General features: G+C 52.9%; 46 protein-coding genes and 2 pseudogenes (1 of these 48 running past the window's edge). 18 read left to right on the top strand and 30 right to left on the bottom strand.

Annotated elements, in window-relative coordinates; all coding sequences use genetic code 11:
- The 10 genes from hisC to HA43_RS12090 form a co-directional block, all read left to right on the top strand.
- Positions 1–731: the 3' portion of a histidinol-phosphate transaminase gene (gene hisC / locus HA43_RS12135; RefSeq protein ID WP_039385308.1), read on the top strand. The gene continues 346 nt to the left of window position 1, outside the view; only the last 731 of its 1,077 coding nucleotides appear in the window; its start codon lies beyond the left edge, outside the window; its stop codon occupies positions 729–731.
- Entirely contained in the window at positions 728–1,795 is a 1,068-nt protein-coding gene (gene hisB, locus HA43_RS12130) for a bifunctional histidinol-phosphatase/imidazoleglycerol-phosphate dehydratase HisB (RefSeq protein ID WP_039385309.1), read from the top strand. Before hisC ends, hisB begins: the two co-directional genes overlap by 4 nt.
- The gene (gene hisH / locus HA43_RS12125) at positions 1,795–2,385 is read left to right on the top strand and encodes an imidazole glycerol phosphate synthase subunit HisH (RefSeq protein WP_039385312.1); all 591 of its coding nucleotides are present in this window, start codon (positions 1,795–1,797) and stop codon (positions 2,383–2,385) included. The genes hisB and hisH overlap by 1 nt, the downstream gene beginning before the upstream one ends.
- Entirely contained in the window at positions 2,385–3,122 is a 738-nt protein-coding gene (gene hisA, locus HA43_RS12120; RefSeq protein WP_039385314.1) for a 1-(5-phosphoribosyl)-5-[(5-phosphoribosylamino)methylideneamino]imidazole-4-carboxamide isomerase, read from the top strand. The genes hisH and hisA overlap by 1 nt, the downstream gene beginning before the upstream one ends.
- Entirely contained in the window at positions 3,104–3,880 is a 777-nt protein-coding gene (gene hisF / locus HA43_RS12115) for an imidazole glycerol phosphate synthase subunit HisF (RefSeq protein WP_094111771.1), read from the top strand. The genes hisA and hisF overlap by 19 nt, the downstream gene beginning before the upstream one ends.
- Complete coding sequence (gene hisIE, locus HA43_RS12110; protein ID WP_094111770.1) at positions 3,874–4,485, top strand: bifunctional phosphoribosyl-AMP cyclohydrolase/phosphoribosyl-ATP diphosphatase HisIE; 612 nt, start codon at positions 3,874–3,876, stop codon at positions 4,483–4,485. Before hisF ends, hisIE begins: the two co-directional genes overlap by 7 nt.
- A 438-nt stretch (positions 4,486–4,923) precedes the next feature.
- A complete protein-coding gene (locus tag HA43_RS12105; protein ID WP_094111769.1) occupies positions 4,924–5,259 on the top strand; it encodes a helix-turn-helix domain-containing protein in 336 nt (111 codons plus the stop codon).
- A complete protein-coding gene (locus tag HA43_RS12100; protein ID WP_039385330.1) occupies positions 5,246–5,722 on the top strand; it encodes a YbaK/prolyl-tRNA synthetase associated domain-containing protein in 477 nt (158 codons plus the stop codon). The genes HA43_RS12105 and HA43_RS12100 overlap by 14 nt, the downstream gene beginning before the upstream one ends.
- 64 nt (positions 5,723–5,786) lie before the next feature.
- Positions 5,787–6,584, top strand: coding sequence for an ABC transporter substrate-binding protein (locus HA43_RS12095; protein ID WP_094111768.1), 798 nt, complete (start codon positions 5,787–5,789; stop codon positions 6,582–6,584).
- Between the two features lie 111 nt (positions 6,585–6,695).
- Complete coding sequence (locus HA43_RS12090; protein ID WP_039385336.1) at positions 6,696–7,811, top strand: succinylglutamate desuccinylase/aspartoacylase family protein; 1,116 nt, start codon at positions 6,696–6,698, stop codon at positions 7,809–7,811.
- Between the two features lie 39 nt (positions 7,812–7,850).
- On the opposite strand, the gene wzzB is transcribed toward HA43_RS12090, so the two are convergent.
- The 25 genes from wzzB to wbaP form a co-directional block, all read right to left on the bottom strand.
- Positions 7,851–8,858: an LPS O-antigen chain length determinant protein WzzB gene (gene wzzB / locus HA43_RS12085; RefSeq protein WP_094111767.1), complete on the bottom strand. Its 1,008-nt coding sequence runs from the start codon at positions 8,856–8,858 to the stop codon at positions 7,851–7,853.
- Positions 8,859–8,926: 68 nt separating this feature from the next.
- Complete coding sequence (gndA, locus tag HA43_RS12080; protein ID WP_039385340.1) at positions 8,927–10,336, bottom strand: NADP-dependent phosphogluconate dehydrogenase; 1,410 nt, start codon at positions 10,334–10,336, stop codon at positions 8,927–8,929.
- A gap of 109 nt (positions 10,337–10,445) precedes the next feature.
- Entirely contained in the window at positions 10,446–11,204 is a 759-nt protein-coding gene (locus HA43_RS12075) for a glycosyltransferase family 2 protein (protein WP_094111766.1), read from the bottom strand.
- Entirely contained in the window at positions 11,201–12,073 is an 873-nt protein-coding gene (locus tag HA43_RS12070; protein ID WP_094111765.1) for a hypothetical protein, read from the bottom strand. Before HA43_RS12070 ends, HA43_RS12075 begins: the two co-directional genes overlap by 4 nt.
- Before the next feature lie 3 nt (positions 12,074–12,076).
- Positions 12,077–13,105 carry a glycosyltransferase family 2 protein gene (locus HA43_RS12065; RefSeq protein ID WP_094111764.1) on the bottom strand — a complete coding sequence of 343 codons (1,029 nt, stop codon included), beginning with the start codon at positions 13,103–13,105 and terminating at the stop codon, positions 12,077–12,079.
- Positions 13,106–13,109: 4 nt separating this feature from the next.
- Positions 13,110–14,123 (bottom strand): EpsG family protein, encoded by a 1,014-nt coding sequence (locus HA43_RS12060; protein ID WP_094111763.1) that lies wholly within the window; start codon positions 14,121–14,123, stop codon positions 13,110–13,112.
- A gap of 19 nt (positions 14,124–14,142) precedes the next feature.
- On the bottom strand, positions 14,143–14,697 hold the full coding sequence (gene rfbC / locus HA43_RS12055; RefSeq protein ID WP_094111762.1) for a dTDP-4-dehydrorhamnose 3,5-epimerase: 555 nt from the start codon (positions 14,695–14,697) through the stop codon (positions 14,143–14,145).
- A 49-nt stretch (positions 14,698–14,746) separates the two neighbouring features.
- Positions 14,747–15,652 carry a WavQ gene (locus tag HA43_RS12050; protein WP_094111761.1) on the bottom strand — a complete coding sequence of 302 codons (906 nt, stop codon included), beginning with the start codon at positions 15,650–15,652 and terminating at the stop codon, positions 14,747–14,749.
- 1 nt (position 15,653) lies between these two features.
- Positions 15,654–17,168 carry a lipopolysaccharide biosynthesis protein gene (locus HA43_RS12045; protein ID WP_094111760.1) on the bottom strand — a complete coding sequence of 505 codons (1,515 nt, stop codon included), beginning with the start codon at positions 17,166–17,168 and terminating at the stop codon, positions 15,654–15,656.
- 27 nt (positions 17,169–17,195) lie between these two features.
- Complete coding sequence (gene rffA, locus HA43_RS12040; protein ID WP_094111759.1) at positions 17,196–18,323, bottom strand: dTDP-4-amino-4,6-dideoxygalactose transaminase; 1,128 nt, start codon at positions 18,321–18,323, stop codon at positions 17,196–17,198.
- A 24-nt stretch (positions 18,324–18,347) separates the two neighbouring features.
- Positions 18,348–19,223: a glucose-1-phosphate thymidylyltransferase RfbA gene (gene rfbA / locus HA43_RS12035; RefSeq protein ID WP_094111758.1), complete on the bottom strand. Its 876-nt coding sequence runs from the start codon at positions 19,221–19,223 to the stop codon at positions 18,348–18,350.
- 46 nt (positions 19,224–19,269) lie between these two features.
- A complete protein-coding gene (rfbD, locus tag HA43_RS12030; protein WP_094111757.1) occupies positions 19,270–20,157 on the bottom strand; it encodes a dTDP-4-dehydrorhamnose reductase in 888 nt (295 codons plus the stop codon).
- Positions 20,157–21,242 (bottom strand): dTDP-glucose 4,6-dehydratase, encoded by a 1,086-nt coding sequence (rfbB, locus tag HA43_RS12025; protein WP_094111756.1) that lies wholly within the window; start codon positions 21,240–21,242, stop codon positions 20,157–20,159. Before rfbB ends, rfbD begins: the two co-directional genes overlap by 1 nt.
- 429 nt (positions 21,243–21,671) lie before the next feature.
- A complete protein-coding gene (gene galE / locus HA43_RS12020) occupies positions 21,672–22,685 on the bottom strand; it encodes a UDP-glucose 4-epimerase GalE (protein WP_094111755.1) in 1,014 nt (337 codons plus the stop codon).
- Positions 22,686–22,729: 44 nt separating this feature from the next.
- Positions 22,730–23,626, bottom strand: a complete 897-nt coding sequence (galF, locus tag HA43_RS12015; RefSeq protein ID WP_094111754.1) for a UTP--glucose-1-phosphate uridylyltransferase GalF — start codon at positions 23,624–23,626, stop codon at positions 22,730–22,732.
- A gap of 380 nt (positions 23,627–24,006) precedes the next feature.
- Entirely contained in the window at positions 24,007–25,230 is a 1,224-nt protein-coding gene (locus HA43_RS12010) for a glycosyltransferase (RefSeq protein ID WP_039385372.1), read from the bottom strand.
- 3 nt (positions 25,231–25,233) lie between these two features.
- Entirely contained in the window at positions 25,234–25,518 is a 285-nt protein-coding gene (locus tag HA43_RS12005) for a hypothetical protein (RefSeq protein WP_113655024.1), read from the bottom strand.
- Between the two features lie 222 nt (positions 25,519–25,740).
- Complete coding sequence (locus HA43_RS12000) at positions 25,741–27,951, bottom strand: phage tailspike protein (protein WP_094111752.1); 2,211 nt, start codon at positions 27,949–27,951, stop codon at positions 25,741–25,743.
- Positions 27,952–28,009: 58 nt separating this feature from the next.
- Positions 28,010–29,044, bottom strand: a complete 1,035-nt coding sequence (locus HA43_RS11995; RefSeq protein WP_094111751.1) for a glycosyltransferase — start codon at positions 29,042–29,044, stop codon at positions 28,010–28,012.
- Positions 29,045–29,119: 75 nt separating this feature from the next.
- Positions 29,120–29,872 (bottom strand): glycosyltransferase family 2 protein, encoded by a 753-nt coding sequence (locus HA43_RS11990; protein ID WP_094111750.1) that lies wholly within the window; start codon positions 29,870–29,872, stop codon positions 29,120–29,122.
- A 65-nt stretch (positions 29,873–29,937) separates the two neighbouring features.
- On the bottom strand, positions 29,938–30,855 hold the full coding sequence (locus HA43_RS11985) for a glycosyltransferase family 2 protein (RefSeq protein WP_094111749.1): 918 nt from the start codon (positions 30,853–30,855) through the stop codon (positions 29,938–29,940).
- Between the two features lie 276 nt (positions 30,856–31,131).
- Positions 31,132–33,309, bottom strand: coding sequence for a tyrosine-protein kinase Wzc (wzc, locus tag HA43_RS11980; RefSeq protein ID WP_039385383.1), 2,178 nt, complete (start codon positions 33,307–33,309; stop codon positions 31,132–31,134).
- A 12-nt stretch (positions 33,310–33,321) separates the two neighbouring features.
- On the bottom strand, positions 33,322–33,756 hold the full coding sequence (locus HA43_RS11975) for an arsenate reductase/protein-tyrosine-phosphatase family protein (RefSeq protein WP_039385385.1): 435 nt from the start codon (positions 33,754–33,756) through the stop codon (positions 33,322–33,324).
- 9 nt (positions 33,757–33,765) lie between these two features.
- Complete coding sequence (locus HA43_RS11970; RefSeq protein ID WP_175540437.1) at positions 33,766–34,896, bottom strand: polysaccharide export protein; 1,131 nt, start codon at positions 34,894–34,896, stop codon at positions 33,766–33,768.
- Positions 34,897–35,195: 299 nt separating this feature from the next.
- A complete protein-coding gene (wbaP, locus tag HA43_RS11965; protein WP_039385388.1) occupies positions 35,196–36,629 on the bottom strand; it encodes an undecaprenyl-phosphate galactose phosphotransferase WbaP in 1,434 nt (477 codons plus the stop codon).
- A gap of 783 nt (positions 36,630–37,412) precedes the next feature.
- Here wbaP and HA43_RS11960 point away from each other — a divergent pair.
- Positions 37,413–38,981, top strand: a complete 1,569-nt coding sequence (locus tag HA43_RS11960) for a TerC family protein (RefSeq protein ID WP_094111748.1) — start codon at positions 37,413–37,415, stop codon at positions 38,979–38,981.
- A 162-nt stretch (positions 38,982–39,143) separates the two neighbouring features.
- Here HA43_RS11960 and asmA read toward each other — a convergent pair whose 3' ends face one another.
- From asmA to udk, 3 genes are all read right to left on the bottom strand, one after another.
- The gene (gene asmA, locus HA43_RS11955) at positions 39,144–40,940 is read right to left on the bottom strand and encodes an outer membrane assembly protein AsmA (protein WP_094111747.1); all 1,797 of its coding nucleotides are present in this window, start codon (positions 40,938–40,940) and stop codon (positions 39,144–39,146) included.
- Between the two features lie 59 nt (positions 40,941–40,999).
- Entirely contained in the window at positions 41,000–41,581 is a 582-nt protein-coding gene (gene dcd / locus HA43_RS11950) for a dCTP deaminase (RefSeq protein ID WP_039385394.1), read from the bottom strand.
- Positions 41,582–41,667: 86 nt separating this feature from the next.
- Entirely contained in the window at positions 41,668–42,306 is a 639-nt protein-coding gene (udk, locus tag HA43_RS11945) for a uridine kinase (RefSeq protein ID WP_039385396.1), read from the bottom strand.
- 233 nt (positions 42,307–42,539) lie between these two features.
- Between udk and HA43_RS11940 the strand changes: the two are divergent.
- From HA43_RS11940 to yegD, 4 genes and pseudogenes are all read left to right on the top strand, one after another.
- A pseudogene (locus HA43_RS11940) lies at positions 42,540–43,150 on the top strand (phosphatase PAP2 family protein).
- Positions 43,151–43,268: 118 nt separating this feature from the next.
- Entirely contained in the window at positions 43,269–45,578 is a 2,310-nt protein-coding gene (locus HA43_RS11935; RefSeq protein WP_425298528.1) for a PAS domain S-box protein, read from the top strand.
- Positions 45,526–45,834 carry a diguanylate cyclase domain-containing protein gene (locus tag HA43_RS19445; RefSeq protein ID WP_425298527.1) on the top strand — a complete coding sequence of 103 codons (309 nt, stop codon included), beginning with the start codon at positions 45,526–45,528 and terminating at the stop codon, positions 45,832–45,834. Before HA43_RS11935 ends, HA43_RS19445 begins: the two co-directional genes overlap by 53 nt.
- 71 nt (positions 45,835–45,905) lie before the next feature.
- Positions 45,906–47,258, top strand: a complete 1,353-nt coding sequence (gene yegD, locus HA43_RS11930) for a molecular chaperone (RefSeq protein WP_094111746.1) — start codon at positions 45,906–45,908, stop codon at positions 47,256–47,258.
- 43 nt (positions 47,259–47,301) lie between these two features.
- Here yegD and HA43_RS11925 read toward each other — a convergent pair whose 3' ends face one another.
- Together HA43_RS11925 and HA43_RS11920 are read right to left on the bottom strand one after the other, a co-directional pair.
- Positions 47,302–48,636, bottom strand: coding sequence for a carbohydrate porin (locus tag HA43_RS11925; RefSeq protein WP_094111745.1), 1,335 nt, complete (start codon positions 48,634–48,636; stop codon positions 47,302–47,304).
- Positions 48,637–48,849: 213 nt separating this feature from the next.
- On the bottom strand, positions 48,850–49,812 hold the full coding sequence (locus tag HA43_RS11920; RefSeq protein WP_039385402.1) for an aldo/keto reductase: 963 nt from the start codon (positions 49,810–49,812) through the stop codon (positions 48,850–48,852).
- A gap of 245 nt (positions 49,813–50,057) precedes the next feature.
- On the opposite strand from HA43_RS11920, the gene HA43_RS11915 reads away from it, so the two are divergent.
- The 3 genes and pseudogenes from HA43_RS11915 to mdtC all read left to right on the top strand — a co-directional run bounded on the left by HA43_RS11915 (position 50,058) and on the right by mdtC (position 57,457).
- Positions 50,058–51,263, top strand: coding sequence for an MdtA/MuxA family multidrug efflux RND transporter periplasmic adaptor subunit (locus tag HA43_RS11915; protein ID WP_094111744.1), 1,206 nt, complete (start codon positions 50,058–50,060; stop codon positions 51,261–51,263).
- Positions 51,263–54,383: pseudogene (locus tag HA43_RS11910) on the top strand (MdtB/MuxB family multidrug efflux RND transporter permease subunit). The gene HA43_RS11915 and the pseudogene HA43_RS11910 overlap by 1 nt, the downstream one beginning before the upstream one ends.
- The gene (gene mdtC / locus HA43_RS11905; RefSeq protein ID WP_094111743.1) at positions 54,380–57,457 is read left to right on the top strand and encodes a multidrug efflux RND transporter permease subunit MdtC; all 3,078 of its coding nucleotides are present in this window, start codon (positions 54,380–54,382) and stop codon (positions 57,455–57,457) included. Before HA43_RS11910 ends, mdtC begins: the two are co-directional and overlap by 4 nt.
- Positions 57,458–57,671: the final 214 nt, after the last annotated feature.

Here is a 57,671-nt window from a genome sequence, read left to right as displayed (position 1 = left end):
CCGAAACCATCGGTATTGAGTACCGTACCGTGCCGGCGCTGGACAACTGGCAGCTTAACCTGCCGGCCATTGCCGGTAAGCTCGATGGCGTAAAAGTGGTTTACCTCTGCAGCCCGAACAATCCGACCGGTAACCTGATCAATCAGGATGATATCCGGGCGCTGCTGGACATGACCGCCGGTAAAGCGCTGGTGGTGGCAGACGAGGCGTATATTGAGTTCTGCCCGGCCGCAACGCTTGCGGCGTGGCTGCAGGCGTATCCGCATCTGGTGATCCTGCGCACGCTCTCAAAGGCGTTCGCGCTGGCGGGTCTGCGCTGCGGTTTCACCCTGGCTAACAAGCCGGTTATCGATCTGCTGATGAAGGTGATCGCACCTTATCCGCTGGCCACGCCGGTCGCTGACGTTGCGGCGCAGGCGCTGAGCGAGGCGGGCATTGCGCTGATGCGTCAGCATGTCGCTGAACTCAACGCGAACCGCGCATGGCTGTATGAACAGCTTCCGCAGCTGCCCGTGGTGGAGCAGGTGTTTCCGAGCGAGACCAACTACATTCTCGCGCGCTTCACCGACTCGCCAGCCGTGTTTAAATCGCTGTGGGATCGGGGCATTATTCTGCGTGACCAGAACAAAAATCCCGGTCTTGCCGGATGCCTGCGTATCTCAATTGGTACCCGAACCGAGTGCGAGCGCCTGATCGCCGCGCTGCAAGCCTTTTCCGTGGAGCAAGCATGAGCCAGAAGATCCTTTTTATTGACCGTGACGGCACGCTGATTGCCGAACCGCCGTCGGACTTTCAGGTAGATCGCCTGGATAAGCTGGCGCTGGAGAAAGATGTGATCCCCGCGCTGCTGGCGCTGCAGGAAGCGGGCTACCAGCTGGTGATGATCACCAATCAGGATGGTCTGGGTACCGAAAGCTTCCCGCAGGCCGATTTCGATGCGCCGCATACGCTGATGATGCAGATCTTTACCTCGCAGGGAATTAACTTCAGCGATGTGCTGATCTGCCCTCACCTGCCCGCCGATAACTGCGACTGCCGTAAACCCAAAACCCGGCTGGTTGAGGCGTGGCTGGCAGAGGGCGCGCTGGATAAAACCAGCAGCTATGTGATTGGCGACCGTCAGACCGATCTGCAGCTGGCGGAAAACATGGGCATTCAGGGCCTGCGCTACGGCGCCGAAGGCGAGAGCTGGGCCTCCATTCAGGCGCAGCTCACCAAACGCGACCGCTATGCGCTGGTCAACCGCAACACCAAAGAGACGCAGATCAAAGTGGAAGTGTGGCTCGATCGTGAAGGCGGCAGCAAAATCAACACCGGCGTCGGTTTTTTTGACCACATGCTGGACCAGATCGCGGTACACGGCGGCTTTCGCATGAATATCGACGTCAAAGGCGACCTCTATATTGACGATCACCACACGGTGGAGGATACCGGCCTGGCGCTGGGCGAAGCGCTGCTCAGGGCGCTGGGCGACAAGCGCGGCATTGGCCGTTTCGGCTTTGTGCTGCCGATGGATGAGTGTCTGGCGCGCTGCGCGCTCGATATCTCCGGCCGGCCACATCTTGAATACAAAGCGGAGTTCAGCTATCAGCGCGTAGGCGATCTCAGCACTGAGATGGTCGAGCACTTCTTCCGCTCGCTCTCCTACGCCATGATGAGCACGCTGCACCTGAAAACCAAAGGCCGTAACGATCACCACCGCGTGGAGAGTTTGTTCAAAGCCTTTGGCCGCACGCTGCGCCAGGCGATCCGCGTCGAGGGGAATACCCTGCCGAGCTCAAAAGGAGTGCTGTGATGAACGTGGTCATTCTCGACACCGGCTGCGCCAACCTCTCGTCGGTCAGATGGGCGATTGAGCGCCTCGGCTATACGCCTGAAGTGAGCCGCGATGCCGATGTGGTACTGCGCGCCGATAAACTGCTGCTGCCGGGCGTCGGCACCGCACAGGCGGCGATGAACCAGCTGGCAGAGCGCGAGCTGATTGATCTGATCAAAGCCTGTACGCAGCCGGTGCTGGGGATCTGCCTCGGTATGCAGCTGCTGGGACGCGGCAGCGATGAGAATGGCGGCATCAGCACGCTGGGTATCGTTGATGAGCCGGTGGCGCTGATGGATACGCAGGGCCTGCCGCTGCCGCACATGGGCTGGAATCAGATCACCGCCAAAGCGGGACACCATCTGTTCCGCGATATTCCGGATGGCAGCTACTTCTACTTTGTGCACAGCTACGCGATGCCGGTTAACGCCGCCACGATTGCGCAGTGTGACTACGGCCTGCCTTTTACCGCCGCACTGCAGAAAGATAACTTCTTTGGCGTGCAGTTTCACCCCGAGCGCTCCGGCAAAGCGGGCGCGCAGCTGCTGAAAAACTTTCTGGAGATGTAATGATTATCCCCGCGTTAGATTTGATTGATGGCAAGGTGGTGCGCCTGCATCAGGGTGACTACGGTCAGCAGCGCGACTACGGCAGCGATCCGCTGCCGCGCCTGCAGGAGTATGAACGCCAGGGCGCCGGTGTGCTGCACCTGGTGGATTTGACCGGTGCAAAAGATCCGGCTAAGCGCCAGATCCCGCTGCTGACCACGCTGCTGCGCGGCGTCAGCGTACCGGTGCAGGTTGGCGGCGGCATTCGCCAGCGTGATGATGTGGCCGCCCTGCTTGCCGCCGGGGCCACGCGCGTGGTGGTCGGCTCGACGGCAGTCAAACAGCCAGAAGAAGTGAAAAGCTGGTTCAGCGAATTTGGTGCTGACGCCATCGTGCTGGCGCTGGATGTGCGCATCGACGCGGCTAACCGTAAAGAAGTGGCGATCAGCGGCTGGCAGGAAGCGGCGGGCGTTACGCTGGAAGAGGTGATTAGCTGGTATCAGCCGGTGGGCCTGAAGCATGTGCTCTGCACTGACATTTCACGCGACGGCACGCTGAGCGGCTCTAACGTAGCGCTCTATAAAGAGGTGTCTGCTGCTTTTCCGGACATCGCCTTTCAGAGTTCCGGCGGCATCGGCTCGCTGGCAGATATCGCCGCGCTGCGCGGCAGCGGTGCGCAGGGTGTGATCGTTGGTCGTGCCCTGCTGGAAGATAAATTTACGGTAGCGGAGGCGATCTCATGCTGGCAAAACGGATAATCCCCTGTCTGGACGTGCGTGACGGACAGGTTGTAAAAGGCGTGCAGTTCCGCAATCACGAAATCATCGGCGACATTGTGCCGCTGGCGCAGCGCTACGCGCAGGAAGGGGCCGACGAGCTGGTGTTTTATGACATCACCGCCTCATCGGATGGCCGCGTGGTCGACAAAAGCTGGATCTCACGCGTAGCGGAAGTGATCGACATTCCGTTCTGCGTCGCGGGCGGCATCAGGAGCGAGGAGGATGCCGCGCGCATTCTGCAGTTTGGCGCTGACAAAATCTCTGTCAATTCCCCGGCGCTGGCCGATCCGACGCTGATCACCCGTCTCGCCGACCGTTTTGGCGTGCAGTGCATAGTAGTGGGTATCGATACCTGGTTTGATGAAGCGAGCGGTAAATATCACGTCAACCAGTATACCGGTGATGAAGCGCGTACCCGGGTAACGCAGTGGGAAACCCTTGACTGGGTGCGGGAAGTGCAGAAGCTTGGCGCGGGCGAGATCGTGCTGAATATGATGAATCAGGATGGCGTACGTAACGGCTACGATCTGGTTCAGCTGCAGAAGGTCCGCGAAGTGTGCAGCGTGCCGCTGATCGCGTCCGGCGGGGCCGGCACCATGCCACATTTCCTCGACGCCTTTACGCAGGCAAACGTTGATGGTGCGCTGGCAGCGTCGGTGTTTCATAAGCAGATTATTAATATCAGTGAGCTGAAAAACTTTCTGATCGACAACGGTGTGGAGATTCGCGCGTGTTAACAGCAGACCAACTGGCCCGCCTGGACTGGGTCAAAACCGCGGGCATGATGCCCGTTATCGTGCAGCACAACGTCTCCGGCGAAGTGCTGATGCACGGTTATATGAATGAGGCGGCGCTGGAAAAAACGCTGGCGGAAGGCAACGTCACTTTTTTCTCGCGCACCAAAGAGCGGCTCTGGACCAAAGGCGAATCCTCCGGCCACTTTCTGCAGGTAGTGAGCATTACGCCAGACTGCGATAACGATACGCTGCTGGTGCTGGCGAACCCGGTCGGGCCGACGTGCCATCTCGGCACCTCCAGCTGCTTCTCGCCCGCCGCCCCGGAGTGGACGTTCCTCTATCAACTGGAGCAGTTGCTGGCGTCACGGAAACATGCCGATCCCGCCAGTTCTTATACCGCCAGCCTCTACGCCAGCGGCACCAAACGTATTGCGCAGAAGGTTGGCGAAGAGGGCGTGGAGACCGCGCTGGCGGCCACGGTGAACGATCGTCATGAACTGACCAACGAAGCCTCCGACCTGCTCTATCACCTGATGGTGCTGCTGCAGGACCAGGATCTGGATTTAAGCGCGATCGTTAACAACCTGCGCGCCCGTCATAAGTAACCAATTGTGCAACATGCTGCTCAAAATTAGTGACCAGGAATTATTTTGAGCAGCATTCTTCTCAAAAAAAGCAAATCCAGCCCTCTTTGAGCAATATACTGCTCAAAGAGGGCTGGTTATGCTGACCTTACAACTTTACCTTGACGGAGTCTGGCATGATGCTGCCATGCTCAATGTTAAAGCCCCCAGCCTGGTCGTGGCAGCGAAGCATTACTGGCTTATGACTTTACCTATGCAATAGTAAAACTGGCATCTGATTGCACAACGTCTGAACTATCTGGTCTCTGAGAAAAGGTTACTGGAGGCGCTACGTATACTAGCGAAAAAGCTGACTGGTCTTAAGGTGCGCCTGGCGCAACGCGGTGTGCCTGCGTCAATTCTCGAAATGCCCGGCGTTGGCTTCAATTTTCTGGATGAGCGCATTGCAGGGTGGAAATTATGATGAAAACCATGACGCTGTTTGAACGTGAAGCGTTATTCCTGGCGTTATTACGTCAGTCGATTGAAGAAAAAGCCAGCCACGGCAAGTTACTTATGCAACTCCGCAAACAGGTGCTGGGGTTTTCACAGGATCGCTATGCGGCGCTGGCTGGCATCAGCCGGCGTACCCTGTCAGATATCGAACAGGATAAAGAGAGCGTGACCCTGAATGTGCTGAATCGCGCTTTCAGGCCGCTGGGGCTGGAAATGGGTTTGTTGCCACAACAATCTCACATGCGGCAAACGCTGATTGCGCTGCTGGCTCAAAAGGGCGCATCCCATGACCACCCATGAAAAACTTATCGCCCTGCTCGACCAGCACGGCGCTCAATATCGCCTGCTGGAGCATGCTGCGAACGGGAAGTGTGAAGCAGTGGCGGCTTTGCGAGGTACAGAGGTGGGCCAGGGTGCGAAAGCGCTGGTGTGCCATGTCAAAGGTAACGGTATCAAGCAATATGTACTGGCGGTGCTGCCGGCCGATCGGCAGGCGGACCTGAGTAAAGTGGCGGCTGCGGTGGGTGGACGTCGTGCCTCGCTGGCCTCCCCGGCAGAAGTGGATGCCCTGACCGCCTGTGTATTTGGGGCGATTCCACCGTTTAGCTTTCATGAAGATTTACGGCTGGTAGTCGATCCGCTGTTGTTTGAACGCTATGGCGAAATCGCGTTTAATGCCGGAGTGCTGGAGAGATCCGTAGTGCTGAATATTAACGATTACCAGCGGCTGCATAATGGTAACGTGATGAAAATAATCCTCTAATTGCCATCCGCCACCGCGGGGGGTACTCTCGGAATACCCGCTTTTACAACAGAAGAACCCGTTTATGGCACACTCCCGTTTTACCGCGCGTCTGCGCAATACCGCAGCGCTGGCGCTGCTGGCTGGCTGCGCTTTTGGCGCGCAGGCAAAGATTGATCAGGTGCGTTTCGCGGTTGATCCGACCTATCCGCCGTTTGAGTCCAAAACCCCGCAGGGCAAGCTGGTGGGGTTTGATATCGATCTGGGCAACGCGCTGTGCGCGCAGATGCAGGCCAAATGCATCTGGGTTGAAAGTCAGTTTGACGGCATGATCCCGGCGCTGAAGGCGCGCAAGTTTGACGCTATCCTCTCCGATATGGGCGTGACCGAAGAGCGCCTGAAGCAGATCGACTTTACTGAACCGATGTATGACACGCACGTGCAGCTGATAGCGCGTAAAGGCTCCGGCCTGCTGCCGACCGCAGAATCGCTCAGGGGCAAAAACGTGGGTGTGGAACAGGGTACGGTGCAGGAGCGTTATGCGCGCGCTAAATGGCAGCCGCACGGCGTCAATGTGGTGCCGTATGGCGACCAGGCACAGGTAGAAAGCGACCTGATCTCCGGCCGTCTGGACGCGGTGTTTACCGACGCTGCGCAGGCGGCGATCGGTTTCCTGAAGCATCCGCAGGGGAAAGATTTTGCGCTGGCCGGCCCGATTGTACAGGACCCGCTGATTGGCCCTGGCACCGCTATCGGCCTGCGTAAAGGCGACACTGAACTCAAAGCGGCGCTCAACGGCGCGTTTGATGAGCTGAAGAAAAACGGCACATTTGACACTATCCAGAAGCGCTACTTCGCGACAGATATCTCTGTCCAGCCGTGAATCTCCGGCGGCGCGTTTGCCGCCGCTTTTTTAACGGAACTATACTCTGTTCAGTCACCTTAACAGGCATGCGCGCTACTGCAGCCTCAGAAACAGGACACCGGCCGCCCTATGCAACAACAACATCATCCATTACTGAGCGCCTCGCTGGGCACCCAGCGAGAGATAGTCAGCTTTCATTTCGGTACCGACTCGCAAAAACGCGTCTATATTCAGGCCGCCCTGCACGGCGATGAGCTGCCGGGTATGGCGGTTGCCTGGTATCTCAAACAGAAGCTGCTGGCGCTGGAGTCCGCCGGCAAGCTGAAAGCGAAAATCACGCTGGTCCCGGTAGCCAATCCGCTGGCGCTGGGTCAGCACTGGCACGGCACGCATCTGGGGCGTTTTCATACTCTCTCTGGCCAGGATTTTAACCGGCGCTTTCCGGCGCTGGGTGAGAAGCTGGCCGCTGAACTGGCGGGGTCTTTGACGCAGAGTGAATATGAAAACAGACGCCTGATCCGCGATGCCATCGACCTTTACTACCGCGATCAGATAGCCAGAACCGAGCTGGAGTCGCAGCGCTATACCCTGATGCGTATGGCAAGTCAGGCCGATCTGATGATCGACCTGCACTGCGACTGGGATGCGCTGCCGCATCTCTATACAACGCCTCACGCCTGGTCTGAAGTGGAACCGCTGGCGCGCTGGCTCGGCAGTGAGGTGCAGCTGCTGGCGCAGATTTCCGGCGGTGAGCCGTTCGACGAAGCGTGCTGCGAACCCTGGCTGACGCTGGCAAAACGCTTTGGCGATGACTACCCAATGCCGCGCGGTCTGCTGCCGGTGACGCTGGAGCTGCGCGGCGTCGCCGATGTCTCTGCGGAACAGGCGGAGAAAGATGCAGATGCGATTATTAATGCGCTCACCGAAAGCGGCTATATCAGCGGCGATCCGGGCGTCTCTCCTGCCCTTCGCCATCCGCCAACGCCGCTGGCGGGCTGTGAATATATTCATGCGCCCTACTCCGGCCTGCTGCTGAACCGGCGTAAGCTGGGTGAGTGGATTAAACCGGGGGAAGTGGTGGCAGAAGTGATCGATCCGGTCAGCGACCACATTACGCCGCTGGTTGCTGAGTATGGCGGCGTGCTCTACGCCAGAAATCTCACCAAGTTTGTTACGTCCGGGATGCTGGCGGTGCGGCTGGCGGGGGAAAGTGCAGGACGCAGCGGTGAGCTGCTGGTGATGTGATGACATAAAAAAACCGGCTCAGGGGCCGGTTTTTATATTTTAGTGACGACTGCGGTAGTTGCTGACGATGCTGCGGCCAATCACGATAGCCGAACCCAGCACGCCGCCCAGGATCAGGGCTAACAATACGGTAAGGGTCTTTTTCGGGCTGTCACGACGAATCGGCAGGTCAGCTTCAGCGATGTAGCGGAACGACTGCAGGTTGTCTGCCTGGATGGTGACATGCGTAATAGAGAGCAGCGCGCGCTCGGCACTGTAGTAGTCATCATCAAAATCGAGCGGCTTGGTCGCTTCATTGGTCACCATCGCGCGCAACGCTTCACTGCCCAGCAGATAGAGTGTGTCATCAGAGAGATACTCTGCCTGACTCAGCTGCGATTTTAAAAGGCCAGCCGCTTCCGCCACCTTCAGCGCCTGATTAATCACATCAAGACGATGCTGTTTTTTGTTAATGGCGATCTGCTTGTGCGCATCCAGAATCTCTTTCAGCTCTTTGGCTTTCACGCCCAGGCTATGCTTTATATCCTGACCATAATCGCTGACGACTTCATTATTGACAGTCGTAAGATACTTTTTCAGCTGCGCCTGCGCTTCATTTGCATTCTGCGCGACAAAAGAGATAGTCAGCGCATCATTACTGCCTTTATTCACCTGACTGATTTTTAATGTTTCAGGCTCTTCCTGATTTGCCAGGGCACCAGCGAGCGCATTCATTGAGGCGCTAAAGCGGCCGAACAGCTGGTTTTGCAGATCGGTAACTGACGGTTTTTCCTGAATGTTTTGCGCATACAGCACGCTCAGCGTGGCGTTATAGCTGGCAACCTGTCCCGCTGAAGGCTGCGTAACAATAGCCTCAGACGTCCATTTTTCCTTCGCCACACTTAAATAGACAATGCTTAACAACATTGTCACTACCATCGTCGCAATAATTATCCACTTGCCTTTCCACAGCTGGACGATTATATCGAGCAAATCTATTTCATCATTATTGTTTGAAGCCAGAACGCCCGGATCGTTATTCAGTCCGGGCTTATTGTTTGCATTCATAAATTCAGTACTCGCCAATCATTGTCAGCATAGAAAAACACCTCCCGAATGGGAGGTGTTAAGAACAGTTACTCTAACCACTCGGTGTGGAATACGCCTTCTTTATCGGTACGCTTGTAGGTATGCGCACCAAAGTAGTCGCGCTGCGCCTGGATCAGGTTAGCAGGCAGCACCGCTGAACGGTAGCTGTCATAGTACGCGATAGCTGCGGAGAAGGTCGGGGTCGGGATGCCGTTCTGTACTGCATAAGCCACCACATCGCGCAGTGCCTGCTGATACTGGTCAGCGATATCTTTAAAGTATGGCGCTAACAGCAGATTGGCGATATTGGCATCGGCAGCATAGGCGTCGGTGATTTTCTGCAGGAACTGTGCACGAATGATGCAGCCGGCACGGAAGATCTTCGCGATCTCACCATACTGCAGATCCCAGCTGTACTGCTCTGATGCCGCACGCAGCTGTGAGAAGCCCTGCGCATAGGAGACAATTTTGCCCAGGTAGAGTGCGCGACGCACTTTCTCAACGAACTCCGCTTTATCACCGCTTACTGCCTGCGCCTGCGGGCCGCTCAGGACCTTAGAGGCAGCAACACGCTGCGTTTTCAGCGAAGAGAGGTAGCGGGCAAATACAGATTCAGTGATCAGCGACAGCGGCTCACCCAGATCCAGCGAGCTCTGGCTGGTCCACTTACCGGTGCCTTTGTTTGCTGCTTCATCCAGAATCACATCAACCAGGTAGTTACCCTCTTCATCTTTTTTAGTGAAGATATCTTTGGTGATGTCGATCAGGTAGCTGCTCAGCTCGCCGTTGTTCCAGTCGGTGAAGGTTTCAGCCAGCTCTTCATTGCTCAGACCCAGCGCACCTTTCAGCAGTGCATAAGCTTCAGCAATCAGCTGCATATCGCCATATTCGATACCGTTATGCACCATCTTCACATAGTGACCAGCACCGTTCGGGCCGATATATGCTACGCAGGCGTCGCCATCTTCTGCACGGGCCGCAATCTTATCGAAGATAGGAGCAACCAGTTCATAAGCTTCTTTCTGACCGCCGGGCATGATAGAAGGACCTTTCAGCGCGCCCTCTTCACCGCCGGAGACGCCGGTACCGATGAAGTTAAAGCCCTGCTCGCTGAGTTCCTGATTACGACGGATGGTGTCTTTGTAGAAGGTGTTACCGCCATCAATCAGAATATCGCCTTTATCCAGATGCGGCGTCAGCGATGCGATAGTTTTATCCGTCGCTTCACCCGCCTGTACCATCAGCAGAATACGACGCGGTTTTTCCAGCGACTCAACAAACTCTTCTACGGTGTAAAACGGAGCAAGTTTCTTACCCGGATTCTCAGCAATGACTTCATCGGTCTTTTCGCGTGAGCGGTTGAAGATAGAAACGGTGTAACCACGGCTCTCAATGTTCAGTGCCAGGTTACGGCCCATGACTGCCATCCCTACTACGCCGATCTGTTGCTTAGACATCGTTATCTCCTGTCATTTGGTATCGCTTATAAATGAACATGCAAGTGCATATCAAACTAGCAACAATATACTATAAAAATTTAAAAATTACTTGAATGCTAATAGGATATTATTTCCTAAATATTGCACGCCAAGCATAAAAAGTAAAACACTCGATAGCTCTATGCAAACTAAGTTTTTCAATATCCCTATAAATTTGCCACTGCCTTTTACACTTCTTAAGCTTATTCCTAGATATAGAATTTGGTAAGATTCTATAAAAAGTTAAGACCTCATTAATCAAATAAGCTCTGCTTCCGCCTTTGAGCAATTTAAGCCACAACGCATAATCCTGGCCCGTTCTAATAAGTGGCATGAAAAAATCATCAAATGATTCTTTTTTAAACATTACAGTGGAGCATCCGAGGGTTGCCTTTTTTTTCAACATATCCTGATAGCTGAAACTAATATTTTCACCTTGCAAATCCACAGTCTTACCTAAAGAGTGACCTGAAGAGTCAATTGTTGAAAAAGCAGTAAAAGAAAAAGATATTTTATTGTTTTTCATAAAAGCAATCTGTTTTTCAAGCTTGTCAGGCAACCACAAGTCATCACTATCCAAAAACGCTATAAATTCACCACTTGCTTTACCTATGGAGTTGTTTCTAGTTACAGCAGCACCTGAATTAAAATTATTTTTAAAACCTTTTATTCTCGAGTCTTTTTCTTGATAACTTTCTATGATATCAAATGTATTATCTGTAGAACAATCATCTGTTATAAGCAACTCCCAATCTGGATAACTTTGACTTAATATAGACTCAATTGATTGCACTAAGGTATCACCAGAATTAAAAGTGGGCATTATTATTGAAATAGTATCTTTCATTTACACATGCTCTTTTTGAAGATAATTTTTTGCAATCCAAAAAAGTTAACACTCTGAAGGAATTGTTTGTCATTAAGATCAGCTAAGACATTTAACTTTTCTAAACCTTTTGTAAGTGAGGTTATAACCAGTGGGTAATGATTGACCTTATCTTGAATCAAATATGAGTCATATCCATTTGCAAATGTAGTGAGTTTATACCAGATATCATCAGCAAAAGGGCATAAATTTGAGATAGCTTTAAAATCTGATATTCTTTTATCAAGTGAACGCAGAGGATAACATATACCAGATACACCTGTTGGCAAAATAGCATGCTCTTTGTTATCAGAAACTTTAGCTAAGGGCCATTTTTTATAAGAAAGAAGATCATTACTAAAATTATCGTAACTAATCACTCTTGCTCGATTGCATAAAACATGAGATAGAAATTTAGGGTGCTCTACAAAATTCTTCATCCAATTTTTAGGATATAAAACATCATCATCGGCAGTAACAACATGAGTATATTTAGCATTACTTTCATCAAGCATGAATGATAATTTTTTATATGATTTAACATCCTGCTTAACTCTTTTTATCACCAAGCCGCGCTTTTCCTGCTTCATTAATATCCAATTGGTTATCAAAGAACACTTATCGCCCTCGTATATCCAAAGATAAACCGCGGCTGGCTTTACAGATTGGGATAATAAAGTTTCAATAGTAATGAATACAAAATTGAATCGCCAACCATAAGTAGTTAAAGAAACCGCCAAATCATTTCTTTTCTCTTTTGATGATTCGTTTGAATATATGGCTCTCAAGGAAAATAAAAATGTCTTAGCTATTGAAACAAGTGCGAACCTGGTTTTTTGTAAAATTCGCATCAGTTAAAATCCTTCATTGAGTATTCGCTCAAATTCAAATTTATCTACACTATTTAACCTGATGGCATCCTTGAAAAGCTTAAAAGCAACAGATAAAGATTTATTAATGCCGATTTTGTTTATTAAAATTAGGTTTATAACAATCTTTGATAAGGAGGGCAGCAACCAGATATACCAAATAAGACCTAGATGATCTTTCATGTTTACAAGCCTGTTAAGATAATGAATATATGCTTTACGTAATAACCGCTCAGGGCTCCCTGTGATACTTGAGCCTACTTTATGAAATATGATAGATTTCGTATTGCAAATCATCTTTGCTTTTAACTTAAGTAGTCTTAACGAAAGTTCTATATCTTCTTCACCAAAAAAAAACTTTTCACTAAAGCATCCTATCTTGGAAAAAAAACTTGTCTTAAACAGGATACAGCAACCAGTAGCAAAGCTTATTTCAAAAGATTCAGCAGGAAAAGAAACATGATTTACATCTTTCTTTGCAAAAAAATATTTCCTTTTCCCAAATTTATTTAATATCCCTCCGCAATTCCAAATAATATTTCTATCATAGTCATATCTGATTTGCGGGATGACTGCATCATGGTGAGTTAAAGAATCCAGCAACGGCTCAAGAAAATCATTTTCTACAATTGTATCATTATTCAAGAAGAGAATATTTTTATACCCCATCTTTTTTGCAAACATAGCGCCTATATTGCACCCACGAGCAAAGCCATGATTTACACTCGATCTCAAAAGCCTAACACCTTGGCCTCTATATGCTTTTAATGATATCAATGATAAGTTTTTGAAAAAATCATCATTGCAATTTAAGCTTTCACAGTCACCATAAACATCTGCAAAAGAATCTTCCAGATTTACATAGTCTGTGTAATTTGAATTATTATCAAGAACGAAAATGTCAGCTTTATTTTTCAATAAACCAATCGATAAATTTAAGCTCTTACAGCACTCGATGGTGTCATGAGAACCGTTCCAATTAAGTATAATGATAAGTGTTTTTTGTTTAATCATTAAATTATAAACCGATTAATTTGAGGTTAACTAGATAAAAATATAAAAATACCCATGATGAGAGTATTAAATGCGCAAGAAACTTTGGTTTAAAAAACGCAGCTATTCGTGGCAATGAAAAAATAAATGATACCGCATAAAGCTCAAAAGACCTTGAAGCTAATACTGGAACTGAAGAGCATAAATAAAAGACAGTAAGCATAAAGCTAAATAACTTTAAGAATATAATATCTTTAGCTTCAAGCTCATCTTTTTTGTATGTGCAGAAAATGTATATAAGGAAAAAAGAAAAAGCTGATAATGTGAACTTACTGAATATATTTACATTATCGAATCGACCAAAATCCTGCGCTCCTAATGTATAAGTTATACCCTTTGTTGCTAAGGGTTCAGGTAAAAGCTTGAATACTTCGATTAATAATGAATTTACATCTCCAATAAGAAGCACAAAGCATAATGCAGCGAATGGACACAAAAAGACAAAAGCTTTGTTTATTTTTCTTGGAGAGAAAAGCATTAAAGGTATTAAGATTACTGCACTGAAATGGCAAAGCGTGGCAAGTGCTACTTTTAAAATATACGATTTTTTATTAGATTTAACTAAATCAGGAATTGCAAGTAAATATAATGCAGCTGCCAAGCCCACTCTAATTTGCGTCATTTCATGCAATATATAAAACATGCCAGCATAAACAATGAAAGATAAGTATATATTATCTGAATGATTCTTTATAGCATATGCTTTTATTGTAATACTCAATAACGCATAAAATAAAAATATCACCTCGGGATTCTTGTTAAACAAATATTCAGAGGCATATGAAAATAATAAAAACACAGGCTCTTTTATGTTATATATGCCATTGTAAATATTCAGCACTTCACTATAATATGTTATCGAATCATTATCTAATCCTGGCGTTCTTAACCCAGCTATAAGAATTAAGGTGAACATAAATAAACAGAAAAAAAATAGACTTTTACTGACTATTAATGAGCATGTTTTTTTTTGTGTCATTTTTACTGGCTCGTCACGGTCAAATAAAAAAATCTTTTTCTAACTCTTCAAACGACAATCCATTTTTATCTTTTTCGGATAGAAAAAACTCTGCGCCTAGCGGCCATTCAATACCGATGCATTCATCATTCCATTTTAAACATCTATCGTTTTCAGGCGAGTAATAGTTTGTAGTTTTGTATACAAATTCCGCCGTTTCACTTTTAACAATGAATCCATGAGCAAAACCTTCAGGGATCCAGAGTTGCTTCATGTTTGTAGATGATAAGTAGACTCCAAACCATTGTTTAAAAGTAGGAGATTTTAGCCTTAAATCTACCACAACATCATATACTTCACCATTTATGCATCTAACTAACTTTCCTTGAGCCGCTGGTTTTTTTTGAAAATGTAATCCTCTTAATACACCTTTTTTAGATTTTGAATGGTTATCTTGCAAAAAAACAATGTCTTCTCCCACCGCTTCATTGAAATCTTTTGAGTTATAGCTTTCAAGAAAGAAACCTCTTTCATCTCCATATACTTTAGGTTCTAAAATTAATAAACCTGGGATATCTGTTTCTATAATATTCATTAAACACTCTTTAAATTCACATTCGGGTTAGATAAAAGGTCTATACTAATCAAAAAAAATCAATCATTTCTTCTGTGCATATTTTAACATTAAGAATAGACTTTTGATGTTCTTGATTAATATGTTCTAAAACTTTGTGTTTCGTTTTTTCTGCCCAAATTTCTTGCTCAGCACTAAATCCGTATGATATACCGAACCTGTCGGACTCATTTGGGTACCATGAAATCAATGATTTGTCTTCGCTGGGTACCACGTAGGACTTACAACCGCACATGATTGCAAATATAGAATAAGCGGTATAATCATCGTAACTTATAAATATTTTCGTCCTTTTAAGAATACTTGCAGTTTCATGATGAGAAAGACCATCGATTTGAACAGCATTGCGACTATGAACAAACTTTTTGTTCTTTCCTTTTCTAATCAAGTATGAACATTCGATGTCGCGAGTAATTGATGTTTGATTGACATCATTATAAACATCTATAGGGTAATAAATAACCTTAAGCTCATGACTTGAAAGCTTGGAATCCTTTAAAGTGAAATCATCAATAGCAGAGTTAAATTTGTAATACAATTCACCTTTTCCATATTTTATATATTTAGTATGAAACCCTGGTTGATGCAAAAACCAGCGCACAACATTATTTATTTTCAGTGGATTCCCGTTTATTATTTCTGGATAAATTACTATACAGTCATCCGGAAAATCCTCACTATTCCACACAGGAGTATCCCAAACATCATTAATTTTGTATGCTTTTTTATTTTTCAGTTCCCATTTTATTTTTGAAAGTATCTTTTTTAAGGAGAAGGCACCATAAGCTAATGGATCCATTTTTACTAAATACGCATTATGATTTGTATGCTTATTAATAATATGACAAAGTCTATGTAATACTATAGAGCCTCCACTATTATCGTTATAGGAGTTAGCATATATATAAAATTTCATTTCAGCGCTCTCTAAATCTATAATTTGGTAAAATATTACTTACAAATCTTACATATAGATAACTTACAGCTAATCCAAAAAGGCCAATGCATAGCAAAATAAAAAAATCAGCTACTCTTCCTTGACCTAATAATGAGAGTTTATTAATAGCACTCATAAGAAAGTACTGCATTATTGCTAACGGTAGCATAACCAAATATATAATCTTTGCACCGTAACTAAAGTATTTATTGAGATTGTAACCACCCCACAAAATGAAAAGCATCGTTGTGTTAATGGCAAAGAACTTTGAAGTTCCAGCACCTAAATAAATCTTTGCAATATAAACATTAGCAGGTATTACTAAAACCGCAAATAAAGCATAAATATATGTATGTGCTTTCAACCTTCCAATGCTATAAAGCAAAAGGAATATAAAGTTAGAAAATATCGCAGAAATGCCTCCAATAAACAACCATGGCAAGTACTGACTAACTTTTTCGGAAAGAGTCATACTATTACTCCAAAGCAAAACAATTTGCTTAGAGTATACAAAAAACATTGAACTTAAAGGGATAGTTATAATAATAATAAATGTTAGTGAATTAAAATAAAAGCGACTGAAATTTAAATAATCTTTTTCAAAGTAGCACTTGGTAAGTCTCGGTTGTAAATACTGATTAATTGGGTCGCTCAAAATCGCAAGAATACCTATAATTGAAAGCGCTACACTATAAATTCCATATTCGCCCAAATTCATATATTTAGAAAGCGTAAGTTTATCGGATTGATTAACTGCAACCCATAACAATGATAAACTTGATAATTGAAATGCAAAGTATAACATTTTGCGTAATGAAGTTTTTTTAACTGCACTCACACTGTTTTCGTTATCTAAAATAATTAATACTTTTTTATTGGCCCTTTTACTAAAAATATAGTAAAGCATGGTAGTTATTAGTGCGGCCAATAGTTGAATGGTAAAGAAAAAAACTATACCTTTATTCAATAAAATCAGCAAAATCAAAGAAACAGGCTGCGAAATTGTTGTGTATATTAAATTTAACGTTGTTATTGTTATTTGGCTTTCACATGATAGGAGTATACTTCTAAAAGGGCCTTGCATATATCTAAGTGAAAATATACAAAACATTATTGTTAAACAAGTAGAAACAGTTTCCTTGTCCAAACTTGAATTTAACCATGTATTGCCATATTCCCTACTAATGTAAGACCCTGATATAGAAACAATAATACTTATTACAAAGAAAAAAAGAATTAACTTCCTATATACCTTTAAAAAATTACAATAACCTTCAAAGCTTTTTTTTGATATTATTGATTCCCTGGTTAAAACTCCACCAATCCCTGCATCCAACACACTCAAACATGCGATTAGTACAGAAAAGAAGCCTACTAACCCGTATGCCTGTAAACCAACCGCATTGATTAGATGCGGTATTAGCACTATTGAAACAATAGATGTGTAGATCCTTACGCTATAAATATATGCTAACGATCTAATATCTTTGCTCATTTTTTATCATACCAAAATAAAATAAAATTAGTCCCGAAAAAAATTAATTATCAAACTCGTGATTTTTTCCACTTGTTTTGTTGTTAATTCATAAAATAAAGGCAATCTCAAAAGACAATCAGTATACATATCGCTTATCGGTAGCTCTTCTTTATCATTATCTTTAATGTAAAAATCACTTTTGTTTAGCGATAGATAATGAAAAACAGCATGTACGCCATTATCTTTTAAATGCTCAATAAGTGCGCTTCTTACAACCTCTGATTTGCATACAATATAAAACATATGGGCGTTGTTGGTTGCAAAGTCAGGCACGTTAGGTAATTTTATAAATCCCTCAGCACTTAATTCTTTCAAATTTTCGAAATATTTATTCCAAATATTTTTTCTTCTATCCTGAATGTCATCTATGTTTTCCAGTTGCGCATATAAATAAGCAGCAATCATATCTGAAGGTAAAAAAGAGGAACCGATATCAACCCAGCCATATTTATTAACTTCGCCTCTAAAAAAAGAGGATCGATTAGTTCCTTTTTCTCTTATTATTTCAGCACGCTGTATATATTTATCATCATTTATTACCAGCATGCCACCTTCACCAGAAATAATGTTTTTTGTTTCATGAAATGAAAATGTTCCGAATGTTCCTATACTACCAAGAGGCTTACCTTTATAATAAGAATCTATGGCTTGAGCTGCATCTTCAATGATAGGTATTTGCTTTGCATTAGCAATCTCAACTATCCTATCCATATCGCATGCTATTCCAGCATAATGTACTATTATTATTGCTTTAGTTTTATCAGTTATTTTATCGCGAATATCTTCTGCAGATATATTTGGGTTTATTTCACAACTATCTGCAAATATGATTTTTGCTCCTCTTAATGCAAACGCATTTACCGTTGAAACAAAGGTATATGAAGGAGCTATCACCTCATCCCCTGGCCCAATATTGAGTAAGATAGCAGCCATCTCTAATGCATCAGTGCAAGAAGTCGTGAGTAGTGCTTTTTTAAATTTATATCTATCTTCAAAAAAATCATGGCATTTTTTTGTAAACTCACCGTCGCCTGATATCTTACCTTTACTCACTGCTTGAGAAATGTAATAAAGTTCTTTACCATAAAGATATGGTTTATTAAAAGGGATCATTTTTTCCTCTAATTAATAAATAATTTAATTATTAATTGTTAACTTTTTAAGGTAAATACCATAATCATTTTTTTCTAAACTTTTTGCTAGTTCTAATAATTGTTCTTTGCTGATCAGTTTTTTTCTAAAAGCAATTTCTTCAGGACATGCCACTTTTAACCCCTGACGCTGTTCAATTGTCTGAATAAAATTACTCGCTTCTATCAGGCTGTGATGCGTGCCTGTATCCAGCCATGCAAAGCCCCGCCCCATCATCGCAACCGAAAGTTTACCTTGTTGCATATACAGATTATTGATGTCAGTAATTTCCAGCTCACCGCGAGGTGATGGTTTCAGGCTCTTAGCCAGCCTGACAACGTCGTTGTCGTAAAAATAGAGACCTGTTACTGCATAATTGCTTTTTGGCGTTTTCGGTTTTTCTTCAAGAGAAATAGCTTTACCATTCTCATCAAACTCAACAACGCCATAACGTTCCGGGTCGTTGACATGGTAAGCAAATACGGTTGCTCCTGAAGTTTGATCAACTGCTTTCATCAGCTCTTTTGGAAGGTCGTGTCCGTAAAATATGTTATCGCCCAGGACCAGCGCACAACTGTCATCGCCAATGAACTCTTCACCGATGATAAATGCCTGTGCAAGACCATCCGGGCTCTCCTGCACCTTATATTGAAGATTCAATCCCCATTGACTGCCATCGCCAAGTAGCTGTTCAAAGCGTGGTGTATCCTGCGGGGTGCTGATAATCAATATCTCTCTGATATCTGCCAGCATCAGTGTAGTAAGCGGATAGTAAATCATAGGCTTGTCATAGACAGGCAATAGCTGTTTACTTACGGCCATTGTTACAGGATACAAACGCGTGCCGGAGCCACCAGCGAGGATAATACCTTTGCGAGCCATATTTTTCTCTCAGGGAATTGATTATGAATATTTGATAGAAACTATATTATGCCAAAATTTCATTGATAGCATAGCGAACGCCATTCTGCCAATGTGGCAAAGTCAAATTAAAGCTTCTCTCAATCTTCGTTAAGTCTAAGCGCGAGTTGAGTGGCCTTTTCGCCGGAGTAATATATTCAGCAGTTTTGATAGGACTCAATTTTTTGATTTTCAGTCCGGTGCTATATTTTTCTGACTCTGTAAAAATTAAAGATGCATAATCAAACCAGGACGTTTCACCGGCTGCAGCGAGGTTATATATTCCTCTCAGTTCCGGATTAGCCTGAATCATGCGTAATGCATGAGCCGTAATATCAGCTATAAGCGCAGCGCCAGTAGGCGCACCAATCTGATCGTTGATGATACTAAGCGCTTCTTTTTCACTGCCCAGTCGCAACATCGTTTTAATAAAGTTATTGCTTCGTGACGCATATACCCAGCTGGTGCGAAAAATCAGGTATTGTATATCTGCTGCCGTTATAGCCTGCTCACCGGATAGTTTTGTTTTACCATATACATTACGTGGTTCAGGTTTGTCGCTCTCTCGCCACCGGTTATGCCCTTCTCCTGAATAGACATAATCAGTCGAGTAGTGAATCAGAATAGCATTAAGGTTTTTCGCTTCTTCAGCCATGACTTTAACACTGGTACTGTTGATCAGTTCAGCCAGATCGGGTTCAGATTCAGCTTTATCAACTGCAGTATAAGCAGCAGCATTGACAATGATATCGGGACGCAGGTTTTGTATGCTTTTGCGAATTTCTTCCGGTTGCGTCAAATCACCACACCACTCAGTTGAACGGGTGCTTAATGCAGTGATTTTTCCCAGTGGCGCAAGTGCACGTTGCAGCTCCCAGCCTACCTGTCCGGTTTTACCAAAGAGAAGGATGTGCATTAGTTGCGATCCTTATAGTTTTCCGACAGCCATTCGCGATAACTTCCGCTTTTAACGTTATCAACCCACTCGCTGTTCGCCAGATACCATGCCACCGTTTTCCTGATGCCACTCTCAAACGTCTCTGCCGGTATCCAGTGGAGCTCGCGGGTGATTTTACTGGCATCAATTGCATAGCGCCTGTCATGACCCGGACGATCGGTGACGTAGCTAATCTGATCTCTGTACGAGCCTGCTTTAGGCATCAGCTCATCCAGCAGCTGACAGATGGTCAATACCACATCGATATTTTTCTTTTCGTTATAACCACCGATGTTATAGGTTTCCCCCACTTTGCCCGCCGTGACTACGGTGTAAAGCGCGCGCGCATGATCTTCTACATAGAGCCAGTCACGGATCTGATCGCCTTTGCCGTATACCGGGAGCGTTTTACCTTCAAGCGCATTGAGAATAACCAGCGGAATAAGCTTTTCCGGGAAGTGATAAGGGCCGTAATTGTTTGAGCAGTTGGTTACCAGTACCGGCAGGCCATAGGTGCGCTGCCAGGCGCGGACCAGATGGTCACTGGAGGCTTTAGACGCAGAGTAAGGACTGCTTGGCGCATACGGAGTGGTTTCAGTAAACAGCGGCAGCGGTGCATCCTGTTGCCATTCGTCCGGATGCGGCAGGTCCCCGTAGACTTCGTCAGTCGAAATATGGTGAAAGCGGAAAGCCGCTTTGCGTTCTGCGCTCAGCGCGTTCCAGTACTGACGCGCAGCTTCAAGCAGCGTGTAAGTTCCGACGACATTGGTTTCGATAAACGCTGCTGGACCAGTAATTGAGCGGTCAACATGACTTTCAGCCGCGAGGTGCATGACCGCATCTGGCTGATGTTTTGCAAAGATAGCTGCCATTGACTGTGCATCACAGATATCGGCCTGCTCAAAAGCGTAACGCGCTGAATCTGCCACGGTGACCAGCGACTCCAGATTGCCGGCATAGGTCAGCTTGTCGACGTTGACGACAGAATCCTGCGTAGCATCAATGATGTGACGCACTACGGCAGAACCAATAAAGCCTGCACCGCCTGTAACTAATATTTTCACGCTTGTCGTCTCTCCTGGCAAATCCTGAAAAAAACCACGCTACCGCCCCTGGCTTACAGCTACCAGACTACTCATACGCTTTTGCTTTCAGCGCAGCCGGCAAAAGGCACAGAACATATTTAACAAATGTCGATTGTTAAGGCGCAGTTTAAAAATAGTGATTCGATTTTCGTATGTTGATACACGAGTTACAAGCGCTAAAGAGTTAGTTTGTCAGGTGGCTGAATAAAAATTAGGCCAGAACGCGTTAACAGACTATTTATTAAACAGCTTTTTTACTGCATGTTAATAAAAATATGCATCGGGTCCAGCTTCAGGTTGTTAGCATCTCTGAAACGCAAAATGGGATAACCGCTGAGTTAGTCTGAACCCGCAGTTACCCCATTCATAAGTCTCTGTTAACTGTATATGCCTTACCGGCTTATAGAGTTATCTGAATCCATTCGGATTCTTCGACTGCCAGTTCCACGTATCGCGCATCATCGCGTCGATGCCGCGCGTGACGCGCCAGTCGAGTTCATTGTTCGCCAGCGTTGCATCGGCCCAGAAGGCTGGCAGGTCGCCGTCGCGGCGCGGTTTGAACTCAAACGGGATTGCTTTACCGGAAGCCGCTTCGAACGCTTTGATCATCTCCAGCACAGAGAAGCCGACGCCGCCGCCGAGGTTATAGGCTTTATAGCCCTCAACCTTGCTGAGGTGATCCAGCGCTTTCAGGTGCCCTTCTGCAAGATCGACAACATGAATATAGTCGCGCTGAGCGGTACCATCTGGCGTCTCATAGTCGTTACCGAATACGCCGAGCTTGTCGAGACGGCCAATCGCCACCTGCGCAATGTACGGCAGCAGGTTGTTCGGGATACCGGTCGGGTCTTCGCCAATCTCGCCAGACTCATGCGCGCCTACCGGATTAAAGTAGCGCAGCGCGATAGCTTTGAATTTGGGTTCCGCTTTGGCGAAATCGCGCATCACGAGTTCGGTCATCAGCTTGGAGGTGCCATAAGGACTGGTGGTGCCGCCAATCGGCGTGGTTTCTACATAAGGAACCGGGGCGTCAGCACCATATACGGTGGCTGATGAACTAAAGATAAAGTTCCAGACGCCCGCGTCACGCATCTCTTCCAGCAGGACCACGGTGCCGGCTACGTTGTTTTCGTAGTATTCCAGCGGCTTACGCGTGGATTCCCCAACGGCTTTCAGCGCAGCGAAGTGGATCACAGCAGAGATGCTGTGGCTGGCAAACAGATCGCGCAGGCAGGCGCGGTCGCGGATATCGCCTTCAACGAATACCGCTTTTTTACCCGCCAGTTTTTCAACGCGGTTAATCGCTTCGCGTGATGCATTGCAAAGGTTATCCAGAACTACCACGTCGTCACCGCGCTCCAGCAGCGCCAGTACCGTATGGGATCCGATATACCCTGCCCCGCCCGTTACCAAAATAGCCATGTCTACTCCTTGGAAACCGCGCAGGCTGCGCGGTATGGGAATGCTTACTTATCCAGAATCTTATGAATCGCTTCGCGGAAGTCGCGGCCCTGTGTGTTGCTGCGCAGGCCATAGGAGACAAACGCCTGCATGTAGCCGAGTTTACGGCCGCAGTCGAAGCTGGTACCGGTCAGCAGCTGCGCATCAACCGGTTTGGTTTTGCTCAGCGACGCGATGGCGTCAGTCAGCTGGATACGGCCCCATGCGCCTGGCTCGGTTTTCTCAAGCTCAGCCCAGATGTCTGCAGAAAGAACATAGCGACCCACTGCCGTCAGGTCAGAGTTCAGTTCAGCGGCATGCTCCGGCTTTTCAACGATGCTGGTGATCGTGCTGATATCGCCCGGGTTGTCGATAGGCTGCTCGGTGGTCAGCACGCCATACTCAGAGAGATCTTCATTCGGCATATGTTTTGCCAGAACCTGGCTGCGACCGGTCTCTTCAAAACGCGCAACCATTGCGGCCAGGTTATAGCGCAGGTGATCGGCAGTAGAGTCATCCAGCAGTACGTCTGGCAGCACAACTACAAACGGGTTGTCGCCAATCATCGGACGCGCGCAGAGTACGGAGTGACCCAGACCCAGCGGATCGGCCTGACGAACGTTCATGATGGTAACGCCTGGCGGGCAGATAGACTGCACTTCGCTCAGCAGCTGACGCTTAACGCGCGCTTCCAGCAGGGCTTCCAGCTCGTAGGTTGTATCGAAGTGGTTTTCCACCGCATTTTTGGAAGCATGGGTGACCAGCACAATCTCCTTGATGCCTGCCGCCACGCACTCGTCAACGATATACTGGATCATTGGTTTGTCGACGATAGGCAGCATCTCTTTTGGAATGGCTTTAGTCGCAGGGAGCATATGCATACCGAGGCCCGCAACCGGGATTACTGCTTTAAGCTTGGTCATATTTGTTCCATTTTATGAAGTGTAGACATGCATCGATTATGCAGGAATGGCCGCTCGGGCAAGTATAATCTTTATCTGAAAAGGCGACACTAACTCTCTGTCACAGCATCAAAAATTAGTTATTTCAGGCGGTGAGCAGCAGTAATTTTCCGGGCAAATTCAAGCGCTAAAGGCGGTCAAAAGCGTGACGTAAATAACATTCGGGCATGGGATTAAGACCGCCGTTTTTCAGAATGATACGACGCGCATAGGGTGGTCAGACAATAAACAGGGGCGTCATGAAGAGCGCCCCTGCCGGTTAGATTCTGAGCCAGCGCGCAGGTGCCCGGGATTGTCACGCAAATGACCCTGCCGATAGCCTGCCCGGGCGTTCATTCTGCTTACACCATCTGCTCCAGAATTTTCGCCAGTTCCCCGTAGGCAATGTGCTGGTTAAACTCTGTTTCCACTTTATGACGCGCGGCAGCGACTACCGGTGCCACATCTATGTCCCCGCGTGACAGACGCAGCAGCGTGGCAGCCAGCTCGTCAGCATCGTTCTCAGAGACCAGCCAGCCGCTGACGTTGTTCTGGATCAGCTCCGGAATGCCGCTGTGGTAGGTGGATACCACCGGCAGCCCTACCGCCATAGCTTCCATCAGCGCTACGGGGATCCCTTCCATATCACCGTCGGCGGCCGTTTTTGAAGGCAGGAGAAAAATGTCAGCGTCGTTGAGCGCCTGGCGGATCTCCTCCTGCGGCTTAAAGCCCGGCATGCTGACCATCTCTTTCAGGCCGGCACGGGCGATATGTTCGCGCATCATCCCTTCCTGCTCGCCATTGCCGATAATGGTGAATTCAAACTGGCCGCCTTTGTCGCGCAGAATTTCACTGGCTTTGACGGCAACGTCCAGCCCTTTTTTCTCGGTCAGGCGCGCCACAGAGACGATGCGCAGCGGCTGATGAAACGCTTCGCGCGGCCGGAAGTTGAATTTCTCCGGTTCAATGCCCATGCGCGTCACGTGCACTTTTTCGCGCGGACAGCCCATCTCAATCAGCTTGTTCTCCCACAGGTGACTGATAGGCAGCATCAGCTCGCTCTGCTTAAACAGATTGACGTAATCCTGCTTGTGCTCTTCCAGAATATGGCGACGTGAGATATCTGCACCGTGGAATACGGTCGCCTGCTTGCCTTTCAGCACGCCCAGTTCGCGCAGCTTGTTAGCCAGCGCGCCGGCGTAGCCAAAATGCACCAGAAAGACATCGGCGGTGAAGGTCTGTTTCGCATTAGCGACAATCGCCGGCAGCAGCAGCTTCTTCGCCTGTGCACCGTAGCGGCCCACGTTGAGCGATTTGATCAGCGCCGGTTTGGCAATCTTCGGCAGCATCAGGCCGATACGCTGCGTGAGCTTGTCGAGGTTCGATACCTTCTCTTCCGGCAGCAGATAGTGTGTTTTTGCCGCCAGGTTATAGTCGTCGAACGCGGCGTGACGGTTGATCATGTCACCCGGAAACACCGAGATGATTTCAACGTCATAGCCGGCATCAATAAAGTGAGTTACCTGGTTGAGGACAAACGTCTCAGAGGCAACCGGAAAACGCATGGTGAAAAAGGTTAACTTCATCACTTACTCCAGTACAGTCAGAAGTTCTTCGGTGATGCGGTTGCCTGTTTCACGCGCCTGCGCGACCGCGGTATTTACGTTCAGTTTTACATTGCCGTCGTCAGCCAGCACGCTCTTACGCTTTACGCGAGCCATCAGGCTTCGGGGCGTTTTCTGCTGCTGATAACAGCGGGCCGGATCGCTATCCTGCTCTGCGTACGCTGCCTGCAGTAAGTCAGTCATCCCGTGCAAAATTGCGCCATCACCGCTATTCCCGCAGGTATGATTACCCGCCAATAAAATCCTCATACAAACTCCAGATGTATTTTTTGTAATTCTTACAAGCCGCCGCTTCTGTCCTGAGCAGCAAAGTGAACTCTGGCAAAAAAAACTGCAATGGGACAACGCCCGAAAAGTAATGCCAACTGCCTGTTATCTAACCTAAAGCTTCTTACGGGATTTCAGGGGCGCATAAATGTGACCCCTGTGTATCCCATTGGGGCGCATTAATGTGCCCCCTGCAGCGTTTATTTATCCCTTAAGGGCGAAATAAGGCATCGCAACCTGCTCGCCGTTGATTACTACCGACACAAACCCTTTTGGCTGACGGGTATCGACCTGCTCCGGTTTCAGCTCACGTGATGCCATCAGCAGATCGCCCTGCTCATTGCCACCGATGCCCGCTTTACCGTTATGCAGACTAAAGCGCTGCGGCGCCTGCTGGCTGCCGTTGCCTGGCGTACCTTTGACCATCGTGGCGTCAACGCGCGCACAGCGTCCGGTCATAAAGCGATCTTTGGCGGTGCTTTTTATCAGCACCACGGTGGCCGGCGTCCAGCCTGCCAGCCTGACCCAGACTTTGGTATCGGTGTCAGAGCGTGCCACCAGCCGCACCTCCAGCACCGGGGAGCTGCCTTCGGCTGACCAGCTCGCCTCCGCTTTCTGCGTTTTGCGCTGCAGATGGATCACCGCCCGTCCGCCAGTCTGCTTGCCGCCGGTCACCTCCATCATCGGCGCATTATCGGTGCCGGGGCTGAACTGTGACTGGCCAAACAGCTCAATTTCCCAGCTATCGCCCACGTCCGGCGAGTAGAAATTGCCCAGCTCAAACCACGTCGCCTGATTGGTGTTATTACTCAGGCGGAAGCGCGAGGTGATGTAGTTATATTTAAGGCTGCCGTCGATGGCGACGCCATAAGACTCCACGCGGGTAGAGCCCATCTCCCAGATGCTCAGCCAGCGCTCACCCTGCAGCGAGTTGTCGATCCAGCTGCCTGACTGCAGATTCGTCTGGCGCATATTGAGACGTGAGTTGCGCGCATTAAGCGGGTTTTTGCAATCTTCCAGGCTCAGCGCGTCGATAATCCACTGTCCGTTAGAGATATCGCCAGGATGCTCGCTGTGCTCAATCCAGCCGTTATGAATAATCGACTGACTGCAGCGCGGCAGGTTCAGCACCATCCCGCCGGTACAGCGCTGGGCGTTGAAGTTAGAGAGCTCTATCGCCGTGCTGTGATCCCAGGCGCCCGCTTTCTGACCTGACCAGCCCGCTTTGATAACATCACCGGTACAGGTATCGGCATACCACTGGTCAATTTTGCAGTCGAGCGTATCGAGCAGGCTGATTGAGGTGCCTCCCACGCGGTTGAAGCGCAGGCAGGCGCCGCGAAAGAACTGGCCGCCCGGACAGGTATTGCTGAACAGTCCCTGCCGGTTGGGCCGCTTGTCATTCTGGCCGTTGAAGTTGAGGTTGGAGATCTCAGTCCAGCGCGCTTTGACTTTAAACACAAAGTCGGAGCGGCCATCAGAGACCAGCGTGGTCGCCGGAAAATAGCCAAAGTTAACCATCGCGCCGGAGATACGGAAAAAGCGCTGCTCCTCCTCGCCGAAGTCACAGCCGGTGACAAAGAACTTACCGGCCGGAAACTGCACGCAGATTGGCTGACTGTTATCAAGTGACCACTGATACATCGCCTTGATAGCCGGCGCCGCATCCGTTTTGCCGTCGGCGATAGCGCCGAATTCAAACAGCGTCAGGCGGTTAAAATCTTCCACCACACGCCGCCAGTAAAAACCGCTGCCGCTGAAGATGACGCCATCATCATCGCGCGCGTCGCCGTACGTCCCGACAAATTCACCGCCACCCACTTCCAGCCCTTCATGCCAGCTCTTGAGCTTGATCTTGGCGCCGGCAAACAGCGGGCGGGTTTTACGCAGCTCCTCAACGGAGGGTATCTCGCCAATCAGCTGATAGCCGTTTGGCTGGGCCAGACGCTGGCTGAAATTATTCTGGCCGGGGCGTGAGACATCGGTGATGGAGAAGAGCGTGTTTCCTTCGCTGTCTTCCACCGCCATGGAGTGCGCCGGATTGGCGATCAGCGCAGCATTATCATGGATAAACTGCGCAAAATTACCTTTGTTCAGCGCGATCGGCTGGCTGATTTGCGCCACTTTACCGCTGGCGTCGCGCAGATACACCGGTATCTGATTGCCTTTCTGGCTGGCGTCGCTGCCCGCTTTACCGATCCACAGCCTGCCTTCAAAGTTCTGCCAGAACTGCGGCGGCATGGTATAGACATTTTCCGGCGTAAGGATGGGCACATCGCCCTGCGGCACGCTGGCCGGATCGACCGGCTTCAGCGCGGGCTGGCCGCTTTTCGCCGCATAGCTGGAAAACGCGCTTACGGAAAGCGCGGTGACAATGGAGGAGGCGGCTGCCTGCAACACTTCTCTTCTTTTCATGCTGATAATCCCGTGGTCAAAGTCAGTGTGTCCCGGCAGGCATAAAAAGGCGTGACGCTTATACCAGCGCCAGCCAGCTCTGTTTGATCTGATTACCGTCAAACTTGAGTGCGGTCTCTTTTGTCTTATCGCTCATGGCAAAGAACAGGGCGTCATCGCTGGCAAGCTGCTCCATCCGCGCCAGAAAAGCGGCTTTATCGTTCATCGGCACCAGGAAACCATCTGCGCCGTGGTTGATGATCTCCTGCGGGCCGGTCGGGCAGTCATAGGCCACCACAGGCAGGGACCAGGATTTCGCCTCCAGCAGCACCAGCGGCAGCCCTTCATAGCGCGACGTCATCAGCGCCATATCGCTGTCGCGGTAGTAGTCATTGATGTTGCTGACCTTACCGACAAAGTTCACGCTGTTGGTAATGCCGAGTGCGGCCACCTGCTCATGCAGCTGCTGGCGCAGCTCGCCATCGCCGGCAATCGCCAGCGTCCACTCCGGATGCTTTTTGCTGAAATCTGCCCAGATATCCAGCAGCAGATCGAACCCTTTCTGGTGATCAAGCCGCCCGACCGCCAGCGCCTGGCGGCTGCGCTGACGCCGTTCAAAGCCTTTGTACACCACCGGATTGGGGATCTGCTGGCTGCGGATATGCCAGCGGCTGAAGACCTGCTGATCTTTATCCGTCAGAACAATCACGCGATCGTAGTAGCGCAGCAGCAGCCACTTCATGAGTTTGATCGGCTTACTGAAGGAGTTGATAGCGATATGCTCGCAGGCGTAGGCCTTGAAGGTTTTTTTCTTCAGCATCATCAGGTTCCAGAACGCAAACATAACGCTCAGACGGCCCATACTGATGAGAAAAACGCTGTCGAAACCTTCCTGATGGATACGTGCTACGGCGCTTTTAATCGGGTTGCTGTGGCCTTCAAAACTGACGATCTCTTTTACATGCGTAAAGGGGTAAAAGGTTTCGCCATGGCCCTCAAGGGAGTAAACAGTGACGGCGTGCTCTTCACCGAGGCACTCTGACATGAAGTTACAGATGTTCTCGGTGCCCGCATAGGAGTAGGCATCTTTGATCACCAAAACGACTTTTTTCATTTAACGCTTTCCACCTCAAAAATAGTGAACGTAAAACCCCTACTGGCTGCATGACTGCACGCAAACATGCGGATTTCAGCGATGCTTCAGGGCGAAAAGGACGCCATTCACCATATACCAGGTGTAATAGTAATAAACTTTTAATGGGTTGTTTTTGTAGATAATTCTTAATAATTCCAGATGCCATTTCGCCGCCTTGTTTTTGTTGCGCGACAGCGAATCTCCCAGCTCGTAATAGTTCACCAGCGTTTTGCGGATCACCCGCGCCTGTTTGTAGCGGGAGAAGAGCTCATACAGGAAAAGAAAGTCTTCATGCCCTTTACGCTGGAAGAAGATCCCCTGGGGCGGACGACGGAAGCAGACGGATGAAAAGCAGACGCGATACTGCTTCTTCACGAAATTATCCTGCTGCAGATATGGCTTGCCCCAGGTGATATCGTGTTCGGCGCTCTGCGTTTTATAGTGATAGTGGGTGATAACGAAGTCATCGCCGGCGGCAATGGCGGCGGCCTGCTCAGCCAGCTTCTCAGCGTGCCACTCATCATCGCTGTCGAGAAACGCGATGATCTCTTCGCTGGCAGCACGCAGTCCGACGTTGCGCGTTTCTGCAGCGCCCTGATTAACCTCATTGCTGAGGATAGTAATGCGCGGATCCTGGCAGTGCTCACGCACCAGGGCCAGCGAGTCATCCGTGGAGGTGTCGTTAACCAGATAGAGATGCCAGTCGCTGTAGGTCTGTTTAACAATCGACTCTACCGCGCGCAGTACCGTTTTACGTGCGTTATACATCGGCATCACAATACCGATGGTGCCAACATGATTTGTCATTTTTATTGCCCGGAGTGTCAGGAACCAAAAAAATTGCTCCCGCGCAGGGAGCAAGTGAATGTGTGTCAGGAGACCGCTTTTCTGCCGCCAAACCGCGATTTCACCTTATCTTTCAGGCGATTCATAAAGTAGGCGCGGTTGTCGCGGTTGGTCAGGAAAAAGTAGCGGGCAAAGCTCAGGCTCGCCTGCAGCGATTTACCGTCCATCTTGTAGCGCAGCGGCAGTTTAAATGCCTTATAGGTATGGACGTCACGCGTCGTCAGATGCGGCTTCATGCTATCCAGCCAGAAGTAGGAGTATTTCACCGACTCCCCTTTATGCTTGGAGCCAAATTTGGTCACCAGGTGATAGGTCGCCAGCGGTTTGGCAATCATCACAAACTCATAGCCCATGCGATCGGCGCGGATACAGAAATCGTAATCCTGATGGCGGATGTAGCGCGTATCGAACTGGATTTTCAGCGCATCCTCGCGCTTCAGCACGATGGTACTGGTCTGGATAAAGCCGTAACAGCCAAACAGATATTCAGCGACGGTCTCATTTTTGCCCGGCGCCTGCATCGGCATCACTTTCAGAAAGTGGCCATCCTGGTGGATATTGACCTGGCTGAAAATGACGTAGCGTGACCGCCCCTGCGCTTCCAGACGCGCAATAGTGTCGCGTACCTCTGCAAGTTTATTCGGGTGCCACTCATCATCCGCATCGAGGAAGCTGATAAAGTCGCCTTCAGCCAGTTCAATACCTTTGTTACGGGCGCCGGCGCCGTTGAGTTTGACCTCAGAGAGCTCCAGCTTAATTGTCAGCTCCTGATAGCGCTCACCCTGCACCACCTGCGCCAGCTCGGCCGCATCAGCTGATTTGTCATCCACAATGATGACTTCAAAATTACGATAGCTTTGCGCTTTAACGCAGTCGAGCGTGGTGATAATCGATTTCGACGCGTTATACGCCGGAATAACGATTGAGAAGCGAATGTCCTGCATTGCCAGCACCTCTTAAACAGCTGTTCCAGATCCAACGGTAGCGCGAGCAGGCCATGGAAAGAAATCGGTTTTATTCCGAAAAATCATACCGTTATTACTCTTTCTTCTGAGGATGCCGCGTACCATTACGGAAATACCAAAGATTGTGCTGTGTGTCTGTTTTGCGGTGCAAAACGCACCAAAAAGAGGGTGAGGCTGAAAAGCCCCTGCCCTGCGGTAAGCCGCTATTCTTCACCATAAAAACGGGGCGGATAAACCGCCCCGTGAAGGTGTTATTTAGCTTTTGGCTTCTTTGCCGTATTCGTAGTTGTAGTAGTCGTAGCCATAACCGTAGGCGTTTGACGCTTTGCGTACCACGGCGTTGAGGATCACGCCCTTGATCTCGATGCCGTTCTGCGCAAAGCGCTTGTAGCTGACATCCAGTTCTTTCGTCGTGTTGGTCTCAAAGCGTGCAACCATCAGCGACGTTCCAGCCAGCTTACCAATGATGGATGCATCGGTAACCGCCAGAATTGGTGGGGTATCGATCAGCACCAGATCATAGTTCTTGCTCGCCCACTCCAGCAGCTCACCCATACGACGATGCATCAGCAGCTCAGACGGGTTAGGTGGCACCTGACCGCGTGGCAGGAAATCAAAGCCGTAGACGCCGCGCTGAATCATCGCCGGAGAGAACTCAGTCTTGCCGGAAAGGACGTTAGAGAGGCCCTGCTTGTTATCCGCACCCAGCAGCTCATGGGTATAGCCGCGACGCATATCACCATCGATAAACAGTACGCGCTGACCCGCTTTGGCGACCAGGGTTGCCAGGTTGGCACAGACAAAGGTTTTACCAATGCCCGGGCTGGCGCCGGTGATCATCAGGATGTTGTTCTTCGCTTCCATCATCGCAAAGTGCAGGCTGGTACGCAGGCTGCGAATCGCTTCGATGGAGAGGTCAGTCGGGTTACCCAGCGCCAGCAGCGTATTGTGCGGATCGCTCTTCTCTTTGTGACCACGACGCGCCAGGGCTTCGGTATCTTTCTTGCGCTGCCACTCAGAGAGCGGGACGCTGGCGTAGACGTTCATGCCCAGCTCTTCCAGCTGCTCAGGATTGTCGATACCGTGATGGAACAGCGCTTTCAGCAGCACCAGACCAACCGAGAGCACCAGACCGAGAATCAGACCAGCCAGTACAATCAGCGTTTTCTTCGGTGCAACCGGGCTACCGGCCGTTTCAGCGTTATCGATGATACGCACATCACCTACGGTGCTCGCCTTGCTGATCCCCAGCTCCTGCTGACGGTTCAGCAGCTGCATGTAGATCTCCTGACCGGACTGTACGTCACGCGTCAGTCGCAGGATCTCCTGCTGCGTCTGCGGCATCGAGGAGATGCGCTTGTTCAGCTGAGCCTGCTCCGCTTCCAGCGTTTTGCGTTTATCCAGCAGCGCGCGGTAGGTCGGGTGATCTTTGGTGAACAGCTGCGAGACTTCCGCTTCACGGAAGGTCAGCTCGTTCAGCTGGCTCTGCACGCTGACAGAGGTATCCAGAGCGGATTTGGCTTCCAGCGACATATCCACTGACGCGTTCTGACGACGGAAGGTGTTCAGCTTATCCTCCGCATCATCCAGCTTGGCGCGCACCTGAGGCAGCTGATTGCGCAGGAACTGCAGGCTCTTTTCCGCCTGTTCAGATTTACGCTCAACGTTCTGCAGCAGGTAGTTGTTGACGATCTGGTTCAGGACACGACTCGCCTGCTCCGGATCTTCATCACGATACTCAAGGCCCAGTACGCCGGTGCTTTTGCCTTTATCGGCTACGGTCAGCGCGCCCAGAACGGTTTTAATCGCCTGCAGGTCGGTCAGTTTCGTGACGCTGAAGGTCGTGCCTTCATCCGCCTGAATACCGCTGACCAGCATAGTGACCTCGCCATGCTGCTCCAGCTGACCCACGCGGCCCTTGAACAGCTCGTCGCCGTCGCTGCTTACGGTATAGGTATCTGCACCGGTTACTTCCAGCTCAACGGTACGCTTATCGATGCTGCGCGGGATTTCCAGGCGTGAGATAGCGATCTGGCCTGGCTTGTTACCCATCAGGCGCGACAGGCCTTTACCGATAACCGGGAAGTAGTGCTGCTGCACCACGCTGTCCAGGCCCAGGTCCTGAACGGTTTTACCGATAACCATACGGGATTCAAGGATCTGAATCTCGGTATCGGATGCCGGCATGGCTGGCAGAACGTCGGTCAGGTCGTTCAGCACCGAAGCGGTGTTCTTCTGCTCAACCTGAACCATGGCGTCTGCGCTATAGATTGGCGTCGCAAACAGTGTGTAGAGCGTTGCCACCAGCATAAAGAAGGCGGTAACGGCAACAATGATCCAGCGGTGATCAACCAGCTGTCCCACAAGATGCGCCAGATCCCATCCATTCGAATCTTCTTTTGGCGCGGTCATGACCTTGTTTTTAATATTCATGGATAATCCCAACTATCGGCTTAATACGTTGACCCATTTCTGGGTTGCGTTGTCCAGTAACCCGTACACAGCGTCGAAGGCCTCACGGCTCTTTCGGTACGGGTCCGCAATTTCCTGTTGATTAAGCCAGTGCCCCAGCAGCATCGTTTTTCCGCGCGCGGCGGGATCGATGCGGTTGACCTGCTCAATGTGGCGCTTCTCCATCACCAGAATCAGGTCGAAGTCACGGCACATCTCTGCCGTTAACTGCTGCGCCTGATGTCCGTCGAGCGAGAGGCCATGTTCAGCGGCAACCTCACTGGCCATCTTATCGGCCGGGTACCCTTCCAGGGCACCCAGGCCCGCCGAGGCCACGCGCGTTTGCGGCAGTGCACGCTTCAGCAGCCGCTCGGCGGTTGGCGAACGGCAGATGTTACCCACACAGACCACTAACACTGACTTAATCATGGTAAAACCTTAGTTCGACCAGTTGCGGAAGCGCAGCGCTGACGAGCTTGCATCGTCGATACCTACGATGGTCGGCAGCAGTCCGGAGATAACGCGGTTCCAGCGGGTAATCGGTGTCGCGGTGACGTAGACGATGTCATACGGTTCCAGCTGGAACTCCGTACCCATCACCATTGACGCCGCATCCTTGGTATTCAACTGATAGATGTTGGCGATTTTGGTGCGGTTCGCGCCGCGAATCGGACGGATAACGAACACGCCGGTTGCATCAGAGGTGGTCTGATCCATACCCTGCGCGTTGCCCAGTGCTTCTGCCAGCGTCATGCCGCTGCGATCCATCTTCAGCGTAGCCTGCTGACGCACTTCACCCATCACAAAGACTTTCAGGTCGTCATTACGCGGAACGTAAAGAATGTCGCCCGGATAGAGCAGATGGTTCTGGCTGAGGTCGCCATTTTGCATCAGCGCCTGCAGCGAAATACGCTGCTCGCGGCCGTTATGCGTCAGCACGACGTTGCGCCAGTCAGCATCAGCCGCCAGGCCGCCCGCGGCGTTGACCGCATCCAGAACGGTAAGCGGCACGTTGGTAATCGGCTGCTGACCGGAAGTGGTCACCGACCCGGTGATATACGCTTTCTGCGAGCGGAAAGCCGCCAGGTTGACATCTACCTGCGGGCTTTCAATGTACTGCGCCAGACGACGCGCAATCTCCGCACGCACTTCCGTTACGGTGCGACCCGCAACGCGTACCTTGCCGATGTACGGATAGAAAATCGTGCCGTCAGCCTGTACCCAGTTGCCGGTGTCGCTGGCGCTGCGATACTGGCCGGCCGGGGTCGTCAGCTCCGGGTGATCCCAGACGGTGACATTCAGCACGTCGCCCACACCGATGCGGTATTCGTAGCTCTGAATCTCGTTCTGCAGCTGTGGGTTAGCCTGTGCAACCAGTGGCTTAGGACGCATCTGTTCAACCAGACGAGGAGTCATCGGGAAGACGTTTACGTATTTATCGATGTCAAAGTTGCTATCCTGTTGCTCAATGACATCTTTTCCGCTGGTCGTAAGGTGCGAACCTGGTTCAATGGTGCACCCGGAGAGAAAAGTTGCGGATACCAGTAAAGGTATCAATTTAGTTTTCATTATCATCTGGTTATTCGCTATCAGTTAATGATTGATAGAGGCGAAAACGCCGCTGTGTAAGCGTCTTACAAAAATTTAATTTAACGGGTTAAACACTGAAACTGTGGGTCATTATCATTGCTCCCTTGGTTTTTATGTTGTCACCGTGCCCCCGGACGACATCAATTAAAGCGGAATAGTGCAGCTCAACAACCTCTCCGCTTTAATCAGGCTCGATAATGGCAGTGTTCAGATAACAAGACTCCCAGCACCGGCAGTTATTCAGCGAGAGAGATACCCTCCCCCGCCTTCGCTGTCTATCAATATGCGCCGTCGCGCTTAAGCACTACGCCGACTGTCTTAAACAGAATCGCGATGTCATTCCACAGCGACCAGTTTTTGACATACCACGAGTCGAAATAGACGCGTGTTTCGTAGTCAACGTCGTTACGACCGCTGACCTGCCACAATCCCGTCATGCCTGGCTTCGCCATCAGGTAGTAATCTACATCCCCGGCATAACGGCAGAGTTCATCTTCAATCACCGGACGCGGCCCGACAAGGCTCATGTCACCACGCACCACGTTCCACAGCTGCGGCAGCTCATCCAGACTGGTTTTACGGATGAAATGGCCGACTTTGGTAATACGCGGGTCGTTTTTCAGTTTGAAATCTTTATCCCACTCCGCTCGCGCAACCGGATCGGTGCGCAGCACCTCCTCCAGCACTTCTTTGGAGTTAATCACCATTGAGCGGAACTTCAGGCATTTAAACTTACGTCCGTTCATACCGACGCGTTCGTGACCGTAAATCGGCGGTCCGCCATCGCGGCCAACCATAAAGCCGAGGACCAGCAGCGCCGGCGACAGCGCCACGATAATACCGAGCGCACCAACGATATCGAACGCGCGCTTGAGGAAGCGCGAGGTACGCTTCGCCAGGTTATTGTTTACACGCAGAATCATCACTTCGTGGCTGAAGATATAGGCCATATCCGTACCATAGAGCGGTACACCACGCAGCGTCGGAATAACGGAGACTGAACGGCAATTGTGCATAGCCAGGTTTTTCAGCCACAGATCGCGATGCTGACTCTGCTCAGACTCAACCGCAACGATAAACTGCGTTTCGCTGTTGGTTAACTGCCAGAGCTCAGCTTCGTTATGCAGCACAGGTACGCCGGAAATGCTGGCCTGCGGACAGCTGCCGTCGACATCAAAGAAGGCGATAACGTCAAAGCCCATCACCTCTTCACTCTGCAGCGCCTGCCAGGCTTCCTGTGCGTTACGGCTGCTGCCAATGATGATGGTCTGCTTTTTCCACATACCAAAATGGTTCAGTACCCGTTTGGAAACGGCACGCGCCACCGGGATCAGGATCAGCGCCAGAATCCAGGTGAGTACCCAGACAAAACGCGACATCTGCCACTGCGATAATGCAGAAATAGACAAATCGATAACCGAGAAAATAAACACGGTACGAAATATCTCTTTCAGCTCAAACCAGAAAGGTTTGCGGTAAGTGTAATGGCGCAGACGAACCCAGAACCAGCCCGTACAGATAATTGACAGACAGATGTGAGTAGCAATTTTTAAATTGAGATCTTTTTCAGAGATATCAGCCAGTGGCGAGTCAGATAATGAATTAATCAGGGCGAGTGCAATAAACAACGCCGCGTTAAAACAAATTAAATCTGAGCACGCCAGTAAAAATTTGGTCAGAAGACTTTTATATGTAAATTCGTTATCGCGCATATTTAACTCTTTTATTTTATTTCCCTAATCCCTAACGCTACAGGCCTGTGTAATAAATGAGCGATACTCAGTCGGAGCCTGTTGAGCAAACAGCGGCGAACTCCCCGGTATTTAGGTCAATTCTCTATTGCTTTTCGCCAGAAAATTGTGATAAATACCAACGGATTAGTCTGAGTTCCATTGCCGCTACACCAGACAGTTCATTTCCTGTTTAAGCCGGTTCAGGCACGCTACCGCCCCTGGCTGTCGCTGCCAATACCGCCTGCTCATCCTGTTTTGCGCTTTTTTAACCATTTTTCCAGGATAACTCCTGGCAGGATCGTGCAGGTTCACAATTCACAACTTTAAAATGCATTACCCTGCGCTATTAACCAGATTGGCGCAGACATTTACTGACACGTTGCTATACTAGTTATTACTGGCTTGTTTACAAGTAGGGCCCGTGCCCCCTGTGCTATTTTAGGAAAAAGACTACCAGCCATTAGTAATGACGCCACATCTGCCGCGCAATCAGCGGTGAAAATTCAGAATTATTCGGATATACGATTGGTAAAATGTACGCGGCAAACCTCACCACCAGGCATAACAATTAATTGTGCGCGACGCCCCTCCTCCTGCATTCTTAATCCATACATTTTGCTTATTTTGCCTGCTGCACTCTGAACATTTTCCCGATTGACACGTATAACCTTATACCAGCAGGGTCGGCAGGGTTTTGCCCTGTTTCCGGCCATTCACTATCATCAGATTAAACCCATTTTGAGACATTACGGTGACATGAGTATGTGGGAGTGGATCTTTGATCCGTCGCTCTGGGCGGGATTAGTAACGCTAATCATTCTGGAGCTGGTGCTGGGCATTGATAACCTGGTGTTTATTGCCATTCTGGTCGAAAAGCTGCCGCCGCTGCTGCGCGACCGGGCGCGCGTGATTGGCCTGATGCTGGCGCTACTGACCCGCCTCGGGCTGCTGGCCTCGCTTTCATGGCTGGTCACGCTGACACAGCCTCTGCTCACCCTCTGGCAGCATAGCTTCAGCGCACGCGATCTGCTGCTGCTGCTGGGCGGTATTTTCCTGCTCTATAAAGCGACCACTGAGCTAAATGCGCGACTCGAAGGGGGTGACGATGAGGGTGGTCAAAATAAAAACGGCGCTAAATTCTGGCCGGTGGTGGCGCAGATCGTGGTGCTGGATGCCATTTTCTCCCTCGACGCTGTCATCACAGCAGTGGGCATGGTCAATGAGCTGCCGGTAATGATGGCCGCGGTCACCATCGCTATTCTGCTTATGCTGCTCGCCAGCAAGCCGCTGACGCGTTTTGTGAATAGTCATCCCACGATTGTGATCCTCTGCCTGAGCTTTCTGCTGATGATTGGCTTCAGCCTGGTTGCAGAGGGGTTTGGCTTTGTTATTCCCAAAGGGTATCTCTACGCCGCTATCGGTTTCTCTATTCTGATTGAAATGCTCAATCAGCTGGCGAGCTTTAATCGCCGCCGCTTTTTGTCAGCCGGCCGTCCGCTACGCCAGCGCACGGCCGAAGCGGTCCTGCGCATTCTGCGCGGAGAGGCGCAGCGTGCTGAACTGGATGCGGATACGGCCTCGCTGCTGAGCCACAGCGATGAAGGCGCTCTGTTTAATCGTCAGGAGCGGCTGATGATCGCCCGGGTGCTGGGGCTGGCGCAGCGGCAGATCAACACCATTATGACCTCCCGGCACGATGTGGAATCGGTTGATTTAAGTGAAGCGCCTGAAGAGATTATGGCGAAGCTCGATCGCAATCAGCACACGCGTATTCTGGTGACGGAAAATGGCCGCGATCCGCTGGGGGTGGTGCACGTTATCGATCTGCTGCATCAGTCGCTGCACAGTGATTCCCTTGACCTGCGCGCGCTGATCCGTCAGCCGCTGGTGTTTCCGGAACGGGTAACGCTGCTGCAGGCGCTGGAGCAGTTTCGCCAGGCGCGCACGCATTTTGCCTTTATTGTCGATGAGTTTGGCTCCGTCGAAGGCGTGGTGACGCTGAGCGACGTGATGGAGACGATCGCCGGTAATCTGCCTAATGAAGGAGAGGAGCTGGATGCGCGCTACGATATTGAACCCGGCCCGCAGGGAGGCTGGATCGCAAACGGGCATATGCCGCTGGACGATCTGGCGCTCTATGTCGCGCTGCCGGTAAATGATAAACGCGATTATCACACGCTGGCCGGCCTGCTGATGGACACGCTGCAGCATGTCCCCGAAGAGGGTGAAGAGCTGCGGATAGGAGATTACCTGCTGCGCGCGCTGCAGGTGGAGAATCATCGGGTGCAGAAAGTGGAAATTATGCCGCATCCTTTATCAGAAGCGCCGTAGCAGCGTCCCTGTAAACGCAGGGGGCGCATTAATGCGCCCCTGGTGAATCCGCAACCCGGCATTCGGGCGCCGTAAACGACGCCCCTACAAAACCGTAGGGGGCGCATTAAGGCGCCCCTGGCGTGTTGATGCGCCCCTGGTGGTTAATGCGCACCTGCCGTATTAATGCGCCCCTGACGGGTGGCGATCGAGCCACTGATTAAGACGCGATTTCGCTTCGCTCTGCAGCTGCTGGCGCACAACATCATCTATCGGCAGCGAATATTGCAGTTTGTCCCAGCGACCATACATACGGAGCGGAATGGGCTGCTGATTCAGGACTTTTGCCAGACGCTCGTCCCCTTTCCAGCCGCGCAGCATCATATTGATGGTGACATCCAGCTGCTGTTGCACAACGTCAACGGTTCCGCGCGTCTGAAGTGCCAGCTGGCTGCTGCCGCCCTGCAGATCGGTAAACGCTACTTTTCCCTGCTGCAGGCTGATATGGCCCGCCAGCTGCTGTATGCCCTGGCTATCAGGCTGATCGTTGGTGACCTCACTACTGGCGCGCGCAACGGCCCGGCGTACCATCTGTTGCAGATTAAGCTGCGTGAGCTGCAGATTGGTGGCCTCCAGATCGGCACTGCCCTGCCAGTTCTGCTTCGCCTCTTCTACACTCAGCCCGGCTCCACTCACCTTACCCTGCAGCGATAGCGTCCCCTCAAGCGCAGCGGGCAGCGCCAGCGCTTTCAGCAGAGGGGCAATCGCAATATTCTCCAGTTCAGGCTGAAACGCAGCCCGGGTAACCGGCTGCCGGATATCAATCTGACCCGGCAGCGAGAAATGACCGTCACCCAGCCGGCCCTGTAACCGGCTAAGCGTCATCAGCCCCTGCTGGTTGCTGGCGTCGATCTGCAGGTTACTGAGCGTCAGCCCGCGCCACTGGCTCTGGTCCGCCTTCAGGGCAAGCTGCAGATCGAGCGTATTAAGCGGTGAATCGGCGTTATTGCGCAGTACCGGTTCCGCAATGACCGGCGGCTGCACCGGCGCGGCCTGCACGGTCCCGCTGCCGCTGCTGACCGGCGTACTGACGGCGAGGTTATCGATGTTTAGCGAGGTTGCATGCAGCGCCAGGCGCAGCTGCTGCGGCATCGCAATACGTCCTTCCGCGCTGCCCTGCAGCGTACTGTCATTGGCGGTAAGCTGCATATCGGCCAGCGAGAACTGCTGTTTATCGGCGTTCCATATCGCTTTTCCGCTCAGCGCGCCTTTAATGCCCTGTACCGGCAGGTTCGCGCCATCCAGCGCATAATCAAGCTGCGCCAGCTTGCCGCTGACCTGATGCGGATAGCGTGAGACATCCATCTCGCCCTGCAGGGCAACGCTGAGGTTGCGCTGGTTACGCGACAGGCGCGTGCTCAGCTCAATGTGGTTCTGTTTGCGGCTGTCCTGATCCAGGCTCAGATTAAGATTGCGGAAGTTGTACTCTTCCCCGCCCGGCTGCTGCCAGATAAGCAGGCTGTCAGCCACGCGCAGTTTCGCAATGGCCAGGCTCCAGCTCTGTGAGGCGGCTAATGCCGGCTCGCTGTCGCCAGGGCCGATGGGAGCGCCGCCAGGCTTCTGCGGCGCGCTCTCCGGCGTGGCGCGGATAATCGCGTTTTTCAGCATTACCTGACTGACGCTGAGCTGATGCGTGAGCAGCGGCCAGAGGTCGACGTCCAGCCGCATATTTTCGGCGGTCACCAGCGGCTGGCTGGCACCGGGTGCGGTGAGGCTCATACGTCCGGAAAGAATGCTGAGCTGAGGCCAGACGTGCCAGCGCAAATCGCTGCCCGTGACCAGCTGATAACCACTGCGCTGCTCTACCTGTTTTACCATGTAGGCGCGAAAGTCGTTGGGGTTAACCAGTAGTACCAGTGCGGCCATCCCTGCCACCACTACCACTAACAGGATGGCCAGCGTGGTTATCAATCTTCTCATTGCATCCTCAATGTGATGATCCGCGCCTCGTCAGCCCTGCCCGGGCGCGGGTACAGCGATTAATCTTTATCGATACGGCTGGCGTCAGCACCCTGCTGACCGCGATATTTTGCATCTTCACGCCGGTTATAGGGACGTGCGGCCGGGCCCGACAGCGGTTCAAAGCTCAGCGCTCCAATCAGCATACCGGGACGCAGCGCCAGCGGCAGCTTGCCGGAGTTGTAAAACTCCAGCACGATACGCCCCTGCCAGCCCGGATCGATGCGGTGTGCCGTAACGTGAACCATTAACCCTAGTCGTGCCAGGGAAGAACGTCCATCCAGCCAGCCAACCAGATCGTCCGGAATGGTCACCGACTCCAGCGTCACCGCCAGCGCCAGCTCACCCGGATGCAGGAAAAACGCTTCGCCATCCGGTAACACAATCTCGTCACTCATTACCCGATCCAGCGCGGCGCTTACCGCCTGCTTGGGTCCGCTCAGATCGATAAAGGCGGCAGTATGGCCGCTGAAGGTACGAAACCCGTTACCCAGCCGCACATCTACCGTGGCGCCGTTAATGCGTTCCACCGGCGGACGCGGCTCAATGGCCAGCTTGCCGCTGTCAAGCCAGGCTTCAATATCGCGATCGCATAATCTCATCGCAGTAACTCCCTAATTAAAGTGTAGCGAAAGGCCGCCAGCACGGTGACAGCCCTGACGCATTCGATCCATGCCGAAACAGCGTATTAAAGATACTGATTAATTTTCGCTTTGAGAATATCGATAGCGATACGGTTCTTACCGCCGCGCGGCACAATAATGTCGGCGTACTGTTTGGAAGGCTCGATAAACTGCAGGAACATCGGACGGACCGTTTTCTGATACTGATTCATGACGGAATCCATAGAGCGACCGCGTTCATTCACGTCGCGCTTCATGCGGCGCATCAGACAGATATCCAGCGGGGTGTCGACAAAAATAGAGAAGTTCATCTCCTGACGCAGGCGCGCGTCAGTGAGCAGCAGAATGCCCTCAAGGATAATCACTTTTTTTGGCTTCAGATGAATGCTTTCGCTGGTGCGGGTATGTTCAACGTAGCTGTAAACCGGCAGATCGATATCCTGTCCTGACTTGATCGCACGCAGATGCTGCAGCAGCAGATCGTGATCCATCGCGCTCGGATGGTCATAGTTGGTTTTTACCCTCTCTTCCATGGTGAGGTGGCTTTGATCTTTATAGTAGGCATCTTCGGGGATCACACCGATATGCTCGTCACCGACCTGGTCACGGATTTCACGAAAGAGCGTGCTGGCAATAAGGCTTTTTCCGGATGCAGATGCACCTGCGATGCCAACGATCACGCACTGATGGGACTTGTCAGTCATACTTTTTTGAGACCTGATAACTGGGAGCACGCCTCTGCCGAAGCAGCAACGGGCCAAATGAGAGGGTTTGGTGGCGGCAATTATAGGTATTTCGCCGGTTTGACGCCAGAGTAAATGCGGCGGCGCCCTTTTTCAGAAAATCTCCTTTTGGCAGGCAGCCGCTGAACCGATAGACTGTCGGGCTGCCCGCGCCCGGTTTGTGCGGGTCGCCCGTTAGCCCTGCAAGGAAAAATATGAGCTGGAGAACACTGACCTATTTTGGCGACAGCATGCTGCTGATCCCCACCGCGGTGATCATCGCCCTGGTGCTGCCGTGGAAAAGCAGCAGTCAGCGTACCGTCTGGTACTGGCTGCTGGCGTTTGGTCTCGCCGGGCTGCTGGTCAGCCTGTCTAAAATTATGTTTCTTGGCTTTGGCATCGGCAGCGCACGCTTTAACTTCACCGGCTTCAGCGGCCACAGCGCGATGTCCTCCACGCTCTGGCCGGTAATGATGTGGCTGATCTCCGGACGCTGGTCCACTTTCTGGCGCGCGTGACGATCGCCATCGGGTATGCGATCCCGCTGATGGTGGGTTTCTCCCGCCTGGTTATTCATGCGCACTCCGTCAGTGAAGTGCTGGCGGGCCTGCTGCTCGGTTTTACCCTGAGCAGCGCGTTTCTCATCAGCCAGCGCCGCACGGTATTGAAAGGCTTTAGCGCCCTGCAGGTTGGCGTCGCCTTCCTGGTGCCGCTGCTGCTGATGGGTCACGGGCGCGTCGCCACCACGCAGCAGTTCCTGGAGCGTCTGTCGGTCAAGCTCGCCGGACTGGAAAAACCGTTTAAGCGTGCCGACCTTTTTCACTGACAGCGCCATGACTTAAGCCAATTCAGCGTAAAGATCCTGTCTGAATGTGCTAGCATGCAGGGCAGAAACTGACTGGCGTATTTTCCCCATACCGGGTTGCGCGCTGCTGGACTGGTACATGATTGTTGAGATAGTCACCGCGCAGGATAAATCGCCAGGCCGCTGGCTGACTGCCGTTACGCTGAGCATACTGGCTTTTCTGCTTACGCTGTTTTGTCTGGAGCTGATTGTGGTCAGCGGTCGTATTTCGCCGCTGTGGTACTCAACGGCGCTGATGACCGGCGTCGTTTTCCGCGCGCCGCTAAAACATATTCCGCTGCTGCTGGCGGGCTGCGTCGCGGGCACCGCGCTGGCAAATCTGCTGGTTATTGGTCCCGCGCTCAGCAATGCTAAATTTGCCCTTCTGAATCTGATACAGGCGCTGCTGGCCGGCGGCATGCTGCGTCTGCTGCTGAACCGCCGCGCGCCGCTGAACGCCCTGCCCGACTGGATCCGCTTTGCGCTCTGCGCCGGCCTGCTGGCTCCCCTGCTGGGCGGGCTGATTGCGCTCTGGCTGCTGCAGGTGGATAAGCAGGCGCTGCTCCCCTTCTTCTCCACCTGGGTGATTTCGGAAGTGATCGGCGTGCTGGCGTTTGGTCCGGTGGTACTGCTGTGGCCCGCTAAGCCGCTGCGTGAACTGATCGCGCCGGGCCGCCAGCTGGAGACCCTGCTGACGCTGCTGGTTACCCTGCTCGCCAGCTATCTCTCCCTGCGCTTTCTGCCGTGGCCGTTTACCTTTATCGTGGTGATCCTGTTCTGGTGTGCGGTCCGGCTGCCAAAATTTGAAGCGTTCCTGCTCTGCTTTATTAATGCCAGTTTCATTTCGCTGCTGCTGGCGCTGGACTGGGTCAACCCGGTACAGAGTGGCGCTTCGCCCGGTCTGGTCTCTGCCTGGCTGCCCTTTCTGCTGGTGCTGCTGCCCAGCCATGTCATGGCGCTGATCATGGACGCCTTCCGGCGCGAGAAAAACCATATCACCGAGAGTGAAGCGCGCTTCCGCAATGCGATGGAGTACTCTGCTATCGGTATGGCGCTGGTCGGCACCAACGGAAAGTGGCAGCAGGTGAACCAGTCACTTTGCCGTACGCTGGGTTATCGCGCCTATGAACTGACGCAGCTGACCTTCCAGGAGATCACCCATCCGGACGATCTGCACAGCGATCTGCAGCTGATGGAGCGTCTGCTGGCGGGCGACCTGATGTCCTATACCTTTGAAAAGCGCTATTTCCGCAAAGATGGCGAGATCGTCTGGTCGCGTCTGACCGTCTCTATGGTGCGCGACGCGCAGCAGCAGCCGCTCTATTTTATCGCGCAGATTGTCGATATCTCCGAGCTGCGGCAGAGCGAGCAGCGCAACCGCCAGCTGATGGAGCGTATTACGCTGGCCAATGAAGCGGGTGGCATCGGCGTCTGGGAGTGGAACCTGAAAACCGGGGAGATGCTCTGGGACAAACGCATGTATGAGCTGTTTGCGCTGGATCCGCAGCAGAAACCCACTTATGACCTCTGGCTGCACCTGGTCGATCCTGCCGAGCGCGAAAGCCTGGCGCTGGTTGTGCAGCAGGCGATTGAGCGCCGCTCGGCCTTTCATCTTGAGTATCGTCTCAACCTGCCGCACGGCGTACAGTTTATTCGCTCAGAAGCGAACCGTATCCTGAGCCAGGATGGACAGATCGAGCGCATGCTCGGGATCTGCCAGGATATTACCTCACTGCGTACCCTTAATGACGCGCTGTTCCAGGAAAAAGAGCGTATGGCGATCACCCTGGATTCGATTGGCGAAGCGGTGATCAGCACCGACGATGAGATGTGCGTGACCTTTATGAACCCCGTTGCTGAAAGCCTGAGTGGCTGGCCGCAGGAGCAGGCGGCCGGCACGCCGCTTGGCGAGCTGCTGAATATCACGCGCGGCGCTGACGGCCCGCGCATCGACAATCTGCTGCTTTGCACGCTGCCGGATGAAAAAATCTCTCCGGCGCTGGATGAGGGACTGGTGCTGCATACGCTGGCAGGCGCGCAGATAGAGATCCACTACAGTATTACGCCGCTAAAAACCCTGGCCGGCAGCACTATTGGGGTGGTGATGGTCATTCAGGATGTCAGCGAATCGCGCCAGATCATGAAGCGTCTGAGCTATAGCGCGTCACACGACATGCTGACGCAGCTGCCTAACCGGCCCAGCTTTGAAGATCGGCTGAAACGGCTGGTGAATGATGCGGCCGTCACCGGCACGCCGCATGTGCTGGTGTTTATCGACCTGGATAAATTTAAAGCGGTCAACGATACCGCCGGCCATGCGGCGGGGGGACGCGCTGCTGCGCGAGCTGGCGGTGCTGATGCAGCAGCAGCTGCGCAGCAGCGATATGCTGGCGCGCCTCGGCGGCGATGAGTTTGGTATTCTGCTGCCGCACTGCGAGGTCGATCAGATCCGCGATCTGGTGCAGGGCATCGTGAATGTCGTCAATAACTATACATTTTACTGGAAAACGCATCCTTACCAGGTGGGTGCCAGCGCCGGCATCACGCAGATTGATGCGCGCAACTGCCTCAGCAATATGGTGATGTCGCAGGCCGATGTCGCCTGCTACAGCGCTAAACATGCCGGGCGCGGTCAGTATCAGGTTTATCAGGATGCGGAGAGATGAAGCACTGCATATTGCCAGCATGACCAGCCTGCGCTAAAGTCGCCCCCTTTTTTTCTGGCATGGGGCATAAGATGTATATCGGTTTTGACTACGGCACAGCGAACTGCGCTATTGCAGTAAGCGATAACGGCACGCCGCGGATGCTGGCGCTGGAAAATGACCAGCCGCTGCTGCCCTCGATGATCTGCGCCCCGGTGCGCGAGGCGATCAGCGAATGGCTGCATCGCCACCATCAGGTGCCCACGCCCGCGAGCGAAAACACCGCCCTGCTGCAGCGCGCGCTGCGCTACAACCGCGAAGAAGATATCGAGATAACCCCTGGCAGCGTGCAGTTTGGCCTGACCGCGCTGCAGCAATATATGACAGAGCCGGAAGATGTCTGGTTCGTCAAATCACCGAAATCCTTTTTGGGCGCCTCTGGCCTGAAGCCGCAGCAGATCGCATTTTTTGAAGATCTGGTGTGCGCCATGATGCTGCATATCCGCCAGCAGGGTGAAGCGCAGCTCGGGCAGCAGATCAACCAGGCGGTTATCGGTCGCCCGGTCAACTTTCAGGGGCTGGGCGGTGACGATGCCAACCAGCAGGCGCAGGGGATCCTGCTGCGTGCGGCACAGCGCGCCGGCTTTCGTGACGTTGAGTTTCAGTTTGAGCCGGTGGCCGCCGGGCTGGACTTTGAAGCCACGCTGGACAAAGAGACGCGCGTGCTGGTGGTCGATATCGGCGGCGGCACCACCGACTGCTCCATGCTGCTGATGGGGCCGGAGTGGCGCCAGAAAGCTGACCGCCACGCCAGCCTGCTGGGGCACAGCGGCTGCCGCGTCGGCGGTAACGATCTCGATATCATGCTGGCGTTTAAAACGCTGATGCCGCTGCTGGGTCTGGGCGGCAGCACCCGCAAGGGCACGGCGCTCCCCGCCCTGCCGTGGTGGAACGCGGTCGCAATTAACGACGTTCCGGCACAGAGCGAGTTCTACTCCGCCGCCTGCGGCAAGCTGCTGCAGGATCTGGTGCGCGATGCAGAAGAGGGAAACCGCGTGGCGCATCTGCTCAAAGTATGGCAGCAGAAGCTAAGCTACCGGCTGGTGCGCGCGGCTGAAGAGAGCAAAATTGCGCTCTCAGCGCAGGCGGAAGCGGATGCGTCGCTGGCGTTTATTGCGCAGTCGCTGCAGGCAGAAATCAGCGCGGCGCAGCTGGAAGAGGCGATTAGCCAGCCGCTGGAGCGGATGCTGGAGCAGGTACAGCTGGCGCTGACCACCAGCGAGACCCGACCGGACGTGATCTATCTTACTGGCGGCAGCGCACGCTCGCCGCTGCTGCGTGCGGCGCTGCAGCAGGCGCTGCCCGATACCCCGATTGCCGGCGGCGACGACTTTGGTTCGGTGACCGCCGGACTGGCGCGCTGGGCAGAGGTGATGTTCCGCTAGCGGATCGTAACAGGAGGCGCAGCCTGCGCCTCCTCCCTGCCCGTCAGAAGTTGATATTGGCTGAGATGCCGCCGACAAAGGCATCTTTCACCTCTCCGACCGCGCCCGGCGCCACGACATACTGCAGGTTAGGCCGCAGCTGCAGCCACTTCGCCAGCTGCGCATTGTAATAAATCTCATAGTTGTATTCCGATCCCGCCTGCAGCGGCAGATAAGCCGGGCTGTCAAAGCGCGTTTCACCACTGGCTGCGTTCTGCTGGCGCAGGGCGCGGCTGTAGGCGCTGTTAACGTGAATACGCGCGGCACCAATACCGATTTCATCCTGCGGACGCGCATCAAGCGGCCCCTTCCAGGTAAAACTGATGGACTGATAATTATCGGTTTTCGACGTCTTACGATCGTTCATGACCGCCTGCACCGTTACCCCCAGTCCGCGGCTGGCGTCTCCGCCCTGCGCGGTCAGCTGCTGCTGCAGCAGCAGGTAGCCGCCATAAGCGTGATCCTGACGCTGATAGCCCCCATCCCGCCAGCTGCCGTAATTATCCCCGTTTACGGATGAGTAGTAATAGCCGAGTCGATAGTTGCCCGGCAGCCCCGCTGCGCCCAGGGTCGGTTTCCAGCCCAGCTCGACCGGCACCAGATTGCCTTCTGAATGACGGGTATCCAGGCGGAAACCGTCGCCGCGATCGTAGTTGGCGCGATTCTGGTTGTAAAAGCCGACCTGGAAGAAGAGTTCGGGCGTGATATTCGCTTTCAGGCGTCCGCCCCACTGTGAAACCGGCCAGTTAAACCAGCGGTCGCCGCGCCAGTTGCCTGCCTGACCGCTGCCAAAGGCAAGGTTCTGAAACCTGCTGTCGAGGCTGTCAAAATCTTCACCCACGGTGACCCGTCCGGCCTTGAGATTAACCCGGTTGTCAAACAGCCCCTTGCTCAGCCAGAACTGTGTCAGACGCCACGTCTGGCCGCGGCCATAGACCTCCTGCACGGAGGAGAGCATGCCGGTGCGGCGATCGGCTACCTGATCGGAGATGTTGCGCCCGTCGCGATTAGTGACGGTGACCTGGAACTGCGCATCCTGCCAGTCGAGCAGCTTTTGCAGATCGAAATTCGCGCCAAACGCCCACTGATCGCTGTAGCGCATTGAGGTGTGGCTGTCCGCTCCGCCGCCGAGATTAGCGGCGCTCTCCATGGTGTAATTTACGTCAAACTTCACGCCGGCACTCTCCAGCTGCGTGCGGCTACCGTTCCAGTCGCCCAGCATCCAGGGCGAATCGTAGCTGAACGCATCTGCCGCGACGGCGGCAGAGCTGAACATAGCCAGCATCAGCGTGCCCGCAGCCAGCTGCGGCAGCGGGTGCAAAGCAAAAATTGTTTTCATCGTTGTTATCTTCTGCAAAGTTATAAGGAAAACCGCGCAGAGGATAGTGCCAGGCAGCAGCAGGGTTTTGCAATTTCGTGTGGATTTACGCCTGCTCAGTCAGTGGATTAGCGCATTTGTGATGAAGATCTAAGATTTAAACATTTAAAGTGTGACAGTGACTATTGATTGCTCTGTATCAATATACGGGGTGCCGCAGCACCCCGGGCGGGATCAGAGGTGGCTGGCGCGCGCCAGCTCCTCAATTTCCTGTTTGCTCAGCTCCAGCTGGGTGGCTTTTACCAGCTCATCCAGCTGCGCCAGCGATGTTGCGCTGACAATCGGCGCGGTAATGCTGGGACGCGCAATCTGCCACGCCAGCGCCACCTGCGTGGCTGACGCATCGTGCGAGGCAGCGATATCCTCCAGCGCCTCAATAATGCGGCTGCCGCGCTCATTGAGATATTTTTCCACTATCGCCTGACCGCGCGGGCTTTTGCCCGCATCCTGCGGCTTTTTATATTTGCCGCTGAGAAAGCCGCTCGCCAGCGAGTAGTAGTTGATCACGCCAAGACCGTTTTTCACCGCCACCTGCTCCAGGCCGTTCTCATACCCTTCGCGATCGTAAAGGTTATATTCCGGCTGCAGCGTTTCATAGCGCGCCAGCCCCTCTTTGCTGCTGACATCCAGCGCCTCCTGCAGACGCGCTGCGGAGTAGTTTGAGGCGCCGATAGCGCGTACCTTGCCCTCTTTGATCAGGGAATCAAACGCTTTCAGGGTATCTGCCAGCGGCGTCTGCTCATCATCGCGATGCGCCTGATAGAGATCGATCACGTCTGTCTGCAGCCGGCGCAGGGAATCCTCTATCGCCTGGCGGATATACGCAGGCTTCAGCCCGGTTTTTTCCGGCGACAGCTCCATGCCGACTTTAGTCGCCAGCACGATGCGATCGCGTTTGCCGCTCTGCTTTAACCATTTGCCGATGATCGCTTCCGATTCACCTCCCTGATTGCCCGGCACCCAGCGGGAATAGACATCCGCGGTATCGATAAAAAACAGGCCATTTTCGACCAGCGCATCCAGCAGTGAAAAGGAGGTCTTCTCATCGACTGTCCAGCCAAAAACGTTACCACCAAAAGTCAGGCGCGGAACGGTAATACCGCTGTCGCCCAGCTGACGGGTTGCAGGTTGTTTCATTGCGCTCTCCCTGGTTAAACGAGATAGGTTTGTCTTTAAGCGTAGCAAATGAAAAAGTCGCACCGGGGTCTATTCATGCCAGAATAGTGTCAGAACCGGGAAATCCTTTACGCCGCGCTGAGCAGATATTCTTAATTCCTTCAATTTTCGCCCGGCGCAGGCGGCTACACTTATTTTCGTTTGCGCTGTCCGGATGTCGGGCAGGCGTATCAGGAAAGCGACATGGCTGGAGAGCACGCAGAGTAATGAAGAGTCGAACCAAAACAGGTCTGTTAATTCTTATCGCGCTGGCGGTAGCGGCTGGCGGTTATTACGCCTGGCACTCGCGCGCCACGCCAGCACAGCCGGCGCAGGCTAAAGAGAAGCGCGGTGGAGCAAACCGGCCAGCCGCGCCGGTACAGGCGGCAACGGCTGAACTGCAAAGCGTGCCCTACTATCTGAACGGCCTCGGCACCGTCACCGCTGCTAATACGGTTACGGTGCGCAGCCGTGTTGAGGGGCAGCTGATGGCGCTGCACTTTACAGAAGGCGAGCAGGTGGCTGCCGGCACGCTGCTGGCTGAGATCGATCCGCGCCCGTATCAGGTTGCTCTCACGCAGGCGCAGGGCCAGCTGGCCCGGGATCAGGCCACGCTGGCGAATGCCCGCCGCGATCTCAGCCGCTATGAGAAGCTGTCGAAAACGTCCCTGGTATCGCAGCAGGATCTCGACACCCAGCGCGCGCTGGTGAGCGAAACGCTGGGCACCATTAAAGCGGATGAGGGCAACGTCGCGAGCGCGCAGCTGAATCTGACCTACAGCCGCATCACCGCGCCGATTGCCGGACGTATCGGGTTACGCAAGGTTGACATCGGCAACTACATTACCACCGGCGACACCGATGGCCTGGTCGTGATCACCCAGACGCATCCGATTGATGTGGTATTCAGCGTGGCTGAGAGCTATATCAGCCAGATCCTGAAAGCGCAGAAAAGCGGTCAGCCGCTGGTGGTGGAGGCCTGGGATCGCAGCAACACCACGCTGCTGACGCAGGGCACGCTGCTGAGCCTGGACAACCAGATCGACACCACTACCGGCACCATTAAGCTGAAAGCACGCTTCAGCAATGAAGATGACACCCTGTTTCCCAACCAGTTTGTTAACGCACGTCTGAAAGCGGATACGCTGCAGAACGCCGTGACTATTCCGGCCGCCGCGCTGCAGATGAGCAATGAGGGCCACTTTGTCTGGGTAGTTAACAGCGAAAACAAGGTCAGCAAGAAACGCGTTACCGCCGGCCTGCAGGATAGCCAGAAAGTGGTGATCAGTGCCGGACTGGAAGCGGGCGAGCGGGTCATCACCGACGGCATCGATCGCCTCACTGACGGCGCAACGGTTGACGTCGTGGCGCCACAGAGTACGGCAACAGAGACCACGCGTGCCGCGCAGCCAGCCCGGGGAGAGCGTCAATAATGCAGGTGCTGCCTCCTGACGCTGGCGGCGGTCCGTCACGTCAGTTCATTTTACGCCCGGTCGCCACCACGCTGCTGATGATTGCGATTCTGCTGGCTGGCCTGCTTGGCTACCGCTTTCTGCCGGTCTCCGCCCTGCCGGAAGTGGACTACCCCACTATTCAGGTTGTCACGCTCTATCCCGGAGCCAGTCCGGATGTGGTCACCTCGTCGATTACCGCACCGCTGGAACGCCAGTTTGGCCAGATGTCCGGGCTAAAACAGATGGCGTCGCAAAGTTCCGGCGGCGCCTCGGTGATCACGCTGCAGTTTCAGCTGTCGCTGGCGCTGGATGTGGCGGAGCAGGAGGTTCAGGCGGCGATTAACTCCGCCACTAACCTGCTGCCTGGCGATCTGCCCAATCCGCCCGCCTACAGCAAAGTCAACCCGGCCGATCCGCCTATCATGACGCTGGCGGTCACCACGACCAGCCTGCCGCTGACGCAGGTGCAGGATATGGTGGAAACGCGCGTGGCGCAGAAGATTGCGCAGGTCTCCGGCGTAGGCCTGGTTACCCTTTCCGGTGGACAGCGTCCGGCGGTGCGGGTCAAAATGAATGCGCAGGCGCTGGCAGCGTTAGGACTGACCAGCGAAGATGTGCGCACGGCTATCAGCAACGCCAACGTCAACTCAGCGAAAGGCAGCCTTGATGGTCCGGCGCGCTCTATCACGCTGTCAGCAAACGATCAGATGACATCGGCTGAGGATTACCGTCGCCTGATTATCAGCTACAGCAACGGCGCGCCGGTACGACTGGGCGACGTTGCGACCATTGAATCGGGCGCAGAGAACAGCTGGCTGGGCGCCCGGGCTAACCGCCAGCAGGCGATTGTGCTGAACGTCCAGCGTCAGCCCGGCGCCAATATTATCGACACCGCTGATAATATCCGGGCGCTGCTGCCATCGCTTACCGCCACGCTGCCCAAATCGGTCGACATGAAACTGCTGACCGATCGCACGACCAATATTCGCGCCTCGGTATCTGATACGCAGCATGAGCTGATGCTGGCCATGGCGCTCGTGGTCATGATCATCTACCTGTTTCTGCGCAACGTACCGGCTACGATCATTCCTGCCGTGGCGGTACCGCTTTCGCTGATTGGTACGTTTGCCGCCATCTATTTTATGGGCTTCTCGATCAACAACCTCACGCTGATGGCGCTGACTATCGCTACCGGCTTTGTGGTGGATGACGCCATTGTGGTGATCGAGAATATTTCACGCTATATCGAGAAAGGCGAGAAGCCGCTCACCGCCGCGCTGAAAGGGGCGGGAGAGATCGGTTTTACCATTATCTCGCTCACCTTTTCGCTGATTGCGGTGCTGATCCCGCTGCTGTTTATGGGCGATGTGATTGGCCGGCTGTTTCGCGAGTTCGCCGTCACGCTGCTATCGCCATTCTGATCTCAGCCGTGGTGTCGCTGACGCTGACGCCGATGATGTGCGCGCGCATGCTGAGCGCGGAGTCGCTGCGCCGGCAGAACCGCTTCTCACGCGCCAGCGAGGCGCTGTTTGAGCGGGTCATTGCCGGTTACGGGCGTGGACTGACGCGCGTGCTGCAGCATCCGTGGCTGACGCTCAGCGTGGCGCTCGGCACGCTGCTGATGACGGTGCTGCTGTGGGTTATGATCCCGAAAGGCTTCTTTCCGCAGCAGGATAACGGCATTATTCAGGGCACCCTGCAGGCGCCGCAGTCGGTCTCTTACGCCAGCATGGCGCAGCGCACGCGCGATGTCGCCTCCGTGGTGATGAAGGATCCGGCGGTTGAAAGCCTGACCTCTTTTGTCGGGGTGGATGGCACCAACCCTGCGCTTAACAGCGCCCGGCTGCAGATCAACCTCAAGCCGCTGGATGAGCGCGACGACCGCATTCCGGTGGTGCAGGCGCGGCTGCAGCAGGCGGTGGCGCAGATCCCGGGCGTCTCGCTCTGGCTGCAGCCGGTGCAGGATCTCACCATTGAGACGCAGAGCAGCCGTACCCCCTATCAGTTTACGCTGCAGTCTGGCTCGCTTGACGCCCTGAGCAGCTGGGTCCCGGCGCTGATCGGCCAGCTGGAAAAGGCACCGCAGCTGCGCAACGTCAGCAGCGACTGGCAGGATCAGGGGCTGGAAGCGTATGTGCGCGTCGACCGCGACAGCGCCAGCCGGCTCGGGATCACCATGGCTGACGTCGATAATGCGCTGTATAACGCGTTTGGTCAGCGGCTGATCTCAACGATTTACACGCAGGCAAACCAGTATCGCGTGGTGCTGGAGCAGCATAATGCGCAGACGCCGGGACTGGCGAGCCTGGAGGGGATCCGGCTTAAAAGCAGCGACGGCGGCAGCGTACCGCTCAGCGCTATCGCCAGCACAGAGGAGCGGCATACCGCTCTCAGTATTAATCATCTCGATCAGTTCCCGTCCGCAACCTTCTCTTTTGACGTGGCCAATGGCTATTCACTTGAGGAAGCGCTGCAGGCCATTACCGCCGCAGAAGGGGCGCTGGGTATGCCGGCGGATATCGTCACGCAGTTCCAGGGCAGTACGCTGGCGTTTGAAGCCGCGCTGAGCAGCACCGTCTGGCTGATTGTGGCGGCCGTGGTCGCAATGTATATCGTTCTTGGCGTGCTGTATGAGAGTTTTATTCATCCGATTACCATTCTCTCTACCCTGCCCACCGCGGGCGTCGGCGCGCTGCTGGCGCTGATGCTGAGCGGCAACGAGCTCGATATCATCGCCATTATCGGCATCATTCTGCTGATCGGTATTGTGAAGAAAAACGCCATTATGATGATTGACTTTACGCTGGCGGCGGAGCGTGAACAGGGCATGGCGCCGCGTGACGCTATCTATCAGGCCTGCCTGCTGCGCTTTCGCCCGATCCTGATGACCACGCTGGCGGCGCTGCTGGGCGCGCTGCCGCTGATGCTCAGCACCGGCGTCGGCGCTGAGCTGCGCCATCCGCTCGGCATCGCATGGTGGGCGGCCTGATCCTCAGCCAGATCCTGACGCTGTTTACCACGCCGGTCATCTATCTGCTGTTTGATCGCCTGGCGCACGCTACCCGCAGGCGCTTCGGTCGTCCGGAGGCGCAGTCGTGAAGTTTTTTGCCCTCTTCATTCACCGCCCGGTCGCCACCATCCTGCTGACGCTGGCGATTGCGCTGGCGGGGATGCTTGGTTTTCGTCTGCTGCCGGTCGCCCCGCTACCGCAGCTCGATTTTCCGGTGATTATGATTTCGGCCTCGCTGCCGGGTGCCTCACCGGAAACCATGGCCGCCTCGGTGGCCACGCCGCTGGAGCGCTCGCTGGGGCGCATTGCCGGCGTCAGTGAAATGACCTCGACGAACTCACTGGGCAGCACGCGCATCATTCTGGTGTTTGATTTTGACCGCGATATTAACGGTGCCGCGCGCGATGTGCAGGCCGCGATTAATGCGGCGCAGAGCCTGCTGCCGTCGGGCATGCCGAGCCGGCCTTCTTATCGAAAAGCGAACCCCTCGGATGCGCCGATTATGATCCTGACGGTGACCTCGGACGACTATAATCCGGGTCAGCTCTATGATTACGCTTCGACGCAGCTGGCGCAAAAACTGTCGCAGATTGAGGGCGTCGGCGACGTCACGGTAGGCGGCAGTTCGCTGCCCGCCGTGCGCGTCGATCTCAATCCGCAGGCGCTGTTTAATCAGGGCGTGTCGCTGGATGCGGTACGCAGCGCCATCAGCAACGCTAACCAGCGGCGACCGCAGGGCGCAATCGACGATCGCCAGCAGCGCTGGCAGCTGCGTACCAATGATGAACTGCAGAGCGCCAGCGCCTATCAGCCACTGGTGGTGCACTATAACAACGGTGCGGCGGTCCGCCTTAGCGATGTCGCCAGCGTGCAGGATTCGGTGCAGGATGTGCGTAACGCCGGGATGACCAACGGCAAGCCGGCGGTGCTGCTGGTGATCCGTAAGTCGCCGGACGCCAATATTATCGATACCGTGGATCGCATTCGCGCTGAGCTGCCGGTGCTGCACGATTTCATTCCGGCGGCGATCGATCTGCAGATTGCCCAGGATCGCTCACCGACTATCCGCGCTTCGCTGCATGAAGTCGAGCAGTCGCTGGTGATTGCCGTGGTGCTGGTGATTCTGGTGGTGTTTCTGTTCCTGCGCGACGGCCGGGCCACGCTCATTCCTGCTGCGGCGGTGCCGGTCTCACTGATTGGCACCTTTGCTGCCATGTATCTGTGCGGCTTCAGTCTTAACAACCTGTCGCTGATGGCGCTAACCATCGCCACCGGGTTTGTGGTGGATGATGCGATTGTGGTGCTGGAGAATATCGCCCGCCACGTTGAGGCTGGCATGAAGCCGCTGCAGGCGGCGCTGACCGGCGTCCGCGAAGTGGGCTTTACCGTGCTGTCGATGAGCCTGTCGCTGATTGCGGTGTTTCTGCCGCTGCTGATGATTGGCGGCATTATCGGACGCTTCTTTTCGGAATTTGCCATTACGCTGTCGGTGGCGATTCTGATCTCGCTGTTTATCTCCGTCACGCTGACGCCGATGATGTGCGCGTATCTGCTGAAGCCGCAACCGGCACAGCCTGCCGCGCCCGGGCTGTTCAGCCGGCTGCTGCAGCGGACGCAGGATGGCTATGCCCGCTCGCTGCGCTGGGTGTTACGCCACGCCATCTGGGTACTGCTGCTGCTGGGCGGCACGGTAGCAATGACCGTCTGGCTGTTTATTACGATACCCAAAACCTTTATGCCGGAACAGGATACCGGTCGCCTGAGCGGTTTTCTGTCTGCCGATCAGAGCATCTCGTTTCAGGCGATGCGCGGCAAGCTGGAAGATTTTATGAATATCATCAAAATGGATCCGGCGGTGGATAATGTCACCGGCTTTACCGGCGGCCTCGGCACCAACAGCGGCCTGATGTTTGTGGCGCTGAAGCCTCTCTCTGAGCGCAGCGAAAGCGCCCAGCAGGTGATCGCCCGCCTGCGCACCAAACTGGCTAAGGAGCCGGGGGCCAGCCTCTATCTCAACGCCGTACAGGATATTCGCGTCGGCGGACGGGAGTCGAACGCCAGCTATCAGTACAGCCTGCTGTCGGATAACCTTGCCGATCTGCGTGAGTGGGAACCCAAAATCCGTAAGGCCTTCTCTGCCCTGCCGCAGCTCACTGACGTTAACTCCGACCAGCAGGATAAAGGCAGCGAAATGGCTATTACATACGATCGTGAAAGCATGGCGCGCCTCGGCATAGACGTTTCAGCCGCCAACGATCTGCTGAACAACGCCTTTGGCCAGCGTCAGATCTCAACCATTTATCAGCCGCTGAATCAGTACAAAGTGGTGATGGAGGTGGATCCGCGCTATACCCAGGATATCAGCGCGCTCGACCAGATGTTTGTGGTCAGCAGCGACGGCAAAGCGATTCCGCTGAGCGGTTTTGCCCACTGGCAGCCCGCTAACGCACCGCTCTCCGTCAACCATGAGGGGCTTTCTGCAGCGACAACCATTTCGTTTAATTTGCCGGAAGGCGTCTCTCTGTCGCAGGCCTCCGCGGCGATCGATCGCGCCATGACGGTGCTGGGGGTGCCCTCCAGCGTGCGCGGCAGCTTTGCCGGTACCGCGCAGGTGTTTCAGCAGTCGCAGTCCAGCCAGCTCTGGCTGATGCTGGCAGCCATCGCAGCGGTCTATATCGTGCTGGGCATTCTGTATGAGAGCTATGTGCATCCGCTCACGATTCTGTCGACGCTGCCGTCGGCCGGAACCGGCGCGCTGCTGGCGCTTAAACTGTTTGATACGCCGTTCAGCCTGATTGCGCTGATTGGCATTTTGCTGCTGATAGGGATTGTGAAAAAGAACGCCATCATGATGGTCGACTTTGCGCTGGAGGCGGAACGACAGCAGCAACTGAGCCCGCGCGAGGCGATTTTCCAGGCGTGTCAGCTGCGTTTTCGCCCGATTCTGATGACCACGCTGGCCGCGCTGTTTGGCGCCCTGCCGCTGGTGCTGACCAGCGGCGACGGTGCTGAACTGCGGCAGCCGCTGGGCATCACCATCGCTGGCGGCCTGGTGGTAAGCCAGCTGCTGACGCTCTACACCACGCCGGTGGTCTATCTGCTGATGGATAAATTACGCCGCCGCAAAGCCGTCACAGAGCCAGCAACCAGCCGAATTTCGTAGGGGGCGCATTAATGCGCCCCGGGAAAACAACGCACACGAAACCCGGGCGCCATTAATGGCGCCCCTACAGGGGAACATGCCACCCGGTTTCACAGGGGGCGCATTTATGCGCCCCTGGCAAACAACGCGTACGAAACCCGGGCGCCATTAATGGCGCCCCTACAGGGGAACATGCCACCCGGTTTCACAGGGGGCGCATTTATGCGCCCCTGGC

The organism is Pantoea eucrina (assembly GCF_002095385.1).
In the GTDB taxonomy this organism is placed as follows: Bacteria; Pseudomonadota; Gammaproteobacteria; order Enterobacterales; family Enterobacteriaceae; genus Pantoea; species Pantoea eucrina.
Note: the sequence above shows the minus strand (reverse complement) of the source record. Positions and strands in the feature narration are given on the sequence as shown.

What these genes read in the sequence shown, in the direction of transcription:
- HA43_RS12005 (WP_113655024.1), bottom strand. Translation starts at nt 25,518, where the DNA reads ATGAGGATTTTATTGGCGGGTAATCATACCTGCGGGAATAGCGGTGAT.
- wzzB (WP_094111767.1), bottom strand. Translation starts at nt 8,858, where the DNA reads ATGAATGCAAACAATAAGCCCGGACTGAATAACGATCCGGGCGTTCTG.
- HA43_RS12095 (WP_094111768.1), top strand. Translation starts at nt 5,787, where the DNA reads ATGGCACACTCCCGTTTTACCGCGCGTCTGCGCAATACCGCAGCGCTG.
- rfbA (WP_094111758.1), bottom strand. Translation starts at nt 19,223, where the DNA reads ATGGCTCGCAAAGGTATTATCCTCGCTGGTGGCTCCGGCACGCGTTTG.
- HA43_RS11960 (WP_094111748.1), top strand. Translation starts at nt 37,413, where the DNA reads ATGTGGGAGTGGATCTTTGATCCGTCGCTCTGGGCGGGATTAGTAACG.
- hisF (WP_094111771.1), top strand. Translation starts at nt 3,104, where the DNA reads ATGCTGGCAAAACGGATAATCCCCTGTCTGGACGTGCGTGACGGACAG.
- yegD (WP_094111746.1), top strand. Translation starts at nt 45,906, where the DNA reads ATGTATATCGGTTTTGACTACGGCACAGCGAACTGCGCTATTGCAGTA.
- HA43_RS11920 (WP_039385402.1), bottom strand. Translation starts at nt 49,812, where the DNA reads ATGAAACAACCTGCAACCCGTCAGCTGGGCGACAGCGGTATTACCGTT.
- hisH (WP_039385312.1), top strand. Translation starts at nt 1,795, where the DNA reads ATGAACGTGGTCATTCTCGACACCGGCTGCGCCAACCTCTCGTCGGTC.
- udk (WP_039385396.1), bottom strand. Translation starts at nt 42,306, where the DNA reads ATGACTGACAAGTCCCATCAGTGCGTGATCGTTGGCATCGCAGGTGCA.
- HA43_RS11935 (WP_425298528.1), top strand. Translation starts at nt 43,269, where the DNA reads ATGATTGTTGAGATAGTCACCGCGCAGGATAAATCGCCAGGCCGCTGG.
- HA43_RS11975 (WP_039385385.1), bottom strand. Translation starts at nt 33,756, where the DNA reads ATGATTAAGTCAGTGTTAGTGGTCTGTGTGGGTAACATCTGCCGTTCG.
- HA43_RS11985 (WP_094111749.1), bottom strand. Translation starts at nt 30,855, where the DNA reads ATGCAGGACATTCGCTTCTCAATCGTTATTCCGGCGTATAACGCGTCG.
- HA43_RS12070 (WP_094111765.1), bottom strand. Translation starts at nt 12,073, where the DNA reads ATGCGAATTTTACAAAAAACCAGGTTCGCACTTGTTTCAATAGCTAAG.
- HA43_RS12045 (WP_094111760.1), bottom strand. Translation starts at nt 17,168, where the DNA reads ATGAGCAAAGATATTAGATCGTTAGCATATATTTATAGCGTAAGGATC.
- gndA (WP_039385340.1), bottom strand. Translation starts at nt 10,336, where the DNA reads ATGTCTAAGCAACAGATCGGCGTAGTAGGGATGGCAGTCATGGGCCGT.
- HA43_RS11990 (WP_094111750.1), bottom strand. Translation starts at nt 29,872, where the DNA reads ATGACAAATCATGTTGGCACCATCGGTATTGTGATGCCGATGTATAAC.
- rfbD (WP_094111757.1), bottom strand. Translation starts at nt 20,157, where the DNA reads ATGCACATCCTTCTCTTTGGTAAAACCGGACAGGTAGGCTGGGAGCTG.
- HA43_RS11995 (WP_094111751.1), bottom strand. Translation starts at nt 29,044, where the DNA reads ATGAAAAAAGTCGTTTTGGTGATCAAAGATGCCTACTCCTATGCGGGC.
- HA43_RS12060 (WP_094111763.1), bottom strand. Translation starts at nt 14,123, where the DNA reads ATGACACAAAAAAAAACATGCTCATTAATAGTCAGTAAAAGTCTATTT.
- rfbC (WP_094111762.1), bottom strand. Translation starts at nt 14,697, where the DNA reads ATGAATATTATAGAAACAGATATCCCAGGTTTATTAATTTTAGAACCT.
- HA43_RS12100 (WP_039385330.1), top strand. Translation starts at nt 5,246, where the DNA reads ATGACCACCCATGAAAAACTTATCGCCCTGCTCGACCAGCACGGCGCT.
- galE (WP_094111755.1), bottom strand. Translation starts at nt 22,685, where the DNA reads ATGGCTATTTTGGTAACGGGCGGGGCAGGGTATATCGGATCCCATACG.
- HA43_RS11925 (WP_094111745.1), bottom strand. Translation starts at nt 48,636, where the DNA reads ATGAAAACAATTTTTGCTTTGCACCCGCTGCCGCAGCTGGCTGCGGGC.
- hisA (WP_039385314.1), top strand. Translation starts at nt 2,385, where the DNA reads ATGATTATCCCCGCGTTAGATTTGATTGATGGCAAGGTGGTGCGCCTG.
- hisB (WP_039385309.1), top strand. Translation starts at nt 728, where the DNA reads ATGAGCCAGAAGATCCTTTTTATTGACCGTGACGGCACGCTGATTGCC.
- HA43_RS12065 (WP_094111764.1), bottom strand. Translation starts at nt 13,105, where the DNA reads ATGATTAAACAAAAAACACTTATCATTATACTTAATTGGAACGGTTCT.
- HA43_RS12050 (WP_094111761.1), bottom strand. Translation starts at nt 15,652, where the DNA reads ATGAAATTTTATATATATGCTAACTCCTATAACGATAATAGTGGAGGC.
- HA43_RS12075 (WP_094111766.1), bottom strand. Translation starts at nt 11,204, where the DNA reads ATGAAAGATACTATTTCAATAATAATGCCCACTTTTAATTCTGGTGAT.
- HA43_RS12105 (WP_094111769.1), top strand. Translation starts at nt 4,924, where the DNA reads ATGATGAAAACCATGACGCTGTTTGAACGTGAAGCGTTATTCCTGGCG.
- HA43_RS11915 (WP_094111744.1), top strand. Translation starts at nt 50,058, where the DNA reads ATGAAGAGTCGAACCAAAACAGGTCTGTTAATTCTTATCGCGCTGGCG.
- HA43_RS12000 (WP_094111752.1), bottom strand. Translation starts at nt 27,951, where the DNA reads ATGAAAAGAAGAGAAGTGTTGCAGGCAGCCGCCTCCTCCATTGTCACC.
- galF (WP_094111754.1), bottom strand. Translation starts at nt 23,626, where the DNA reads ATGACCAAGCTTAAAGCAGTAATCCCGGTTGCGGGCCTCGGTATGCAT.
- asmA (WP_094111747.1), bottom strand. Translation starts at nt 40,940, where the DNA reads ATGAGAAGATTGATAACCACGCTGGCCATCCTGTTAGTGGTAGTGGTG.
- HA43_RS19445 (WP_425298527.1), top strand. Translation starts at nt 45,526, where the DNA reads ATGCAGCAGCAGCTGCGCAGCAGCGATATGCTGGCGCGCCTCGGCGGC.
- HA43_RS12010 (WP_039385372.1), bottom strand. Translation starts at nt 25,230, where the DNA reads ATGAAGTTAACCTTTTTCACCATGCGTTTTCCGGTTGCCTCTGAGACG.
- wzc (WP_039385383.1), bottom strand. Translation starts at nt 33,309, where the DNA reads ATGAATATTAAAAACAAGGTCATGACCGCGCCAAAAGAAGATTCGAAT.
- HA43_RS12090 (WP_039385336.1), top strand. Translation starts at nt 6,696, where the DNA reads ATGCAACAACAACATCATCCATTACTGAGCGCCTCGCTGGGCACCCAG.
- wbaP (WP_039385388.1), bottom strand. Translation starts at nt 36,629, where the DNA reads ATGCGCGATAACGAATTTACATATAAAAGTCTTCTGACCAAATTTTTA.
- dcd (WP_039385394.1), bottom strand. Translation starts at nt 41,581, where the DNA reads ATGAGATTATGCGATCGCGATATTGAAGCCTGGCTTGACAGCGGCAAG.
- HA43_RS11970 (WP_175540437.1), bottom strand. Translation starts at nt 34,896, where the DNA reads ATGAAAACTAAATTGATACCTTTACTGGTATCCGCAACTTTTCTCTCC.
- rffA (WP_094111759.1), bottom strand. Translation starts at nt 18,323, where the DNA reads ATGATCCCTTTTAATAAACCATATCTTTATGGTAAAGAACTTTATTAC.